The sequence below is a fragment of the Xenorhabdus sp. PR6a genome, from assembly GCF_028599065.1.
In the GTDB taxonomy this organism is placed as follows: domain Bacteria; phylum Pseudomonadota; class Gammaproteobacteria; order Enterobacterales; family Enterobacteriaceae; genus Xenorhabdus; species Xenorhabdus doucetiae.
This window is the reverse complement of the sequence record NZ_JAQRFJ010000029.1, coordinates 1-44,478: the sequence shown is the minus strand read 5'-3', so window position 1 is coordinate 44,478 and position 44,478 is coordinate 1. Positions and strand designations below refer to the sequence as shown.

46 protein-coding genes and 1 other RNA gene are annotated in these 44,478 nt (G+C 45.9%); 32 read left to right on the top strand and 15 right to left on the bottom strand.

Annotated features, from left to right (window positions below; all coding sequences use genetic code 11):
* From PSI15_RS09765 to smpB, 3 genes are all read right to left on the bottom strand, one after another.
* A partial coding sequence (locus tag PSI15_RS09765; protein ID WP_273583366.1) for a phage integrase central domain-containing protein occupies positions 1-942 on the bottom strand: 942 nt, incomplete at its 3' end.
* Between the two features lie 513 nt (positions 943-1,455).
* Positions 1,456-1,819: a transfer-messenger RNA gene (gene ssrA / locus PSI15_RS09760) on the bottom strand.
* A 50-nt stretch (positions 1,820-1,869) separates the two neighbouring features.
* Positions 1,870-2,352, bottom strand: a complete 483-nt coding sequence (smpB, locus tag PSI15_RS09755; protein ID WP_045971822.1) for an SsrA-binding protein SmpB — start codon at positions 2,350-2,352, stop codon at positions 1,870-1,872.
* 157 nt (positions 2,353-2,509) lie between these two features.
* Between smpB and PSI15_RS09750 the strand changes: the two genes are divergently transcribed.
* Together PSI15_RS09750 and PSI15_RS09745 are read left to right on the top strand one after the other, a co-directional pair.
* The gene (locus PSI15_RS09750; RefSeq protein WP_045971820.1) at positions 2,510-2,944 is read left to right on the top strand and encodes a type II toxin-antitoxin system RatA family toxin; all 435 of its coding nucleotides are present in this window, start codon (positions 2,510-2,512) and stop codon (positions 2,942-2,944) included.
* The gene (locus PSI15_RS09745) at positions 2,937-3,230 is read left to right on the top strand and encodes an RnfH family protein (RefSeq protein ID WP_045971818.1); all 294 of its coding nucleotides are present in this window, start codon (positions 2,937-2,939) and stop codon (positions 3,228-3,230) included. Before PSI15_RS09750 ends, PSI15_RS09745 begins: the two co-directional genes overlap by 8 nt.
* Positions 3,231-3,279: 49 nt before the next feature.
* Here PSI15_RS09745 and bamE read toward each other — a convergent pair whose 3' ends face one another.
* The 3 genes from bamE to nadK all read right to left on the bottom strand — a co-directional run bounded on the left by bamE (position 3,280) and on the right by nadK (position 6,426).
* Positions 3,280-3,624: an outer membrane protein assembly factor BamE gene (gene bamE / locus PSI15_RS09740; protein WP_045971816.1), complete on the bottom strand. Its 345-nt coding sequence runs from the start codon at positions 3,622-3,624 to the stop codon at positions 3,280-3,282.
* 112 nt (positions 3,625-3,736) lie between these two features.
* Positions 3,737-5,410 carry a DNA repair protein RecN gene (gene recN / locus PSI15_RS09735; protein ID WP_273583365.1) on the bottom strand — a complete coding sequence of 558 codons (1,674 nt, stop codon included), beginning with the start codon at positions 5,408-5,410 and terminating at the stop codon, positions 3,737-3,739.
* 137 nt (positions 5,411-5,547) lie between these two features.
* Positions 5,548-6,426: an NAD(+) kinase gene (gene nadK / locus PSI15_RS09730; protein WP_273583364.1), complete on the bottom strand. Its 879-nt coding sequence runs from the start codon at positions 6,424-6,426 to the stop codon at positions 5,548-5,550.
* A gap of 123 nt (positions 6,427-6,549) precedes the next feature.
* On the opposite strand from nadK, the gene grpE reads away from it, so the two are divergent.
* The gene (gene grpE / locus PSI15_RS09725; RefSeq protein WP_273583363.1) at positions 6,550-7,131 is read left to right on the top strand and encodes a nucleotide exchange factor GrpE; all 582 of its coding nucleotides are present in this window, start codon (positions 6,550-6,552) and stop codon (positions 7,129-7,131) included.
* Between the two features lie 64 nt (positions 7,132-7,195).
* Here grpE and ung read toward each other — a convergent pair whose 3' ends face one another.
* A complete protein-coding gene (ung, locus tag PSI15_RS09720) occupies positions 7,196-7,876 on the bottom strand; it encodes a uracil-DNA glycosylase (RefSeq protein ID WP_273583362.1) in 681 nt (226 codons plus the stop codon).
* Between the two features lie 158 nt (positions 7,877-8,034).
* Between ung and grcA the strand changes: the two genes are divergently transcribed.
* Both grcA and PSI15_RS09710 read left to right on the top strand, forming a co-directional pair.
* Positions 8,035-8,418 (top strand): autonomous glycyl radical cofactor GrcA, encoded by a 384-nt coding sequence (grcA, locus tag PSI15_RS09715; protein ID WP_273583361.1) that lies wholly within the window; start codon positions 8,035-8,037, stop codon positions 8,416-8,418.
* Positions 8,419-8,626: 208 nt separating this feature from the next.
* Complete coding sequence (locus PSI15_RS09710) at positions 8,627-9,622, top strand: phospholipase (RefSeq protein WP_273583360.1); 996 nt, start codon at positions 8,627-8,629, stop codon at positions 9,620-9,622.
* 111 nt (positions 9,623-9,733) lie between these two features.
* Here the strand turns inward: PSI15_RS09710 and srmB are convergent, their stop codons facing one another.
* Positions 9,734-11,074, bottom strand: a complete 1,341-nt coding sequence (gene srmB / locus PSI15_RS09705) for an ATP-dependent RNA helicase SrmB (RefSeq protein ID WP_273583369.1) — start codon at positions 11,072-11,074, stop codon at positions 9,734-9,736.
* A 144-nt stretch (positions 11,075-11,218) separates the two neighbouring features.
* Between srmB and trmN the strand changes: the two genes are divergently transcribed.
* The 12 genes from trmN (at position 11,219) to acpS (ending at position 21,680) form a co-directional block, all read left to right on the top strand.
* Positions 11,219-11,986, top strand: coding sequence for a tRNA(1)(Val) (adenine(37)-N(6))-methyltransferase TrmN (trmN, locus tag PSI15_RS09700; RefSeq protein WP_273583359.1), 768 nt, complete (start codon positions 11,219-11,221; stop codon positions 11,984-11,986).
* Between the two features lie 280 nt (positions 11,987-12,266).
* The gene (gene rpoE, locus PSI15_RS09695; protein ID WP_045971797.1) at positions 12,267-12,842 is read left to right on the top strand and encodes an RNA polymerase sigma factor RpoE; all 576 of its coding nucleotides are present in this window, start codon (positions 12,267-12,269) and stop codon (positions 12,840-12,842) included.
* A 64-nt stretch (positions 12,843-12,906) separates the two neighbouring features.
* A complete protein-coding gene (rseA, locus tag PSI15_RS09690; protein ID WP_045971795.1) occupies positions 12,907-13,554 on the top strand; it encodes an anti-sigma-E factor RseA in 648 nt (215 codons plus the stop codon).
* Positions 13,554-14,513: a sigma-E factor regulatory protein RseB gene (gene rseB, locus PSI15_RS09685; RefSeq protein WP_273583358.1), complete on the top strand. Its 960-nt coding sequence runs from the start codon at positions 13,554-13,556 to the stop codon at positions 14,511-14,513. Before rseA ends, rseB begins: the two co-directional genes overlap by 1 nt.
* The gene (gene rseC / locus PSI15_RS09680; protein WP_273583357.1) at positions 14,513-14,977 is read left to right on the top strand and encodes a SoxR-reducing system protein RseC; all 465 of its coding nucleotides are present in this window, start codon (positions 14,513-14,515) and stop codon (positions 14,975-14,977) included. Before rseB ends, rseC begins: the two co-directional genes overlap by 1 nt.
* Before the next feature lie 194 nt (positions 14,978-15,171).
* Positions 15,172-16,968, top strand: a complete 1,797-nt coding sequence (gene lepA / locus PSI15_RS09675) for a translation elongation factor 4 (protein ID WP_273583356.1) — start codon at positions 15,172-15,174, stop codon at positions 16,966-16,968.
* 20 nt (positions 16,969-16,988) lie between these two features.
* Positions 16,989-17,960: a signal peptidase I gene (gene lepB, locus PSI15_RS09670; protein ID WP_273583355.1), complete on the top strand. Its 972-nt coding sequence runs from the start codon at positions 16,989-16,991 to the stop codon at positions 17,958-17,960.
* A 196-nt stretch (positions 17,961-18,156) separates the two neighbouring features.
* Complete coding sequence (gene rnc, locus PSI15_RS09665) at positions 18,157-18,837, top strand: ribonuclease III (RefSeq protein ID WP_045971785.1); 681 nt, start codon at positions 18,157-18,159, stop codon at positions 18,835-18,837.
* Positions 18,834-19,739, top strand: coding sequence for a GTPase Era (era, locus tag PSI15_RS09660; RefSeq protein WP_273583354.1), 906 nt, complete (start codon positions 18,834-18,836; stop codon positions 19,737-19,739). The genes rnc and era overlap by 4 nt, the downstream gene beginning before the upstream one ends.
* 9 nt (positions 19,740-19,748) lie before the next feature.
* Positions 19,749-20,486 carry a DNA repair protein RecO gene (gene recO / locus PSI15_RS09655; RefSeq protein ID WP_273583353.1) on the top strand — a complete coding sequence of 246 codons (738 nt, stop codon included), beginning with the start codon at positions 19,749-19,751 and terminating at the stop codon, positions 20,484-20,486.
* Between the two features lie 82 nt (positions 20,487-20,568).
* Positions 20,569-21,300: a pyridoxine 5'-phosphate synthase gene (gene pdxJ, locus PSI15_RS09650; RefSeq protein WP_273583352.1), complete on the top strand. Its 732-nt coding sequence runs from the start codon at positions 20,569-20,571 to the stop codon at positions 21,298-21,300.
* The gene (acpS, locus tag PSI15_RS09645) at positions 21,300-21,680 is read left to right on the top strand and encodes a holo-ACP synthase (RefSeq protein ID WP_273583351.1); all 381 of its coding nucleotides are present in this window, start codon (positions 21,300-21,302) and stop codon (positions 21,678-21,680) included. The genes pdxJ and acpS overlap by 1 nt, the downstream gene beginning before the upstream one ends.
* A gap of 2 nt (positions 21,681-21,682) precedes the next feature.
* Here the strand turns inward: acpS and PSI15_RS09640 are convergent, their stop codons facing one another.
* Complete coding sequence (locus PSI15_RS09640; protein ID WP_273583350.1) at positions 21,683-21,943, bottom strand: YfhL family 4Fe-4S dicluster ferredoxin; 261 nt, start codon at positions 21,941-21,943, stop codon at positions 21,683-21,685.
* A gap of 150 nt (positions 21,944-22,093) precedes the next feature.
* On the opposite strand from PSI15_RS09640, the gene PSI15_RS09635 reads away from it, so the two are divergent.
* The 4 genes from PSI15_RS09635 to tadA all read left to right on the top strand — a co-directional run bounded on the left by PSI15_RS09635 (position 22,094) and on the right by tadA (position 25,011).
* Positions 22,094-22,741 carry a hypothetical protein gene (locus PSI15_RS09635; protein ID WP_045971775.1) on the top strand — a complete coding sequence of 216 codons (648 nt, stop codon included), beginning with the start codon at positions 22,094-22,096 and terminating at the stop codon, positions 22,739-22,741.
* 87 nt (positions 22,742-22,828) lie between these two features.
* Complete coding sequence (locus PSI15_RS09630; protein WP_273583349.1) at positions 22,829-23,734, top strand: DNA-3-methyladenine glycosylase family protein; 906 nt, start codon at positions 22,829-22,831, stop codon at positions 23,732-23,734.
* Positions 23,735-23,787: 53 nt separating this feature from the next.
* Positions 23,788-24,456: an HD domain-containing protein gene (locus PSI15_RS09625; RefSeq protein WP_273583348.1), complete on the top strand. Its 669-nt coding sequence runs from the start codon at positions 23,788-23,790 to the stop codon at positions 24,454-24,456.
* A gap of 33 nt (positions 24,457-24,489) precedes the next feature.
* Positions 24,490-25,011 carry a tRNA adenosine(34) deaminase TadA gene (gene tadA / locus PSI15_RS09620; RefSeq protein ID WP_273583347.1) on the top strand — a complete coding sequence of 174 codons (522 nt, stop codon included), beginning with the start codon at positions 24,490-24,492 and terminating at the stop codon, positions 25,009-25,011.
* A gap of 1 nt (position 25,012) precedes the next feature.
* On the opposite strand, the gene mltF is transcribed toward tadA, so the two are convergent.
* Entirely contained in the window at positions 25,013-26,491 is a 1,479-nt protein-coding gene (gene mltF / locus PSI15_RS09615; RefSeq protein ID WP_273583346.1) for a membrane-bound lytic murein transglycosylase MltF, read from the bottom strand.
* Positions 26,492-26,757: 266 nt separating this feature from the next.
* Between mltF and purL the strand changes: the two genes are divergently transcribed.
* The 6 genes from purL to glnB all read left to right on the top strand — a co-directional run bounded on the left by purL (position 26,758) and on the right by glnB (position 37,179).
* On the top strand, positions 26,758-30,657 hold the full coding sequence (gene purL, locus PSI15_RS09610) for a phosphoribosylformylglycinamidine synthase (RefSeq protein ID WP_273583368.1): 3,900 nt from the start codon (positions 26,758-26,760) through the stop codon (positions 30,655-30,657).
* Positions 30,658-31,375: 718 nt separating this feature from the next.
* On the top strand, positions 31,376-32,815 hold the full coding sequence (locus tag PSI15_RS09605) for a sensor histidine kinase (protein ID WP_273583367.1): 1,440 nt from the start codon (positions 31,376-31,378) through the stop codon (positions 32,813-32,815).
* Between the two features lie 5 nt (positions 32,816-32,820).
* The gene (gene qseG, locus PSI15_RS09600) at positions 32,821-33,696 is read left to right on the top strand and encodes a two-component system QseEF-associated lipoprotein QseG (protein WP_273583345.1); all 876 of its coding nucleotides are present in this window, start codon (positions 32,821-32,823) and stop codon (positions 33,694-33,696) included.
* A gap of 2 nt (positions 33,697-33,698) precedes the next feature.
* The gene (gene glrR, locus PSI15_RS09595) at positions 33,699-35,036 is read left to right on the top strand and encodes a two-component system response regulator GlrR (protein WP_045971764.1); all 1,338 of its coding nucleotides are present in this window, start codon (positions 33,699-33,701) and stop codon (positions 35,034-35,036) included.
* 166 nt (positions 35,037-35,202) lie between these two features.
* A complete protein-coding gene (locus PSI15_RS09590; RefSeq protein WP_273583344.1) occupies positions 35,203-36,825 on the top strand; it encodes an NAD+ synthase in 1,623 nt (540 codons plus the stop codon).
* A 15-nt stretch (positions 36,826-36,840) separates the two neighbouring features.
* Positions 36,841-37,179 (top strand): nitrogen regulatory protein P-II, encoded by a 339-nt coding sequence (gene glnB / locus PSI15_RS09585; protein ID WP_045971762.1) that lies wholly within the window; start codon positions 36,841-36,843, stop codon positions 37,177-37,179.
* Positions 37,180-37,281: 102 nt separating this feature from the next.
* Here glnB and hmpA read toward each other — a convergent pair whose 3' ends face one another.
* Positions 37,282-38,496: an NO-inducible flavohemoprotein gene (hmpA, locus tag PSI15_RS09580; RefSeq protein ID WP_273583343.1), complete on the bottom strand. Its 1,215-nt coding sequence runs from the start codon at positions 38,494-38,496 to the stop codon at positions 37,282-37,284.
* 335 nt (positions 38,497-38,831) lie between these two features.
* On the opposite strand from hmpA, the gene glyA reads away from it, so the two are divergent.
* The 3 genes from glyA (at position 38,832) to PSI15_RS09565 (ending at position 42,231) form a co-directional block, all read left to right on the top strand.
* The gene (gene glyA, locus PSI15_RS09575; RefSeq protein WP_273583342.1) at positions 38,832-40,085 is read left to right on the top strand and encodes a serine hydroxymethyltransferase; all 1,254 of its coding nucleotides are present in this window, start codon (positions 38,832-38,834) and stop codon (positions 40,083-40,085) included.
* Between the two features lie 87 nt (positions 40,086-40,172).
* Positions 40,173-41,411 carry a 3-phenylpropionate MFS transporter gene (locus PSI15_RS09570; protein ID WP_273583341.1) on the top strand — a complete coding sequence of 413 codons (1,239 nt, stop codon included), beginning with the start codon at positions 40,173-40,175 and terminating at the stop codon, positions 41,409-41,411.
* Between the two features lie 112 nt (positions 41,412-41,523).
* On the top strand, positions 41,524-42,231 hold the full coding sequence (locus PSI15_RS09565; protein ID WP_273583340.1) for an IS6 family transposase: 708 nt from the start codon (positions 41,524-41,526) through the stop codon (positions 42,229-42,231).
* A 61-nt stretch (positions 42,232-42,292) separates the two neighbouring features.
* On the opposite strand, the gene PSI15_RS09560 is transcribed toward PSI15_RS09565, so the two are convergent.
* From PSI15_RS09560 to PSI15_RS09550, 3 genes are all read right to left on the bottom strand, one after another.
* Positions 42,293-42,427, bottom strand: coding sequence for a type II toxin-antitoxin system RelE/ParE family toxin (locus PSI15_RS09560; protein WP_273583339.1), 135 nt, complete (start codon positions 42,425-42,427; stop codon positions 42,293-42,295).
* An 87-nt stretch (positions 42,428-42,514) separates the two neighbouring features.
* The gene (locus PSI15_RS09555; protein WP_273583338.1) at positions 42,515-42,808 is read right to left on the bottom strand and encodes a type II toxin-antitoxin system RelE/ParE family toxin; all 294 of its coding nucleotides are present in this window, start codon (positions 42,806-42,808) and stop codon (positions 42,515-42,517) included.
* 2 nt (positions 42,809-42,810) lie between these two features.
* Complete coding sequence (locus tag PSI15_RS09550; protein ID WP_273583337.1) at positions 42,811-43,080, bottom strand: type II toxin-antitoxin system Phd/YefM family antitoxin; 270 nt, start codon at positions 43,078-43,080, stop codon at positions 42,811-42,813.
* Between the two features lie 415 nt (positions 43,081-43,495).
* Here PSI15_RS09550 and PSI15_RS09545 point away from each other — a divergent pair, with 415 nt between their 5' ends.
* Together PSI15_RS09545 and PSI15_RS09540 are read left to right on the top strand one after the other, a co-directional pair.
* Positions 43,496-43,759, top strand: a complete 264-nt coding sequence (locus tag PSI15_RS09545; RefSeq protein ID WP_273583336.1) for a helix-turn-helix domain-containing protein — start codon at positions 43,496-43,498, stop codon at positions 43,757-43,759.
* A gap of 316 nt (positions 43,760-44,075) precedes the next feature.
* Positions 44,076-44,231: a hypothetical protein gene (locus PSI15_RS09540; protein ID WP_273583335.1), complete on the top strand. Its 156-nt coding sequence runs from the start codon at positions 44,076-44,078 to the stop codon at positions 44,229-44,231.
* On the opposite strand, the gene PSI15_RS09535 is transcribed toward PSI15_RS09540, so the two are convergent.
* Positions 44,232-44,478, bottom strand: a 247-nt coding sequence (locus PSI15_RS09535; protein ID WP_273583334.1) for a transposase, incomplete at its 5' end; no start/stop codon positions are given.

The window sequence follows — 44,478 nt, the reverse complement described above, 5'->3', positions numbered from 1 at the left end:
AGGAAAGATAAATTCTCTATGTCCACTGATAGGCTTCATAACTTCAAGAATGTCTAAGGCGGGTTGGCATAGAGGCACTGTGTGAGGGCGATCCATTTTCATTGTTTCCGCTGGAACATTCCAGATTCTGTTATCAAAGTCTATTTCAGACCAACGGGCTTTTACCGCTTCTCCCGGGCGCATGGCAGTTAATAGTTGCCACTCAATGACTAAGCGTGTTTGCCGTTCTATTCTTGCAATAGATAGCGCTTGCATTAATCCGGGGAGTTCTTCGGGTCGAATGGTAGGATTGTGTTTTTTCTTTGGCTTGGGGAATGCCTTGCTTACAGTGGTAAAAGGGTTGGCATCAATAACGCCTAAATTCATGGCGTAGTCGATGATCTCTACCGTTCGTTGGGTCAGCCGTTTAATCGTTTCCAGATTGCCCCTTGCTTCGATAGGCTTGAGCACTTCCACCAGCATAGGTGCTTTCAGATTTGATATCGGCATTTCGCCGAGTTTGGGGAAAATATCTTTCTCCAGTGAGCGCCAAATATCTTTGGCGTAATCCTCGCTGACAGTGGTTTTCTTCACTTCGAACCAGCGTGAAGCAATATTCTTTAAGGTGTTGCTGTTCTCTTCCTGTATTGCCGCCGCTTGCTGTTTACGCCAATCGACAGGATCAATATCTTTAGCCAGCATTGCTTTTGCTTCGTCTTTGAGTCGGCGAGCGTCTGCCAACTTAACAGAGGGATATTCACCAAATGCAATCATCGTGCGCTTTTGGGTGAATGGTTTGTAGTATCGGAAATACCAAAGCTTAATACCTGATGTTTTAACGAGGAGTTCTAAATTATCCCCGTCACGATAAATCGTATCTTTGGGCTTACCAGTTTTGCTATCAAGCTTGGCTTTAGCATTGGATACCGTTGTAGGGGAAAGCGGCGTTATCTTTTTAGGCATCGGGCAGCTCTAACCGTAGTAGTAAGTGTTCTAGGGAGCTGTAGTAAGCATTTATTGGTGTAGTTGGGCTGTTACTACTAACTTTTTACCTCTTTAACCTTGTGCTGTGTCCCCCTGTGGTCTAGTGCCCCTGTTGATATTTTTGTTTTAAATCAAGTAATTAAGTCTGATTTTTCAAGTTTTGGGACGTGCTCCAAAAAATGATAGGGACGGGGGTGTCCTAGGTTTTTTGTGTATATATCATATGGTTAAGTGTATTGGGACGGCGGGACATCATTTTTTGCGAAAAACTTAACTATATATATGAGTTTCTCTTGGACACTCGGACATTTACGTTTTGGTAGTAAGTATTTTTGTAGTGTAGCCGATTTACTACTAAACATACTACTAAAACTATCGAGTTATAACGATACTAAACGAATACTAACGGGCAATAAAAAAGCCCTAAGTCTTTATGATTTAGGGCTTTTTCTTGGGTTTTCAGTGTATTCTGATGATTTCCGAATACAAAAATGGTGGAGCTGGCGGGAGTTGAACCCGCGTCCGAAATTCCTACATCCTCGGTACTACATGCTTAGTCTGGTCTTTACATTCGCTTGCCAGCTGCGGACAGACACGCCACTAACAAACTAGCCTGATTGGATTTAACGCTTCAACCCCAGGCAAGGCATCCACGCGATCTCTTTTGGGTTTGACCTCTCTTGATCCCCGTCCTAAGAGCGGAGGCTAGGGAGAGAGGGCTCTGAGCAGGTTATTAAGCTGCCAGTGCGTAGTTTTCGTCGTTTGCGACTATTGTTTTGCGGCTTTTTACGAGGCCAACCGCCCCTCGGCATGCACCTTGGGTTTCGCGAATACCGTCGAATCCAGAATCAGCCCCAAGTGTGTTAACGGCAAGTATATCAGAATATTGGGAGATAATGCCAGTGATTAACGCCCAGAATTCTTCATAATTCGCGCTTTGTCTAATTTCCATTCACGTTCTTTAATATCTGAACGTTTATCGTGCGCTTTTTTACCTTTCGCAACGCCAATTTTGACTTTGCTCCAAGCATTTTTCCAATACATGGAAAGTGCGACGATGGTGTAGCCTTCTCGATTGACTCGACCATACAGTGAATCAAGTTCACGTTTGTTAAGTAATAGTTTGCGTGACCGCGTCGGATCACAAACTACATGGGAAGAAGCAACATTCAAGGGCGTAATTGTGGCACCAAAAAGATAAGCATCACCATCTTTGAGTAAAACATAACTCTCACTGATGTTAGCCTTGCCAGCGCGCAGTGATTTGACTTCCCAACCTTGTAGGGATAAGCCTGCTTCGAATTCTTCTTCAATGAAGTATTCGTGGCGGGCTCGCTTATTCATGGCAATTGTTGCCGAACCGGGTTTGTGTGCTTTTTTCTTTGTCATAATGCGTTGTATTATACTGTATGCGTTAGTGAAAGAAATCTCTTCTGCATGATATTTAGCGATAAGTGCACATTTATTATGCTAAATGTCAGCGGGTTTTTATTTAACCACATTTAAGTGATATTATTCAGCGCTGTTATGTTTTACAGGAAATGATATGCCACAGATTAGTCGCTCTGCGCTAGTGCCTTACAGCGTGGAACAAATGTATAAATTGGTCAACGATGTGACGTCCTATCCGGATTTTTTGCCTGGATGTGTGGGAAGTCGTGTAATAAGCAGTAGTAATAATGAAATGACGGCTTCCGTTGATGTCGCTAAGGCAGGGATCAGTAAGACGTTTGTAACACGTAATACGTTATTTGATAATAAGCGCATCAATATGCAGCTTGTTGATGGGCCTTTCCGCAAGTTGATGGGGGGCTGGCATTTTACTCCGTTAAGTGAGGATGCCTGTAAAGTTGAGCTGCATCTCGATTTTGAATTTACCAACAAGTTGATTGAATTGGCTTTTGGCAAAGTGTTTAAAGAGTTGGCTGGTAATATGGTTCAGGCGTTTACCCAACGTGCGCGTGAGGTTTACAATGTCTGAGATTAATATTGAAGTCGTTTATGCTCTGCCGGAACGGCAATATCTGCGTAATGTGAAAGTGCCGCAAGGCGCAACCGTTGAACAGGCGATTGTCGCATCTGGCCTTTTGACATTACGTCATGATATCGATTTGACCCAAAATAAAGTGGGCATTTATAGCCGCCCTGCCAAATTGACTGATACGCTGGAAGAGGGAGATCGTGTAGAGATTTATCGCCCTCTGATTGCTGATCCAAAAGAAATGCGCCGTAAGCGCGCGGAGCGCGCTAAAAATAATGCGCAATGATGCCTATTTATTCGCCAGGTTATCGACTGGCGAATAAATAAAACACACCTCACTGATTCTCTGGCAGTGACTTTTCATTCTTGATATCAGTTAGCTCACCTTTGTCATCAAAGGTCAGTGTCAGGGTTTCTTGCGTTGTTTTCCCATGACCGGGTTGTTGGCGGAAAACGTAATACCAGGTTTGGCTGCCAAATGGATCGGTCAGCATTGGTGTTCCCAAAGTGTAAGAAACTTGCTGCTGAGTCATTCCTTTATGGATTTTTGCTACCGCAGCCGGCGTAAGGTAGTTCCCTTGATTAATATCAGGACGATAAACAATTCGCTCAAACATGGAGCAACCCGCAGTCAGCATAACAAGTGATACAGTAGCGGCAGTCAACAATTTACAGCGCATAGTAATTACATTCCTTGAGGAGTCAGGCCGTCGATAATAATAAACATTGAAGAGATTGAAAACCTCTACGCATTTACCTATGACTGCAATTATACAAAAAAGTTGGATTAATTTATGCCGCCAACAGTTCTTTTGCATTGGCCAGTGTATTTTTAGTTACCTCACTGCCCGCCAGAAGCCGCGCCAGCTCTTGGAGTCGTGCTTTTTTATCCAATAGTTGCATCTGGGTTTCTGTTTCTTCGCCATCGGTTTGCTTGCTAACATAAAAATGCTGATGTCCACATCCTGCAACTTGAGGTAAATGGGTAACACACATCACTTGGGTTGATTCCCCCAATTCACGTAGCAGACGACCAACAATTGCTGCTGTTGGGCCGCTGATACCCACATCCACTTCATCGAAAATGAGCGCAGGGGTTTCCATTTTCTTCGCTGTAATGACTTGGATCGCCAGTGCAATGCGGGAAAGTTCACCACCTGATGCGACTTTTGCCAGTGGCTGGTGAGGTTGGCCGGGGTTGGTTGTAACATTGAATTCGACTTTACTGGCTCCATCAATATTTAAATGCTCCGGTTCAAAGGTGACATCAATGGTAAAGCGGCCATGAGGCATAGAAAGTTGGTGCATACTGTTTGTGATCAGTTGGCTCAGTTCTGCGGCATATTTCTGACGAATATGGTGTAATTTTTCTGCCACTGTTAGAGCTTGCTGGTAGTGGAGGCTGACTAATTCACTCAGGTGGGCACAATCATCTTCCTGTTGGGATAACTGATATTGCTCTTCCAATAACTGTTGATGTAATGCAGGTAACTCTTCTGGTGAAACATGATGTTTACGAGCCATGTTGATTTGTTGGGAAATTTTCTGTTCCAGTTCGAATAAACGGTTAGGGTCCAGTTCCAACTGGTCGCTGTAATGACGTAATTCATCACTGACTTCATTGACTTGGATAGCCGCTTCTTCCAGCATGTTAAGCAGGCTACTGAGTTTGTGATCCATGCTGGCAAGCTCGGTCAGTTCACTTCGCGCATAGTTGAGGAGGCGGGTAATGTTCTGCTCATCGTTATCACTTAGAAGCTGGAGAATGTTTTGGCTGACGGACAGAAATTGCCCGCAGTTTGCCAGCCGTTTGTATTCGCTATCTTGCTCCTGATAATCACCGGATTGTGGTGACAGTTCATTCAGTTCTTTCAGGTGATATTCCAGTAATTGCTGGCGTGAGCGACGCTCAAGGGCTTGTTGTTGGAATTGGGAGAGCGCCTGACAGCTTTGGCGCCATTGTTGGTAAGCCTGTTTCATTTCATATTGAAGTTCAAAATCGCCCGTGTAAATATCCAGTAAGCGCCTTTGGTGACGATTCTCTAATAACAATTGATGAGCATGTTGCCCGTGGATTTGGATCAGATGTGAACCTAATTCACGTAATTGGGAAAGGGGTACAGCAGTACCATTGATAAAACCGCGAGAGCGCCCGTCAGCGGTGATGGTGCGACGCAGCAGGCACTCATTATCATCATCAAAACTGCCATCAAGCTGGTGCTCTACCAGCCATTTGCGGGCAGAAGGCGCATCAGCCAGTGAAAAGCGGGCACAAAGGTCGGTACGTGGAGCACTTGGGCGAACCATATTGGCTTCGCCACGATTGCCAAGACATAAACCCAGTGCATCAATCGCTATGGATTTACCGGCTCCGGTTTCACCCGTTATTGCCGTCATTCCTGAGCGAAAATCAATTTCAAGTTCGCGAACGATAGCAAAATTACTGATGGTCAGTTGAGTCAGCATCGTGCTCCTCCTTCCTTTTACTGTATATAAAAATATGTTCCTACACCGTAAGAACACATTCCTGTGCATAAAAACATGTCTGTGCTTTCGTACAGTATAAACTGGTTTTTTATACAGTAAAGTAGGGAAACTTGTTTTTAGAACATTTTTTTTGACCAACCCAGTTTTGTGCTCAGTGTATTGAAGTAGTTGTAATCTTTTGGATGAATTAAGTGCAGATTATAGTCACTGCGTTTGATAATCACTTCTTCACCCTCTTGGATTGGCAAGACGATCTGGCTGTCACAACTGACTTCGTAGTCACTGCTATTTTGGGTAAATTTCAGTCGAATGCTGCTTTCACTGCTGATAACGAGAGGGCGTGCCGAGAGGGTATGTGGAAACATTGGCACTAGCACGATGGCATTCAAGTTTGGGGTTAATATAGGCCCTCCCGCAGACAGTGAATAGGCCGTAGAGCCAGTCGGTGTGGCGATGATCAAACCGTCTGAACGTTGGGAAAAAGCGAAACGTTCATCAATATAGACTTCAAATTCAATCATATGGGCAACTTTGCCTGGATGTAATACGACTTCATTGAGCGCCGTGCTGCGTCGGGATTTATGTCCCGTTTTTGTCACTTGTGCTTCGAGCAGAAAGCGTTTTTCGTCCCGAAATTTGCCCGCCAAAACTTCGGATAGTTGCTGTAAAGCATTATCGGGGTCCAAATCCGTCAAGAAGCCTAGATTTCCGCGGTTGATGCCAATGACTTTGATGTCATAACGCGATAATACTCTGGCTGCCCCAAGCATATTGCCATCACCACCGACAACAATCACAAGATCAGCGATTTTGCCGATTTCTGTTAGCCCTCCAGTCTGGGCATTTTTTAAGTTAATGTCTTTCGCGACCTGCCTATCCACAATGACGCAATAACCTTTAGATACCAGCCAATGGTACAGCATTTCATGGGTAGCCAACGCTTCAGGGTGACGTGGCCGACCGACAATACCGATGCATTTGAATTCATTATTCATTGCTGTTATTTCCTTCAGCATATGGTTTTGCCCTCACAATATAATGTGCTCCCTTGAATCCCGCGTTTTGATCCCCATAATAAGCGAGAATGGCGAAGATAATACAAATACGCGGAGATATTCATGAGTAGTAAAGACCAAAAAGTACCTGATGAGCAAGTCGCAGAAAATACAGAAAATGTATTAGAGCAACAAATAAGTGCGGAACAGACAGAGGCACCAGAGACTGAAAACGTTGTTGATCCGCGTGTCGCTGAGTTGGAAGAACAACTGAAACAGGCTCAGATTAACGAACGTGATGCGATGTTACGTGCGCGTGCTGAAGTGGAAAACATTCGCCGCCGTACTGAATTGGATGTCGAAAAGGCACACAAATTTGCATTGGAAAAATTTGCCAATGAACTTCTGCCTGTTATCGACAATCTGGAACGTGCATTAGAGGCGGCTGATCGTACCAATGAAGCACTGTTGCCAATGGTTGAAGGTATTGAACTGACTCTGAAAGCGTTTATTGATGCAGTAGGTAAGTTTGGTGTTGAAGTGGTCGGTGACACCGGTGTCCCTTTCAATCCAGAAGTGCATCAGGCGATGACCATGATGGAATCTGATCAGCATGAACCAAATCAAGTTATGTTGGTGATGCAGAAAGGCTATACTTTGAATGGCCGCTTATTGCGTCCTGCCATGGTTGCTGTTTCTAAATAACGTCACGCTATCCCGTGTACAATGCCGCCATTTAAAAGGCGGCATTTTTGTCGGTAGAAATCGGTTATTGGGGCAATTGAGGATCCCAATCTATTGGCGGCAATCCTTGCGCTTCCAGCAGCTTATTGGCTTGTGAAAAATGTTTACAGCCTAAAAAACCACGATGGGCAGACAAAGGTGAAGGATGCGGCGCTTTTAATACATGATGGCGTTGAGTATCAATAAAACGGCCTTTTTTCTGGGCATGAGATCCCCAAAGCAGGAAAATAACCCCGCTGCGATGTTCATTGATGGCTGCAATCACTTTGTCAGTAAATGTTTCCCACCCCAAATTCGCATGGGAATGTGCGTTGCCGCGTTCAACGGTCAGCACGGTATTGAGCAATAATACCCCCTGTTTTGCCCAACTGAGCAAACAACCGTGATTGGGGCGGGCAAATCCAGCAATATCCGATTCCAGTTCCTTGTACATATTAACGAGAGAAGGTGGAGCAGGGATACCCGGCTGTACAGAGAAAGCCAGACCGTGGGCTTGATTTGGCCCGTGGTAAGGGTCTTGCCCCAAAATCACCACTTTTACATCGGGCAATTCGGTATAGCGAAATGCGTTGAAGACATCTTTCTGAGGCGGATAAATGGTTTTTCCAGCCTGACGTTCATTGGCGACATAAGCCAATGTATCAACAAAATAAGGCTGTTTCTTTTCATTGCCGATGACATCGTGCCATGTAAGAGGTGCGGACATAGCCAATCCCTTTCTAGATGATTATCAAATGACTTAAGCTTACCGATTCCCTTGGGATAGGGAAACCCTTAGTTGATTTCAATCAAAGAACCTTCTTATCCGTACTGGTATACAGGAAATCAGGAATAATAACCAAGCTGATAATGTTGGAGGTATAAATGATTACTGGGATTCAAATTACCCAATCTGACAACGCTGCATTGATGAATTCTTTTTGGCTGTTGGATGATGAAAAAAATGAAGCGCGTTGTCTCTGTGCCAAAGCAGATTACGATGAAGGCCAGATTGTTGTCAAAGAGGAGTTGGGACAATTTGAATATCGCGAAATTCCGTTGGAATTTAAACCGACTGTTCGTGTAGAGGGCGGGCAACATCTGAATGTTAATGTCTTGCGGCGTGAAACGTTGGAAGATGCGGTAAAACACCCCGAAAAATACCCTCAGTTGACTATTCGCGTATCGGGTTATGCTGTACGCTTTAATTCACTGACGCCGGAACAGCAGCGTGATGTTATTACGCGTACTTTTACAGAAAGCCTGTAATTCTTGTACCAAGAAAAGAGCCTAAAGGGAGAGTCAATACTCCCTTTTTTATAGGCATAAATCAGAAAAAACAATTCCATATTTTATTTATGGAAATTAAATTTGTTAATTAAAAATTAAATTTGCTTTAACATTGTTAAATATTCTGCCGATAGAGAGTTTGGGTTTTTAAACCACATCAAACCTGAATAATCTGTAGGAGAATCTTATGACTTTATCCGTTAATACCGATTTTTTTAGCAACTTAGGGATCTATTCATTACAGGGAAATTCTCTGCAACCCCAATCTCAATCTCCAGCGCAGTCACCGCCAGACAAAAAAGTTGATCACAGTTCTTCCTCAGGCATTTCGCTTTCAGAAAACACTCAACAGGCTAATGCACTCTATCAATCGTTAATGAGTAATTTAAATGCCAGCGCGATGGCCGCTCCCGGATTGACAGCCAATGATATTGCCGGAAAACAATCCCAACTCACCGATTATTCCCTGACGTTGGTTACCCGTGATGTTTATCGACAACATAGTTTAGGGATTGGTGATTATGTGCGTTTGTCTAATGAGGAGTTATCAAAAGCAGGCATAGATCCGGGCACGCTGAATGATTATTCAAGCGGGTTTCAAGCTGGGGTATACCATAACAACGGGCTATATATTGTCTCTTTCACCGGATCGAATGAATTAAAGGATTTTATGGTTAGTGTTCGCCAGGGGCTGGGTTTCAATGAGAAGCAGTATAATCAAGCCGTGGAATTGGCGCATAAGGCATTAGAAACATTTGGTGAAAATGTCGTTTTCACCGGACATTCACTGGGAGGCGGATTAGCCACAGTGGCGGCATTGGCAACAGGGAAGCCAGCCGTTATTTACAACTCGGTGAGTGTTTCTGACGCGACATTGAAACACATGGGAATATCACCTGAAGTCGCTCGTGAATTGGCTGACAGTGGCTTGATACGCCATTATGCCGTCCAACATGATTGGTTGGGTAAATTGCAAAAAACATTGCAATTTCATCAACCGATGGGACACACAATAGAGCTTAAGTATGAATATGAATTGGACAGCATATGGGATGTTATTATGCCTGATCGGTATGGCCTTCATGTCTTTAAAGCCCATTTTTTGGAAGCTGTCGTCGAATCTATGGCGCAGCATAAGCCTTGGTTGAATACCCAGCAAAGTGAACCGTCTTATGCTGTGTAATATTTAGCGTTCAGACGGGGAGAACCGTCTGGCAGAACATGGGCGAAGCCATTGCATGACTTCGCCCATGTTCTAAATCCGCTTATGTTTTACAAATAATCGCTGCCAGAATTAATCGTTGCTGGATTCCGTTAATTCTGGTCTAGAATTGCCAGAAGGAGCACGGCGTTTACCGATATTTTTACTGTCGCGATGACGCACTTTCACGCGGCTTTTCTTCACATCTTCTGTTTTCTTCTTCTCTTTGCGTTTTGCCAGCACTTTTTTGGATGGCTTATAGCTCTTTTTCTCACTGGGTGCTTTGGTTTGTGGGCGAAGTTCATCAACAACCCGGATTTTCAACGGCTCGTTGAGATAACGGCTGATTTTACCCAAAAGAAGGTGATCGTGCGCCTCAATCAGCGCAATGGCGGTTCCCTTACGGCCTGCGCGGGCAGTACGGCCAATCCGGTGCAGGTAAACATCCGCAGTACGCGGTAAATCAAAGTTAAAGACGTGGCTGACGTTTTCGATATCCAATCCGCGGGAAGCAACATCAGTGGCGACCAGAACGTTAACTTTGCCATCATTCAAGCGCTTCACGGCATCTGTGCGCTTGGCCTGCACCATTTCACCCTCAAGGAAAGAAGCCTGAATGCCTGCCTGACTCAACTCATCGACAAGCTCACGTACACGCTCACGTTTACGCACAAACACAATGGATTTCGTGACATCAGATTGCTGGAGAAGGTGACACAGCAAGGCAGTTTTATGCGCCAACGAATCAGCACGATAATAAAATTGCTGAATTTTTTTGCGCTCGCGGCGAGAAGGTTCCGCATCTATCTCAACCGGATCAGTTAACAGGCGCTCGGCAAAATCACGGATGGATTCCCCTTCCAGCGTTGCAGAGAATAACAACGTTTGTTTGCGCCAGCGCGTTTCACCGGCAATCGTTTCGACATCATTGGCAAATCCCATATCCAACATGCGATCAGCTTCATCAAGGATCAGCGTTTCTACTGCACGGCAGTCGAAATTTTCTTCTTTGATGTATTGCAGCAGACGCCCGGTCGTTGCGACAACAATATCCTGATTCTCACTGAATACTTCCGCGTGATTCATATAGGCAACGCCCCCCGTTATGGTGGCAATGTCCAAATGGGTATGGGCCGCAAATTCTTTCGCTTGTTCTGCAACCTGCATGGCCAGTTCACGGGTTGGGGTCAAAATCAGGATACGTGGAGGCCCCGATTTTTTGCGAGGAAAATCCAGTAAATGCTGTAGTGCCGGAAGCAGGTAAGCGGCGGTTTTACCTGTACCTGTCGGCGCAGATCCTAATACATCGCGTCCGTCCATCGCCGCAGGAATGGCTGCTTCCTGAATGGCGGTCGGGCGTTCGTAGCCTTTTTCGTTCAGTGCTTCAAGCAGGGATTCATCAAGTTCGAATTCGGAAAAGTTTGTCGCAGTCATCATATACCTCTATTTGGAGCCGCCGATTATAAACAGGTTAAGCGCATTCTTCATCCTATAAAAGCATCCAATGAGTCGGTTGCTTTTATCCGCCGGCCATAAGATTTATGCTATGACAAATTCTAATTTCAGCAGATATGGGTCATGGCATCGATACAAAAACCCGCTTTTCGCCGCGGTGGTTTTACATTTAAACAGTTTTTTGTCGGACACGATAAATGTGCGATGAAAGTCGGGACGGATGGTGTGCTGTTAGGCGCCTGGGCGCCAGTATATAACAGGAAAAGATGTCTGGATATTGGCTGTGGTAGTGGTTTGATTGCGTTGATGATAGCTCAACGTACCAAAGCTAATACCCTTATTGATGCCGTGGAACTGGATGTTCTTGCGGCAATGCAGGCGGTTGATAATGTGCAGCAATCACCGTGGCCTTCCCGTATTACGGTATATCAGCAGGATATTTATGATTTCGTGCAGCAAAATGAGCAACAAAATAAGTTGCAGCGAATCAGCGCCCAATACGATTTGATTGTTAGCAATCCTCCCTATTTTGAGCCGGCTATTGCATGCCGAAACGAAGCACGCAATCAGGCTCGTTATACGGCGTCACTGACGCATCAGGGGCTCTTGGCGTGCGTACAGAAATTGATGGTGCCGACAGGGTTATTTTGTCTGGTACTGCCTTATGGCATTGGGGAACAATTTGAAAAAATGGCGTCAGATTTGGGATGGTTTACCCATTTTCGCGTCAATGTACGTGATCGGCCAGACAAGCCGTTACATCGCCTATTGCTGGGATTATCACTGCAAGAACAGGACATTCAAGTGAGTGAATTAACCCTTCGTTCCTCGGATGGCACTTATTCAGAGCAATTTCGTCAGTTAGTAACAGATTTTTATCTTTATTATTGATAATGTTAGCACTATTAAGATGGTAAATTATATTTTCCGATATAATAGCGCCAAGACTTTCTTTTTCCCAGATTAAAATCGCGTGTCTTGTGAAATAGAGACTATGATATAGAAAAAGTGCAATACGAGAATAACAGGTGGTTGTAATAAAGATTACAGCTAAAGTTGAACTTCACAGTAAATTGATACTCAAAGTCATGCTTGTTCGGGAAATCAGAACATCATCTTGGTTTAATTTAAGTATAAATGTGGAGTTTTACCTCAGGAGAGTGAACCTCGGATGAGCGAGCAGTTAACGGATCAAATGCTGATTGAACGCGTCCAGAAGGGCGATCAAAAAGCATTTAATTTGCTGGTGATAAGATACCAGCACAAAGTAGCGAGCTTGATTGCTCGTTACGTACCTCAAGGCGACGTTCCTGATGTTGCCCAAGAGGTTTTCATTAAGACTTATCGGGCACTGTCTTCTTTCCGGGGTGATAGTGCTTTTTATACATGGCTGTACCGTATTGCCGTTAACACTGCGAAAAATTATTTGGTTGCTCAGGGGCGCCGTCCACCCTCCAATGACTTGGATGCGAACGACGCAGAAAATTACGATACTTCAAGTTCATTAAAAGAAATTTCGAACCCTGAGAACTTAATGTTGTCTGAAGAATTAAAGGAAGTGGTTTTCCGCACGATTGAATCGCTTCCGGAAGATTTGAGGATAGCGATTACGTTGAGGGAGTTGGATGGGTTGAGCTATGAAGAAATAGCCGACATCATGGAATGTCCTGTAGGCACGGTGCGTTCACGAATTTTCCGGGCAAGGGAAGCGATTGATAATAAAGTTCAACCACTGATCCAACAATAAACTGATCCAACAATACTGATCCAACAATATAGTGGGACAAAACAATATCTAAGGGTACTTTGGCATGCAAAGAGAAAAACTTTCCGCATTGATGGATGGAGAAGCTCTTGATAGTGAAGTCGTTCATTTGGTCTCTGAAGATGCGGTCATGCAGAAACAGTGGGAAAGATATCACCTTGTACGTGATGTGCTGCGTGGCGATGTGGGGGATGTATTGCACTTGGATATTGCGAGTCAAGTCGCTTTGGCACTTGAAAAAGAACCCGTTCATATCAACCCGGCAGCGGTTCTGGAATCTCAGCCAAAACCTGAAACATGGGCTAACCTGCCGTTTTGGAACAAAATCCGCACATGGAAGAGTCAAATTGCACAAGTTGGCGTTGCTGCCTGTGTATCGCTGGCCGTGATTATCGGTGTTCAGCAACATAATAGTGATAGCAGTGTTGAGACTGATAACCAGTTTGAGGCGCCCGCCTTTAATACATTGCCAGTAATGGGAACCGCCTCAACAGTGGGTTTAGCGACGCCGGCCGAAGAAGAAACTTTCGGTGGTGACCTGAGTATGCAAGTGCGGGAAAGCAACAAGCGAATTGATGCAATGTTGCAGCAATATGAACTCGCCCGCCGCATCCACGCTGAAAAAAATGAGGGTATCACCCAGACTAATCAGATTCCTGGAGCACAAGCACCACAACAGTCACAGCATCGGTGATGAAACGCATTTGGGTTGTCGTTTTTTTATTGGCAAGTAGCCTGATAAATCCTCTGAAAGCCTCAGCGCAACAAAGCAGCGCTGAGGCTTTGTTACAGGATATGAGTCAGGCGGTACAAACGCTAAATTATGAAGTTGGCTTTATCATTTTAGGGCAGCAATTTCTTATTCCCTTGCGTTACCGTCATGCCATTATTGATGGGCAGGCTATCGGCCAAATCATACAAATGGATGTTTCACGCAGGGAGATTGTCCAACGCGGTGACCAAATCAGTTATTACGAACCAGGATTGGACTCATTTAGCATACGCGGTACACATATCGTTGATTATCTCCCGCCAATCATCTTTGCCGATTTTGCACAATTACAGAAATTTTATCGTTTTATTGATGCAGGCAGTACGCAGGTTGGCGATCACCCCGCGAATTTTGTGCGTATCATAGCGAAAGATGAATCTCGCTATAACTATAACCTTCTGATTGATGAGAAAAATCATCTCCCTCTGCTGATAGATCTTTTGGATAAAGACAATAAAACTGTCATTGAGCAATTCCGTGTCGTGTCATTAACTGTGAATGACACGATTAAAACGGAGCTGAGTTCGATTACTGATTTGAAATTACCGCCCATGTTACTTATTCCGTCTTCTGATAAGTTGAAGTTTAATTGGATGGTTGGAAAAATACCTGAGGGTTTCAAAGAGATATCCCGTAGTAGTCGTAAGTTATCAGAGACAGAATGGCTAGGGTCCATTATGTATAGTGATGGATTGTTTAATTTTTCTGTCAATGTCGTGAACTCAGATAAAAAGGTTGTTGATGAACAACCATTTCGACAAGGCAGGAGAACGGTTTATACTTTGGCCAGAGGTAAAAACAGCATAACAGTCATTGGGGAGCTGCCTTTCGCCACCGCCGAGCGAATTGCAGCCAGCGTGACGTTTACGGGAGGAAACTGATGGTTAAAGAGTGGGCAACGGTTGTCCGTTGGCAAAAAGGCCGTGCATTATTGCGTTACGGTTCATCGTCGGGCTGTGGTAGCTGTCAGGCCAAAACAGCCTGTGGTTCTTATTTACTGGAAAAAATAGGGCCGGAAAGCATCCATCAGTTGGAAGTTGAAATTTCTCAACCACTGCAACCGGGACAGAAGGTTGAAGTCGGTATTCCTGAAAGCAGCCTGTTACGTTCAGCCATGCTGGTTTATCTGACACCCTTGTTGGGGCTGTTTTTGGGTGCAGCTCTTTTCCAACTCTGGACAACTGACCAATTAGGGATCGGTTTAGGGGGAATTGGCGGTGGGTTCGCGGGTTTCTTCATTGCCCGCAAGATTGCTGCGTATTGGGATAAATTGCAAGCCTACCAGCCCGTTGTATTACAAATTGGTTTACCTCCTGATGCGATTAAGGTACTACCGCAAGAGTAATCTGTTTTACCCTACGCACTTCAACAATAATTTATTATTGAAAACGGTTTTCCCACTCGTTTGGTTTTCGCGGGTTTGGCATGTAGAATACGGCTCCTCAGGCCAGTGGCCGAACCAATAAACTGTCGCTTTATGTCCATCAATGTGTCCATAGGCGAATGATTCAGAAATATTAAGGCAAAAAAGATTTAATAATGAAGCAAATACGAAATTTCTCCATTATCGCCCACATTGACCACGGTAAATCCACGCTATCTGACCGGATTATTCAAATCTGTGGTGGTCTGTCTGATCGCGAAATGGCAGCACAAGTACTGGATTCAATGGATCTTGAGCGTGAACGTGGGATCACGATCAAAGCACAAAGTGTTACGCTTGATTACAAGGCAAATGACGGGCAAGTTTACCAATTAAACTTTATCGATACACCGGGGCATGTGGATTTCTCTTACGAAGTCTCCCGCTCACTGGCCGCCTGTGAAGGTGCCTTGCTGGTGGTTGATGCGGGTCAGGGGGTTGAAGCCCAGACCTTGGCTAACTGTTATACCGCCATTGAAATGGATCTGGAAGTGGTTCCGGTTCTGAACAAAATCGACCTTCCGGCGGCTGAACCAGAGCGTGTTGCCGAAGAAATCGAAGATATTGTCGGTATTGATGCCGCCGATGCGGTGCGTTGTTCGGCCAAAACGGGTATCGGCGTACAGGATGTGATTGAGCGTCTGGTAAAAGAAATCCCCGCACCGGAAGGTGATCCGGATGCACCATTGCAGGCTCTGATTATTGACTCGTGGTTTGATAATTACCTGGGTGTGGTTTCACTGGTTCGTATCAAAAACGGTACGTTGCGTAAGGGTGATAAAGTTAAGGTAATGAGTACCGGACAGGTATACAACGCTGACCGTCTGGGGATTTTCACCCCGAAACGTGTTGATCGTGATGTATTGAATTGTGGTGAAGTGGGCTGGTTGGTCTGTGCCATCAAAGATATTCTGGGCGCGCCGGTCGGGGATACCTTGACAACTTCCCGCCAGCCTGCGGAAAAAGCACTGCCTGGTTTTAAAAAGGTTAAACCGCAAGTTTATGCGGGGCTGTTCCCGGTCAGTTCTGATGATTATGAAGCCTTCCGTGATGCGTTAGGCAAACTGAGCTTAAATGACGCTTCATTATTCTATGAACCAGAAAGTTCTACTGCATTGGGCTTCGGTTTCCGCTGTGGTTTCCTCGGCTTGCTGCATATGGAGATCATTCAGGAACGTTTGGAACGTGAATACGATCTCGATTTGATCACAACGGCACCAACCGTTGTTTATGAAGTTGAGACAACCAGTGGTGATATTATCTACGTTGATAGTCCATCTAAGTTGCCGGCGTTAAACAATATCCATGAACTGCGTGAGCCGATTGCAGAATGTCACATGTTGTTGCCGAAAGAGTACCTTGGTAACGTCATTACACTCTGTGTAGAAAAACGCGGTGTGCAAACGAATATGATCTATCACGGTAATCAGGTTGCACTGACCTATGAAATTCCGATGGCGGAAGTTGTGCTGGATTTCTTTGACCGCTTGAAATCAACTTCGCGTGGTTATGCCTCTCTGGATTATAACTTTACCCGCTTCCAGAATTCAGACATGGTTCGTGTGGATGTGTTGATTAATGGTGAGCGTGTGGATGCGCTGGCTTTGATTACCCACCGTGACAATTCGCAATACCGTGGGCGTGAGCTGGTGGAAAAGATGAAAGAACTTATTCCACGCCAGCAATTTGACATTGCGATTCAGGCTGCCATAGGTACTCACATTATTGCGCGCTCTACCGTTAAGCAGTTACGTAAAAACGTATTAGCGAAATGTTATGGCGGTGACGTCAGCCGTAAGAAAAAGCTGTTGCAGAAACAGAAAGAGGGTAAAAAACGCATGAAGCAGGTCGGAAACGTTGAACTGCCGCAGGAAGCCTTCTTAGCGATTCTGCATGTTGGCAAAGATAATTAATAAGGTCGTAAGGAGTTCAAATGGCTAACACTTTTGCCTTGATATTAACGTTAGCAACGTTAATCACCGGCATTCTTTGGTGCATAGAGCGATTTAAGTTCGCACCTGAACGTAAGAAAAAACTTGCTCATATTCAGGAACAGGCGACCGGCGCAGAAGCTCAGGGCGCTTTGGCGAAAGAACTTAACAAACCTTCATGGGTTGAAACACTTGCCTCTGTCTTTCCCGTGTTAGCCATTGTGTTGGTTCTGCGTTCTTTTGTGTATGAACCTTTTCAGATCCCTTCGGGTTCAATGATGCCGACACTGCTGATCGGGGATTTCATTCTGGTTGAAAAATTTGCTTATGGTTTAAAAGATCCGATTACGCAAACCACCTTAATCAAGACGGGTGAGCCGAAGCGGGGGGATATTGCCGTTTTCAAATACCCGAAGAACCCAACTATCGATTTTGTCAAACGCATTATTGGCTTGCCTGGGGATAAGATCGTTTACGATTACGTCAACAAAGAGCTTCAGGTTTACCCTGGCTGTGGTTGGAATACACAATGCAAGGGCGATTTACCGGTGACTTATCGGAATGCGTTCCCAAGTGACTGGACGATAAAAGAAGATGTAACACCCGAAGGTGTTCGTATCAATGGCGTTTATCAGGTTCCTGTTGATGAACCCATAGGGCCATATTCTCTCCGCCAAGGCGAACGCGTTGAAAATTTAGGTGATGTGTCACACCATATTTTGACTATCCCTGTAATACAACGTTTCCCTGGTTTCTCCCAAGAAGGCTTGCCGGCGGGGACGTGGGTTGTTCCTAAAGGGCACTATTTTGCGATGGGTGATAACCGTGACAATAGTGATGATAGCCGTTCATGGGGATTTGTTCCGGAGAAAAATCTGGTCGGCCGTGCTACTGCCATCTGGATGAGCTTTGAAAAACAAGAAGGTGAGTGGCCTACTGGCGTGCGTTTTAGTCGAATTGGTGGAATTCACTAATATTTATATATTAGCGCAGCATTAATTTATCTCACAGTGTAGAATATTCTTTCAAACGAGATGACTGGCTCCCTAAGACGATAAATGCTTTGGGAGCCAGTGCAAACGCAACAGTTTTGTAAGGCATACCACAAGTTGCCCCACAGGTCTGTTGCGTGTGCTTTTATTTGATGAATTCTAACTGAATTGGTAGCACATGAACGCCATAATAACGAACCGGTTACAACATAAGCTAGGATATACCTTTAAACAGCACGATTTGTTGCTTCAAGCGTTAACTCACCGCAGTGCCAGCAGTAAGCATAATGAACGTTTAGAATTTCTTGGCGACTCTATCCTGAGTTTTGTCATTGCCAATGCGTTGTACCAACGTTTCCCCCGTGTTGATGAAGGGGATATGAGCCGCATGCGAGCAACATTGGTGCGTGGGAATACACTGGCAGAACTGGCCAGAGAATTTGAATTGGGTGAATGCCTGCGTCTGGGGCCGGGTGAGTTAAAGAGTGGAGGGCATCGTCGCGAATCCATTTTAGCGGATAGCATTGAGGCTTTAATCGGCGCTATTTTTCTTGATAGCGATATTCAGACCATCGAAAAGATTATCCTGAATTGGTATGAAACTCGTTTGAATGAAATTAGCCCAGGTGATAAGCAAAAAGATCCTAAAACACGTTTACAGGAATATTTGCAAGGGCGTCATTTGCCGTTGCCTACCTATCTGGTGGTTCAGGTTCGTGGGGAAGCACATGATCAGGAATTTACCATTCACTGTCAGGTCAGTGGATTTGAACAGCCTGTCAGAGGAATCGGTTCCAGTCGCCGCAAGGCAGAGCAGGCGGCTGCGGAACAAGCATTAAAACAATTGGAGCTTGAATGAGCGAAGAAAAAAACTATTGCGGATTTGTGGCAATAGTCGGTCGGCCCAACGTCGGTAAATCAACGTTATTGAATCAGTTATTGGGTCAGAAAGTATCCATCACCTCCCGTAAACCTCAAACGACGCGGCATCGCATCATGGGGATTCATACGGAAGGGGCTTACCAAATCATCTATGTTGATACACCGGGTCTGCATATTGAAGAAAAACGGGCGATCAACCGTTTGATGAACCGTGCGGCGAGCAGCTCTATTGGTGATGTCGAACTGGTTATTTTTGTTGTGGAAGGTACGCACTGGACACCCGATGATGAAATGGTGGTGAATAAATTGCGTCATTTACGTTGTCCTGTCTTACTGGCTATCAATAAAGTGGACAATGTGACAGATAAAGCCCTTCTTCTGCCCCATATCGGTTTTCTCAGCCAACAGATGAATTTTATCGACGTTGTGCCGATGAGTGCAGAAAAAGGCATGAATGTTGATACCATTGCCAAAATAGCACGTAATCATATCCCACAGGCGGAACACCACTTCCCTGAAGATTACATTACTGACCGCTCACAGCGTTTTATGGCGTCAGAAATCATCCGTGAAAAACTCATGCGTTTTTTGGGTGAAGAACTGCCCTATTCTGTGACAGTGGAAATTGAACAATTTGTTACCAATGAGCGTGGCGGTTATACGATCCACGGTTTGATTCTGGTCGAGCGTGACGGTCAGAAGAAAATGGTGATTGGTAATAAAGGCAGCAAAATCAAAACGATTGGTATAGAAGCCCGTCAGGATATGGAAAAGCTGTTTGATATGAAAGTCCACCTGGAATTGTGGGTAAAAGTGAAGTCAGGCTGGGCGGATGATGAACGGGCGCTACGTAGCCTCGGTTACATCGACGACTTATAAGGCTGATGTGTGGACGGCTGGCAGAGAGCCTTCGTGCTTCATGGGCGCCCTTACAGTGAAACCAGTTTATTACTGGATTTCTTTACTGAAAACGAAGGGCGGGTACGTGTCTTAGCGAAAGGAGCACGCAGCCGTCGCTCCAATCTAAAAGGTTGCTTGCAACCGTTCACCCCGCTGCTCATTCGTTGGAGTGGGCGGGGGGAAATCAAGACATTAAGAGATGCAGAGCCTATCTCATTGGCTCTCCCCTTAACGGGAAGTGTGCTCTACAGCGGTTTATACGTGAATGAGCTGTTGTCCAGAGTCCTTGAGCAAGGCACGGCATATCCCGCACTTTTTTTTGATTACCTCCAGTGTTTACAATCCCTTGCGGCGAGTGAATATACACCAGAAAGTGCATTGCGTCGTTTTGAATTAGCATTACTTACCAATATGGGATACGGTGTCGATTATCTTCACTGTGCCGGCAGCGGTGAACCGGTATCGGATATCATGACTTACCGTTATCGTGAGGAAAAAGGATTTATCGCCAGTTTGGTTGTGGATCACTTCAGTTTTACCGGTTATGAACTCAAGGCGTTGGCAACTGGCGAATTTCCTGATCCGGCAACATTGAAGGCGGCGAAGCGTTTTACCCGCATTGCTTTAAAACCGTATTTGGGCGGGAAACCGTTAAAAAGCCGTGAACTCTTTCGTCAATTCGTGCGTAAAAAAACTGATCATCCCAACAAGAAAAATGAAAACTAAAGTAAGCCACTTTTTCATGGTAAATTCTTCATGATGAAGAGTGTAAACTTTATTGAATCTTATATTATTGCAGGAGCTAAAAATGGCTGAGGTATTGTTAGGTATCAACATTGATCACATTGCAACCTTACGTAATGCCCGTGGGACACAATATCCTGATCCTGTTCAGGCTGCATTTGTTGCAGAACAGGCGGGTGCTGATGGTATAACGGTTCACCTGCGTGAAGATCGCCGCCATATTACTGACCGGGATGTTCAATTATTGGACAAAACCATTCAAACCCGCATGAACCTCGAAATGGCGGTAACCGACGAAATGGTGGGGATTGCCTGTCAGATCAAACCAGCTTTCTGTTGCTTAGTTCCTGAAAAACGCCAAGAAGTCACAACCGAAGGCGGGTTGGATGTGTTTGGGCAGAAAGCGCACATCGCTGCGGCGGTTAAGACTTTATCGGCAGCGGGCATTCAGGTGTCTTTGTTTATTGATGCGGATCATCAGCAAATTGATGCGGCTGCCGAAGTGGGCGCACCCTTTATTGAAATCCACACCGGTGCGTATGCCGATGCAGAAGATGAGATACAGCAGGAAAAAGAGTTTTTGCGTATCAAAGAAGCGGCAACTTACGCGGCAGCTAAAGGTCTTAAGGTTAATGCCGGTCATGGTTTGACCTATCACAATGTACAACGCATTGCCGCCTTACCTGAAATTTATGAGTTGAATATCGGGCATGCCATTATTGGCCGTGCGGTATTCAGTGGCTTATCTGCGGCGGTGGCCGATATGAAGACCTTGTTGCGGGAAGCGCGCCGTTAATGGCCATTATTGGATTAGGCACAGATATTGTTGAAATATCCCGTATTGAAGACATTGTCGGGCGTTCAGGTGAACGTCTGGCAAGGCGTATTTTAAGTGACGGAGAGTGGCAGCAATATCAGCAGCATCACCAACCTGTCCGCTTTTTGGCAAAACGCTTCGCAGTTAAAGAAGCGGCAGCCAAAGCGCTTGGGACAGGTATCCGCAATGGACTGGCCTTTAATCAATTTGAAGTGATTAACGATCCACTGGGAAAACCCACGTTGAAACTTCATGGTGAAGCTGACGTGCTGGCTAACAAACTGAATGTCACATCCATCCATGTCACACTGGCAGACGAGCGGCGTTATGCCTGTGCGACAGTGATATTGGAAAGTTAAATTCAGATCTTATCAGCATGATGCAGGAGCACAAACTTATCCCATAACTGCTCTTCGGTTTCCTGATGGTGAGGATCAAGGATAATGGTATTCGTGATCGGGCAGACAGATTGGCAAGTTGGCTTTTCATAATGCCCGACGCACTCGGTACAGCGTCCAGGCTCAATTTCGTAGATCTCCGCGCCCATGGTGATGGCCTGATTCGGGCATTCGGGTTCACACATATCACAATTAATGCAGCGTTTAGTAATTAATAGTGCCATTTCAGTATCTATATACAATAATCTGCGGCAGATGTTAACACATTTGGGATTTTCATTCACAATGTTTTTCACTCACAATTATAGAAGACGATCCCGTCTATTTATCATGGTATATACTTAAAGATATTTTAAATTCTTTAGAGTAAAAACATGATTGAATACATCGTAAAACATGGTAATGATATCGTGAAAGTCTTAGGGTCGATTGGTACGTTTATTGGTATTATCCTGTCGGTCTTAAAAAAACTTTATGCAGATGTATGCGTGCTGAGAGAAAGAAAAGCGATAAAATACATTAAATATCTGAATGAATATAGTATTTATTTAAATGAACGGGATAAAGAGTATATCAAATATGAAATTGCATCTGAGATCATGTTTGATATCACCAAAATAAAATCTGATAAGTTCAGGGATATATTTATCAGGTTGAAACAAAATGGATTGAGTTCGGAATATATAGATAACCTTAAAAAATTGAAAACATACACGGTATTAAATGCGGGCATCGTTCAAGTCAAAGTCAGTTCTTCTTATTATCTTACTTCTTGGTTTGAAAAACTATTTTCAATCTATTTTTTCACGTTGTCATTTGTCGTATTAATGGTTTTTTTATTAAAAGCGGATGCACTGAGTAATACAATCGGCAGTGCTTTAGATTTCTTTTTGGTTACCTTAAGTATGACGTTACTGATGGGAATAGGCATTTATCTATTAGTGTTAAGCCCGTCAAAATATCAAATTCAAAAATTAAATAAAGAATTAATTAAATATAACATTGATCATGTTGATTTGTAGACTAAATTTGTTGATTTTCCATTGTATCTAAACTTGAAGTCTGTTAGATAGTTGGCTCAATTCTAATCTGTTTCTGGAGCTATCCTAATGAACACGAGCTGTTTAACAGAAATTATATTACCTAATAATTATCACACCAGAGACTTTTTAGCTTTTCATCAAAGGGATGGTCTGGGGATTGCTGAAATTGTGCAGCAGAACCAAATTAAAAAAGGCATTATCTGGCAGGAAAATCCCGCGCTGTTGACTATCACAATAGGAAAGAACAGGGCGAAAATCCAGCTTGATATTGATGGTGATAATGTTTGTGCTTCGCCACATGAAGCATTATCGGCGCTGGCTTCCCATATGCTGGGTTTAAAACAACCGGTCGACATATTCGAATCCCGTTATCAAGATCATCCTGTTATTGGCGAGTTGGTGAGCAGACAAACCGGATTACGGATTTATCAATCCGCGACCCCTTTTGAAGCGCTCAGTTGGGCGATTATCGGGCAACAAATTAGTTTAAGTGCCGCCATTTCCATTCGGCGGCGTTTTATTCAAGCCGTGGGTATCCCGCACTCTTCTGGGTTATTGTGTCACCCGAATAATAAGCAGATAAGGCAATGTTCGCAGCATGATCTGCGTCAATGTGGTTTTTCTGTCGGGAAAGCCAATGCGTTATTGCAGGTTTGCCAACGTATTGATTCTGGTGAGTTGGTGCTGAATATTCCCGTGGGCGAAGATAAAGTGAAACTATTGACGGATAGCCTGCTGGCTATTAAAGGTATTGGCATGTGGACCGTGAATTATGCCTTGCTACGGGGGTTCAATTACCTGGATGGTTCGCTGCATGGCGATGTTGCCGTAAGGCGTAATCTCCAATATTTACTCAATCAGGAAGATAAAGTCAGCGCAGAACAGGCAGAAAAATGGCTGGCTGATTTTGCTCCTTGGAAGGCCTTGGTCGGCGCGCATTTATGGCGACAACAATCCCGTAGTGGATATTGATGCGTTTTTCTTTTTGCTAAGATGATATTTCCATTCATTGAGAGGTTTTGGTTATGTTATCTTTTTCCCCGTTTGACGATTTAGCCCAACAGCTTTTACCCCTGGCAATAGAAGGTGATGATGGTGCCCATGATATTGCACACCTTTACCGGGTATGGCGGAATGCCAGACAAATTTGTCAAGCGGAATCTGGCAACTTGCGGTTAGTATTCGCCGCTGTACTACTGCATGATTGTGTCAATGTTGAAAAAAATTCCCCCAACCGCCATCTCGCCTCGCGCATGGCAGCAGAAAAAGCCGCCTTGATACTGCAAGATCTGGCATGGTGTGAGGAAGATATCAGTGCCGTCTGCCATGCTATTGAAGCGCATAGCTTTTCAGCGGACTTAACCCCCAGAACATTAGAAGCGAAAATCGTGCAAGATGCGGATCGGCTGGATTCTATTGGCATGGTTGGGGTTGGGCGTTGTTTTTACACCGGCGGCCGTATGGGGTCTTCCATGTATGACTTTCATGATCCGTTGGCGAAACAGCGTGAATATGATGATAAGGCTTATACGGTCGATCATTTTTATACCAAGCTATTTAAAATTGGATCAGGATTCCAAACAGCATCAGGCCAAAAAATGGCGCAAGAAAGGACAGCGCGTATGAAATGGTTTCTTGATGCGTTTCTTGATGAGATTCAGGTTGAATCCGCAGATTGCGATGATTGGGTATAATAGGCGGAATTTTTATAAGCAAGAGAATGGGTAGTGGCAGAAATAGAGGCAGTGACCGAAAATTTTAGTGATGAATATTGGATGCGCCGGGCAATCGCGTTGGCGATGCAGGCACAGGCAAAAGGTGAGATCCCGGTGGGGGCGGTCTTAGTCGCAGATAATAAAGTGATTGCCGAAGGATTTAACCATCCCATCACTGACCATGATCCTACCGCCCATGCCGAAATCATTGTGTTACGGCGGGGCGGGAGCCAATTGCAGAATTATCGTTTGTTGAATACGACACTGTATGTCACGTTAGAGCCTTGTGTCATGTGCGCAGGCGCCATGGTACACAGCCGGATACAGCGGCTGGTCTATGGTGCCAGTGATATGAAGACGGGAGCCGCAGGTTCATTGATTGATATATTGCGCCATCCGGGCATGAATCACCAAATTGAAATCACAGGTGGTGTGCTGGCACAAGCGTGTTCCACAATGCTGAGTGCTTTTTTTAAACAACGCAGGGAGCAGCATAAGGCATCGAAAAAGTTGAAATCTCAACAACAAACCTAACTCAAGCCGTTTTTTCAGATTGCGTCGGCGTTTTATTCTCCGGCGCTTTGGCGTCAGTTTCTGCCGCATCAGTTGCCGCCTTTTCGGCTTCTGCTTTCTCGCGGTTGGCTTTTGCCTTGAGGTAGCCTTCCAGACTCAACGCGTAACGTCGAATATTTTCAACGTAACGATAGGCTTCATAGCCACGGGCATAACCGTAGGTTGTACTGGCGTAGTACCTTTTCTTGCTTAACAGGGGAAGGCGCGCTTTAACATCCAGCCAACTGTCTGGATTCCCTTTTTGCGTCGCGGTTAACTTGCGGGCATCAAGCAGGTGCCCATATCCCATGTTGTAGGCGGCGAGGGCAAACCAGATGCGTTCATCCGCAGGAATGGTGTCTGGCAAACGCGCCATCAGGTAGTGCAAATAAGCCATCCCACCTTTTACGCTCTCTTCTGGGTCCAGCCTGTCATGAATGCCGGCCCATTCTGCTGTCGGGCGAGTGAGCATCATAAGGCCACGCACGCCGGTGGGGGAAGTGGCTTGTGGGTCCCAGTGTGATTCCTGCCATGCAATGGCTGCCACTAAATGCCAATCGAGCGAACCCGCATATTTTTCAAAAATGGGCTGATAGGTTGGCAAGAGTTTGTTGATAGCGCGAATAAATGAAAGGGTATCGAAATAATCGAAAGAACCGACATGGCTGAAATACTTTTCCTGTAGCCGCGATAGGGTGCCGTTTTCCGTCAACATACTGAAAAAATCGAGCATGGCGGAGGAGAGACTATAATCGTCATTGCGCTTTAAATACCAGGTCAGGGGACTCTCTTCACTGACATCAAAAGCAATCGCCAAATTGGGATGAATACGCTGTTGCAGGGCTAAGCTGATGGAGTCGCTGATGGTATAGTCGATTTTCCCCTCAGCGAGTTGTTCGAGCAATTGTTGGGTATTTTCGCGTGACGTTTCTTCCCAGGTTAACTCAGGATAAGACTTCGTTTTCCACCTTTTCAGTTCGCTGGCATGAGCCGATCCTGCCGTGACGATCAGTTTGCCTTGTAAATCGCCAAACGAACGCGGGCGTGTCGCTCCCTTGCGATAAACCAGTTGTTGTATGACTGAAGCATAGGCAGGGCCAGTGCGTGTCTGAGCCAGCCTGTCTTTATTGTAGATAAGCCCGGCAGCCAGGAAATCCGCTTTATCGTTTTCCAGATCGTCAAAAAGCTGGTTCAGGTTGGGACGAAACTTAATGACCAGTTTTACACCCAGATAATCAGCAAATCGCTTGGCTAGTTCATAGTCGAATCCTGTGGGTTCATTTTTGCTGTTAAAAGAGATGAGAGGAGAGCTGATGGTACTCACCCGCAGCTCTCCCCGTGCCAGAATTTTATTTATCTGCTCCTGCTGCTTATTGGGCCAATTAATATTGAGGCCAATGATGGCGGCAGAGAGGAGCGCGATAATGACGATAACAAAATAATTTATCTTAATATTATTCAAACAGTTATCTCTTTCCAGAACGTTCGGCGTTCGTATGAAATGCAAGATAATAGCATGGTTAAATTTCCAGTAATCGAGAATTTTGCGTAACAAAGTGGGGATGTGCAACCCTATTAAATCAATTTTGGCATTTTATTACGCGTATTGCTGGCTTGATAAATAACCACGCAAACGGTTTCGTCAAAGGAAACATTGCTCTATAATGCGTGCAGTTTCCCCTGAGGCATCAGTCAGGCTTTGCGTCTAAGATGAGAGAACCTATTATTATGGAAATTCTGCGTGGCTCACCCGCTTTATCGGCATTTCGTATCACTAAGCTCCTTTCCCAGTGTCAAGATCACCATCTCCCTGTCAGCGACATTTATGCAGAATATGTCCATTTTGCAGAAGTGAGTACCCCAATCACGGCAGATGAGCGAGAGAAATTAAATCAGTTATTAAAATATGGACCCTCTCTGGCCGAACTGGAGCCTAAAGGACACCTTATATTAGTCACACCTCGTCCGGGTACGATATCCCCCTGGTCGTCGAAAGCGACAGACATTGCCCACAATTGTGGGTTGAACCAGATTGTCCGTCTGGAAAGGGGCATTGCCTATTATATTCAGGGGACGGAAATGGATGCGGGGCAATGGCAAACGTTGTCGGCGTTATTGCATGACCGCATGATGGAAAGTGTGTTCACTCAGTTTGAACAAGCCAAAGTGCTGTTTTCTCACCAGCAACCTGCGCCGCTGAAACAGATTGATGTCTTGCAATCGGGACGGGCAGCACTGGAATCGGCCAATATTGAGTTGGGATTGGCGCTGGCAGCGGATGAAATTGATTATCTGATGAATGCCTTTCAGACGCTGGGGCGCAATCCCACGGATGTGGAGCTGTATATGTTTGCTCAGGCCAATTCTGAGCATTGTCGCCACAAGATTTTCAATGCAGATTGGGTTATTGATGGTCAGGCTCAACCCAAGTCTTTGTTCAAGATGATCAAAAACACCTTTGAACAGACGCCGGATTATGTACTCTCTGCCTATAAAGATAACGCGGCGGTGATGGAAGGCTCTCATGTTGGCCGCTTTTTTCCTGATGCCAAGACCGGCGCTTATGACTATCACCAAGAGCCAGCCCATATCTTGATGAAAGTGGAAACGCATAACCACCCAACCGCGATTTCGCCTTGGCCGGGGGCAGCGACGGGCTCAGGCGGTGAAATTCGTGATGAAGGCGCAACCGGGCGGGGCGCCAAGCCCAAAGTCGGGCTGGTCGGTTTTTCGGTTTCAAACTTGAGAATTCCAGGGTTTGAACAGCCGTGGGAAGAAGATTTCGGTAAACCGGATCGCATCGTCAGTGCCCTGGATATCATGCTGGAAGGCCCATTGGGCGGCGCGGCGTTCAATAATGAATTTGGGCGTCCGGCCTTGCTGGGGTATTTCAGAACTTATGAAGAAAAAGTCAGTTCCCATAACGGTACAGAACTGCGTGGTTATCACAAGCCTATTATGCTGGCCGGCGGGATCGGGAATATCCGTGCAGAGCATGTGCAGAAAGGGGATATTCCGGTCGGCGCAAAATTAATTGTGTTGGGCGGGCCGAGCATGAATATCGGTTTAGGGGGCGGTGCAGCCTCTTCGATGACATCGGGTCAGTCTGATGCCGACTTGGATTTTGCCTCTGTACAGCGTGACAATGCCGAGATGGAGCGCCGTTGTCAGGAAGTTATCGATAGTTGCTGGCAATTGGGCGATAACAATCCCATCTTATTTATCCATGACGTCGGGGCGGGGGGCTTATCAAATGCCATGCCTGAACTTGTCAGCGATGGCGGTCGGGGCGGGCGTTTTGAGTTACGCCATATTCTTAACGATGAACCCGGCATGAGCCCCTTGCAGTTATGGTGCAATGAATCCCAAGAACGCTATGTGTTGGCCGTCGCGCCAGAGCAATTGGCGTTGTTTGAAGAAATGTGTCGTCGTGAACGAGCCCCGTATGCGGTGATTGGGGAAGCTACACAAGAGCGGCATTTGCTGCTGAATGACAATCATTTTGCTAACCAGCCGATTGATATGCCGCTGGATGTCTTGCTCGGTAAGACGCCAAAGATGCTGAAAAATGTTCAGACCTTGCAAGCCAAGGGGCAACATTTAGATCGCAAGGGTATCGATCTGGCGGAAGCGGTAAAACGTGTCCTGCATTTGCCGGCCGTCGCTGAAAAAACCTTCCTGATTACGATTGGCGATCGTTCCATTACCGGCATGGTTGCCCGTGATCAGATGGTTGGCCCCTGGCAAATTCCGGTCGCAGATTGTGCGGTGACGACCGCCAGCTTGGACAGCTATTATGGCGAAGCCATGTCCATCGGCGAGCGAACCCCGGTTGCCCTGTTGGATTTTGCGGCATCGGCGCGTATGGCGGTGGGGGAAGCGCTGACCAATATCGCGGCCGCCTATGTACAGGATCTGAAACGGGTGAAATTATCGGCTAACTGGATGTCAGCCTCCGGCCATGCGGGTGAAGATGCGGGCTTGTATGCTGCGGTCAAAGCCGTGGGTGAGGAATTGTGTCCGGCATTGGGGTTGACCATTCCGGTCGGCAAAGACTCAATGTCAATGAAAACCCGCTGGAGCCAAGACGGGGAAGACCGTGAAATGACTTCACCGCTTTCATTGGTGATCAGTGCGTTTGCGCGGGTAGAAGATGTGCGCTGTACCGTGACCCCCGAATTATCGACGCAAGATGACAATGCGCTGCTGCTGATTGATCTGGGCAGAGGGCAGAATGCGCTGGGTGGTACGGCATTGGCGCAAGTTTATCGTCAACTGGGGGATAAAACGGCCGATGTCCGCAGTGCCGAGCAACTGGCGGGTTTCTTTAATGCGATTCAGCATTTGATTTCAGCACAAAAATTGCTGGCTTACCATGATCGTTCGGATGGTGGGCTGCTGGTGACACTGGCTGAAATGGCTTTTGCCGGCCATTGCGGACTGCATGCCGATATCAGTGCCTTTGATGAAGATATCCTGGCCGCGTTATTTAATGAAGAATTGGGTGCCGTCATTCAAATCCGTGAAACTGACAGGGAGCAAGTTGAAAACCTGTTGGCCGATTATGGCTTGCGTGAATGTGTACACTATCTGGGCAAAGCCCGGACAGGCGATGATTTCGTGATTTCCAGTGGCAAGATGGACGTTTACCGCCAGAATCGCAGCACATTGCGCTTATGGTGGGCAGAAACCACGTGGCAAATGCAGCGCTTGCGCGATAACCCGGCGTGTGCAGATCAAGAACATCAGGCAAAACAGGATATGCATGATCCCGGCTTGAATGTGAAATTATCTTTCGATCCCACCGAAGATATCGCCGCTGGCTATATTTCACAACATGTTTCAAAACAAGTGCGCCCGCGCGTGGCGGTACTGCGTGAACAGGGCGTTAACTCGCATGTTGAGATGGCTGCGGCCTTCCACCGGGCGGGCTTTGAGGCCGTGGATGTGCATATGAGCGACTTATTGGCCGGGCGGATCTCATTAGATCAATTCCAGACCTTGGTGGCTTGTGGTGGCTTCTCATACGGGGATGTGCTGGGTGCGGGTGAAGGCTGGGCGAAATCCATTCTGTTTAATGCACGGGTACGTGATGATTTTGCCGGTTTCTTCGCAAGGCCGGATACGTTGGCACTTGGCGTATGTAACGGCTGCCAGATGATGTCTAACCTGCATGAGTTGATCCCCGGTACAGAACACTGGCCGCGTTTTGTCCGTAACCGTTCAGAACGCTATGAAGCTCGCTTTAGCTTAGTGGAAGTGACAGACAGTCCTTCACTGTTCCTGCAAGGGATGGCGGGTTCCCGTTTGCCGATCGCCGTGGCACACGGTGAAGGGCAGGCGGAGTTCAGGAACAACCTGAGTCCGGCGGAGCTTGAAAAGCATCAGCAAGTCGCATTGCGTTTTGTGGATAATTACGGTGCCGTGACCGAAAACTATCCGGCCAACCCCAATGGTTCCGTGAACGGCATTACTGCGGTGACCAGCCTCGACGGAAGAGTCACGGTGATGATGCCGCATCCTGAAAGGGTATTCCGTACCGTCAGCAACTCCTGGCATCCCAAGGAATGGGGAGAAGATAGCCCGTGGATGCGTATTTTCCGCAATGCACGTAAACAGTTAGGTTAATTCCTCTCGCTGTTTCTAAACTTATTGACTCTGCTTGCAAAAGGCCCTGAAAATTTATCGGGGCCTTTTTATTTGACGCCAAATCGCTGTGGTTGATCATTTTCTAGGGTAGTGTCTCTATATTGCGACAATGGTGCTTTACAGTGTCTCAATATGGAGACGCTTAATTTATTGATATTATTTGAAAAATATTTTTTGATAGTGAAGTGTCATAAATAGGCGACACTCATGCTTACCAAACGGGAAGAAATAGCGATAAAAAAGGGCAATAAAGAGATGCTTTTATTTATTTATATTTAAATCAATGAATTAAAAATTAATTTTAAAGTTGGCATGTAATATGCTTAATACAGATCAGTTGCTCATTCAACTTTTTATGTCGGCCCGCAATAAGGTGGAAACATGCCACATAAGCCCAGAATGATGCCAAAGTAAGGTGCCTACCGTCCAACTTAATGATACTCGCCTTCGGGCCTTATCAAACACCGGGCGACACGTGGAGTGAGGCACCGCCTACATGCTTCATGGCATGCAGGGTCCTCACTGGCGGGATAGTAAAAAAGTTACTATCCCGCCGTCATTATTACAGGTTACTCCTGTCCATCGTGTCTATGTACGCATCCGCATCGCTTTCACTTACCCATTGCTTTCCATTATCCTCTGCCTTGTGGCGAGCAGTATCGTGGCGAGTAGCATCAATGTCATTACGGGTTATAAGATGATTTCTTTGAAAAAATGGCGTCTGTTCCCGCGCTCATTGCGCCAGTTAGTGGTCATGGCTTTCTGGCTGGTGTTATTGCCACTGCTGGTTTTGGCTTATCAGGCTTATCAAAGCCTTGATCAGCTCAGTACCCAAGCGGCTGAGATTAACCGTTCAACGCTGGCGGATGCCCGCCGTAGCGAAGCGATGATAGGTGTCGCCCTTGAGATGGAACGGAGTTACCGTCAATATTGTGTATTAGGGGATGTCCGGCTGGAAAAACTTTATCAACGTCAATACCGGCAATACATGAATATGCTCGGTAATCAGATGGCGATGTTGGCTAATGCGGAATATACCAAGAAATTTAACGAATTGCTGTCAGGACTGACCAAAATTTCTTGTAGTAACGGCATACCCGAACCCGCCTCCTCTAAATTACTTGAAGAATTCTCCAGAGCGAATAATCTTTTGGTACAGGAAACCCGTAATATTATTTTCAGTCGTGGGGAGCAACTGCAAAAGGATATCGCGGATAAAGGCCAGTTTTTTGGTTGGCAAAGCCTTATTTTATTCTTGTTAAGTGCCTTTTTGATCGCGTTGTTTACACGCATGATCATTGGGCCGGTAAAAGGCATTGAGCGGATGATCAATCGGCTCGGAGAAGGGCAATCATTGGAAAATCAGATTGACACTTTTAAGGGGCCGCGGGAGTTGCGATCGCTGGCCCAGCGCATTATTTGGCTGAGTGAGCGTTTATCCTGGCTTGAGTCTCAGCGTCATGAGTTTTTACGCCATATCTCCCATGAACTGAAAACCCCTTTGGCTAGTATGCGTGAAGGGACGGAGCTGTTAGCTGACGAAGTGGCCGGGCCTTTAACAGCAGATCAAAAAGAAGTTGTCACTATTTTGGACAGCAGTAGTAAACATTTACAGCAACTTATTGAGCAATTGCTTGAATATAACCGCAAATTAGCCGATGGCCCTGCCGAACATCAGATTGTCTCTTTGAAAGAGGTGGTAGAGGGGGTCGTATTATCTCATCAACTGCCGGCGCGGATAAAAAATATTTATACAGAAGTTCAACTGGATATGGATTATTGTTGGGCGGAGCCTGGCTTATTGACGCGGGTGATTGATAATCTCTACTCCAATGCAGTGCACTATGGCGCTGAATCCGGTAACATTTGGATTTCTAGTCGGCAAGTGGGGAAAACTCTCCAGATTGACATTGCTAATACCGGCACACCTATCCCAGAGTTAGAAAAGAGCATGATTTTCGAGCCATTTTACCAAGGAAAACTGCAACGAAAAGGCGCAGTGAAAGGAAGTGGCCTTGGCTTGAGCATCGCGCAGGATTGCATTAAACAGATGCAGGGAGAGCTTTGCCTGATAGAATCCGAATTTGCTGACGTATGTTTTCGAATTGAACTGCCATTAACCGCAGAGAATGACTAAATAATATGTATAACAGGTTTACTTACCGCTTTATAACGGGGACGGAACAGCAAAATATTGTGACTAAGCCAATGAAAAAAACGGCTGTTATGCAGTCTATTCGGGCACGTGCTTCGACGCTACGTTTCCGTGCCATATTACTACTGTTTGTTCCCTATTTGTTGGCAGGATGCGCTAAAACGGGCGGATCCGACAACTTGGCAACCATCGCGCAGTCTATCCTGCCAGAACAGCGTGTTACGGATTATCGCGTCAGAGACTGTGACTCAATCTGGGACATCGCGAAACCCACGGCGATGGAAAACGGGCTATATTGGTTGAGGTTCATCGATTGTACCGATCGATTGCCTGCGGCAAAAGCCCGTGAGATGGCAAAACGTTTTACCCCAGAGGCGCCGGCTGACTGGCATCAAGTGCTGAAACAGAGCATTTTGCTTGGCCGGGCAACGTCGGTATTGGCTGAACGCATCAACATTGTGGAAAACTTTAATCGCTACAGTGCACAGTTTCCTGTTGCTTTGCGGCCATTACTCCAGTTGTGGCGTGAACAGCAATATCTGAAAATTAATCTTGTTGAAGAAAGAGTTAAATTCCAGCGCCTTCAGTTTGATAGTGATAACAAAATTGATAGCCTGAAAGAAATACGGGCACGCCTGGAATATGAACTTCGCTCAATGTCGCGCAAACTCGAAAATCTGACCGATATTGAACGCCAACTTTCCTCCCGTAAACAAGAGCAAAGTGTTGTGACGCCATCCAATACCGACAGTTCATCGAATAATACGTCATCGAATAATAAAGCCGATCCGAGCAACAAATCCGCCGTAGACGCGGAGACAAAAACGGAAGCCCATTCCTCAGAAGAAAAAGGAGCCGAATAATAATGACAGCGCGTAATTCCGCCCATCTCCTTTTAGTTGATGATGATCCCGGCTTGCTGAAATTATTGGGAATGCGTTTGACCAGTGAAGGGTTTCGCGTCACGACCGCAGAGAGTGGTCATGAGGCGTTACGCCTGTTGGCGAGAGAAAAAGCTGATTTGGTGATCAGTGATTTACGCATGGATGAAATGGATGGCATGGCACTGTTTGCGGAGATCCAGAAACAACATCCCGGTATGCCTGTCATTATTCTGACTGCGCATGGCTCAATTCCTGATGCCGTGGCCGCCACGCAGCAAGGCGTGTTTAGCTTCCTGACCAAACCCGTTGATCGTGACGCACTGTATAAGGCCATTGATGATGCGTTGGAACTGTCAACGCCAGCCATTGATGGGCAATGGAGCGAGAAGATCGTCACTCGCAGTCCCCTGATGCTGCGTTTATTGGAACAGGCAAAGATGGTGGCTCAATCCGATGTGAGCGTTCTGATTAACGGGCAAAGCGGCACCGGTAAAGAGGTACTGGCTCAGGCTATCCATCGGGCAAGCCCCAGAGTGAAAAAGCCTTTTATTGCCATTAACTGTGGCGCCTTACCGGAACAATTGCTTGAATCTGAATTATTTGGTCATGCCAAAGGCGCATTCACCGGTGCCGTCAGCAGCCGGGAAGGGCTATTTTTAGCGGCGCAGGGAGGAACACTGTTCCTTGATGAGATCGGTGATATGCCGATGGCGTTGCAAGTTAAGCTATTGAGAGTGCTACAGGAGCGCAAAATCCGCCCATTGGGGAGTAACCGGGATATCGATATTGATGTCCGGATCATTTCTGCCACGCACCGCGATCTACCCAAGGCCATGCAGCGTAATGAGTTTCGCGAAGATCTCTACTATCGGCTGAACGTGGTTAACCTGAAAATTCCTGCCTTGAACGAACGCGCAGAAGATATTCCCCTGTTGGCTAATCACCTGTTGCGTGAATCGGCCAAGCGCCATAAACCTTTTGTGCGCAGCTTTTCCACCACCGCCATGAAATGCCTGATGGCAGCAAGTTGGCCGGGCAATGTGCGCCAATTGGTCAATGTTATCGAACAGTGTGTGGCGCTGACGATGGCGCCGGTCATTAGTGATGCGTTGGTGACTCAGGCACTGGAAGGCGAAAATACCGCCTTGCCAACCTTTGTGGAAGCCCGTGGGCAGTTTGAACTGAATTACCTGCGTAAATTGTTGCAAATCACCAAAGGTAATGTGACCCATGCGGCTCGCATGGCAGGGCGTAACCGGACAGAATTTTATAAGTTGCTGGCACGCCACGAATTAGATGCCAATGATTTCAAGGAATAACTTTTCTGCTATTCCAGATATTCTTACACTGCATGACTGTTATTGAATAGAAATGATATACCCGCCGTATTCAAGATAAAAAATACAGGGTATCGCGATGAACTGCTTTACTGCTGAATCTCAGTAAGGCAGGTAGATGATTTATGGCCTAGGAGAGCCGCATTTTATGAGCCGTACTCTTAATATCGCTCTTGCCCAGTTAAATTGGCTGGTGGGAGACATTGAAGGCAACAGCGAACGCATGTTGCAGACAGTTCAGGAACAGCAAGCAAAAGGTGCTGATCTGGTGATGTTTTCTGAGCTTGCGCTGTCTGGCTATTTTCCTGAAGACTTGTTGTTCCGCCCTGATTTGCATCAGCGTTGCTGCGAACAATTAACCCGCTTGCAAGCAGCAAGTTCGCAGGTGGGTATTTTAGTCGGGCATCCGTGGCAACAGGATGGCAAACTCTATAACGCGCTTTCCCTGTTTTGGCGAGGGGAAGTTGTGGCGCGTTATTTCAAACAGTTACTGCCAAATTATGGTGTCTTTGATGAAGAGCGTTATTTTAAAGCGGGTCATCAAAGCTGTGTGATACCGTTCAAGGGTTATCAGCTTGGTTTACTGATTTGTGAAGACTTGTGGTTTGACGCCCCGATTGATGCCCTGAAACAGGCGGGTGCAGAAATCATCTTGTCGATTAACGCTTCTCCTTATAATCGTGAAAAACCCAATATTCGCAGTACATTAATTAAGTCCCACTGCCAGCGTACCCAACTACCCATTATCTATCTGAATCAGGTCGGTGGGCAGGATCAACTGATCTTTGACGGCTGCTCTAAGGTCTTTGATGCTAATGGTGACATCACTCACCGTATGGCCGCGTTTGAGGAGCAGGTTGAGCAGTGCCGTTTCAATGAGATGAATATTGAATTAATGGCTGATCCTATTCCTCAATTGCCACCGCTGGCGCAAATCTATAAAGCCTTGGTGCTTTCTGTACGTGATTATGTGCAGAAAAACGGCTTTAACGGTGCATTGCTGGGGTTGTCTGGCGGCATTGACTCCGGGTTGACCTTGGCGATTGCCGTGGATGCGTTGGGGAAAGATCACGTGCAGGCGGTCATGATGCCATTCCGTTATACCTCAGAAATGAGCATCCATGATGCGAGGGAACAAGCCGAATTGCTAGGGGTTGAATTTGACGTGGTTTCCATCGAACCGATGTTTGATGCGTTTATGGCACAGCTTGAGCCGATATTCGCTGGGACGGCAAAAGATACGACAGAAGAGAACTTACAGGCACGTTGTCGCGCGGTGATTTTGATGGCGATGTCTAACAAGCGTCGTCGTCTGGTATTGACGACCAGCAACAAAAGTGAATCCGCCGTCGGGTACTCAACCCTGTATGGCGATATGGCAGGCGGCTTTAATGCGTTGAAAGATGTGCCTAAAACGATGGTCTTTGCCTTAGCTAACTATCGGAATACCGTCTCGCCGGCGATCCCCCAGCGGGTAATTGATCGTCCGCCATCAGCGGAGTTGGCACCCGATCAACTGGATCAGGACAGCCTGCCACCGTATGACATGCTGGATGCGATCCTCGAAGGGTATGTTGAAAAGGATAAATCCGTGGCGGATCTGGTCGCGGAAGGTTTTGATGAAACCATTGTGCGCAAGGTGATCCGGCTGGTTGATATCAATGAATATAAACGTCGTCAGGCACCTATTGGTCCCCGTATTACGCAGCGTGATTTTGGCAAAGACAGGCGCTACCCGATTACTTCTGGTTTCGGGCGTAAAAACTGGTAATAACAGGAAAACTTCATGAAAAAGATTGATGCAATTATCAAACCTTTCAAGCTGGATGATGTGCGTGAAGCGTTGGCTGAAGTGGGTATCACCGGGATGACCGTGACAGAAGTAAAAGGGTTTGGTCGTCAGAAAGGGCATACTGAGCTGTATCGCGGTGCAGAATATATGGTGGATTTTCTGCCCAAGGTCAAAATAGAAATTGTCGTACCGGATGATATTGTTGATACCTGCGTCGAGACCATCATGCAGGTTGCACAAACCGGCAAAATTGGCGATGGCAAAATTTTTGTTTTCGATGTTGCCCGTGTTGTGCGTATCCGCACGGGTGAACAGGACGAAGAAGCGATTTAATCAAGCCACTGAAATCCCCTGAAAAAAGTGATAACGGCCATGTCGTCAACCGTTATCACTTATTCTTATTTACCACGTCTCTGGTGTATTCACTCCGCCGTATTACATGACCTTATGCGGGCCAAAACACTCATAATGGAGATATTGTTCATCAATGCCCATTGCCAGCAATTGCTTGGCGATATGCTGCATAAAAGCCACAGGCCCGCAGAAATAGAATTGCATTCCCTCTGCCGTTATGGCGTCTTCCACGAGCGAGAGATCCATAAGCCCGGTGTGTTGGTAGTTCAGGCCTTTCTGATCAATCTCTCTGGGTTCGCGATACCAGACTTGTGAATGCAGATTAGGCATGGATTGGGAAATTTCATTCACCTGATTGGCGAAAGCATGATGACCGCCATGTTCTGCGGCATGGAACCAGTTTACCGCTCCGGCATGATGTTGATTATGCAGGTATTGCAACATACTCATCATGGGAGTCAAACCTACGCCCGCCGAAATCAGCGTCACCGGCGTATCAGATTGCACATCAAGGAAAAAATCACCGCGTGGCGCTGCCAGCATCACGATATCCCCTTCTTGGACCTGATCGTGCATGTGATTTGACACCTTGCCCTGCGGTTCACGTTTAATGGCAATTTGATAACAGGTTCCGTTTGGTGCGGCAGTCAGCGAATACTGGCGAATTTCACGGTTTTCAAAGCTGGGATCTTCGATATAGACTGCCAAATATTGCCCCGGCTTGTAATCCATGACCTTGCCACCATCAACCGGCACAAACTCAAAGCGGGTAATGACATCACTTTGTGGCTGTTTCCGGCTGACACGAAACGGCCGCAGATCACGCCAGCCGCCCTCCAGAGACTCACCGTTTTGATAAATTTCCTCTTCCCGATTGATAAAGACATTCGCCAATACGTTATAGGCTTCTCCCCAGGCACTGAGCACTTCGTCACCGGGATGAAACATTTCATCAAGGGTTGCCAGAAGGTGCGTACCGACAATCTGATAATGCTCCGGTTGAATGTTGAGGCTGGCATGTTTATGGGCAATTTTTTCTACGGCAGGCAACAGCGCGGGCAGGTTATCGATATTGGCGGCATAAGCACAAAGGGCATTGAACAGCGCTTCACGCTGATCACCATTGATCTGGTGGCTCATATTAAAAATATCTTTTAATTCAGGATGATGTTTGAACATACGTTCGTAAAAATGCTCAGTGAGCTTGGGGCCTGTAGAAACAATGAGTGGAATGGTCGATTTGATGGTGGCGATAACCTGACTGTCTAGCATGGGGATCTCCTGAATTTTTCTCATGTGATGCTGAAATCTATAAATTGCATTTTAAATACAACTTATAGGGTTTGGGAATATGCTGATTTGAGAAAAGAGGATTACGCTGATTTAAATCAAAAAATTAGAATTTAAAACAGGGTAAACCTTGGGCAAGATCACAAATACCAATAATAAAACGGTAATTATTGGGCAATAGCAGGTTATTGGGCTGCTAATGGCGATTAACGCATAATGCAAACGTTTGCGTAATTTGTTTTGTCAAGACTATCTCATTTGATAAAAAGAGTTTACACTGTGTGGCATTCTGGCCCTCAGGGGTATTTTTTTAGAGATGTAGCTGAGTCAGGAGAACCCCAATGTTAAAGCGTGAAATGAATATTGCGAATTACGATCCCGAACTGTGGCAAGCGATGGAACAGGAGGTTTGTCGTCAAGAAGAACACATTGAATTGATTGCTTCTGAAAACTACACCAGCCCAAGGGTTATGCAGGCTCAAGGCTCTCAGCTCACTAACAAATATGCGGAAGGTTATCCGGGTAAACGTTACTACGGTGGTTGTGAGTACGTCGATATCGTTGAACAACTTGCGATTGACCGTGCAAAAGCGCTGTTTGGTGCCGATTATGCTAACGTCCAGCCGCACTCTGGTTCTCAGGCAAATGCGGCAGTGTACATGACACTGCTGAAACCCGGCGATACGGTGTTAGGGATGAATCTGGCGCACGGTGGCCATCTGACTCACGGCTCACCCGTTAACTTCTCCGGTAAACTTTATAACATCGTACCTTATGGTATTGATGAAACGGGTAAAATTGATTACGACGATATTCGTGCTCAGGCACAAAAACATCAGCCTAAAATGATCATCGGTGGTTTCTCCGCTTATTCCGGTATTGTTGATTGGGCGAAGATGCGTGAAATTGCCGATGAAATCGGCGCTTATCTGTTCGTTGACATGGCTCATGTTGCGGGTCTGATTGCCGCAGGTGTTTATCCAAACCCCGTTCCTCATGCACATGTGGTGACAACCACAACGCACAAAACACTGGCAGGTCCTCGTGGCGGCTTGATTCTGGCGAAGGGTGGCGATGAGGAATTTTACAAGAAACTGAACTCCTCTGTTTTTCCTGGTTCCCAGGGCGGCCCATTGATGCACGTTATTGCCGGTAAGGCCGTTGCATTGAAAGAAGCCATGGAGCCTGAATTCAAAGCCTACCAACATCAAGTCGCCAAGAACGCGAAAGCGATGGTAGATGTCTTCTTGCAACGGGGTTACAAAGTGGTCTCCGGCGAAACTGAGAACCATTTATTCTTGCTGGATCTGGTGGATAAAAACATGACGGGTAAAGAGGCTGATGCGGCATTGGGACGTGCCAATATCACAGTTAACAAAAACAGCGTACCTAACGATCCGCGCAGCCCATTCGTTACTTCGGGTATCCGTATCGGAACACCTGCAATCACCCGTCGTGGCTTCAGGGAAGCAGAAACCCGTGAACTGGCTGGCTGGATGTGTGATGTGCTGGATAACATCAATGATGAAGCGACCATTGAAAGCGTTAAACAAAAGGTATTGAATATCTGCGCAAAATATCCGGTTTACGCATAATTTAACATCAATGTAATTTAATAATAAGCCCGACTCATAACGTTTGTTTTGAGCGGGTTTTTTGTATTTTAAAATGGGAGCAATTGGATGGTCGTTCCATCAACATTTTGGCTAGGGTTGGGCTATTTCACCTATTTTTTCTCTTATGGCATATTCTTGCCTTTTTGGTCTATCTGGCTAAAAGGAGAAGGCATTGAAGCCTCAATGATAGGAATATTGTTAGGTGTTGGCATGGTCGCCCGCTTTATCGGCAGCCTGGTTATCTCTCCGACAATAAAAGATCCGGCTAACTTAATCAGTGCATTGCGTATTCTTTCATTGTTGGCACTGCTTTTTGCCGTTTGCTTTGTATTCAGCAGCCATTGGGCCTGGCTGTTCTTTGTTATGGTTGGCTTCAACTTATTTTTCTCACCTTTGGTTCCTTTATCAGATGCGTTGGCAGGCACATGGCACAAACAATTTACCTTTGATTATGGCAAGGTAAGGGTCTGGGGATCGATTGCGTTTATCATCAGTTCTTCGCTGACCGGCATATTAATGTCGGCTAATGGGATAAATTTCTCACTTAGTCGTCTGAATATTGACTGGAATATCTCATTTGACCGTTTAAATGCGTGGATGGGTCACCATTTATTTGGCACACACCAGATCATTCTGGCTTTTTTGATTTTCAGTATTACAGCCATGTTGTTGGGCATGATGTTGAAACCCTCCATCATGCCGGTAGGTAAGATCAAGGCTGCAAATACGAATGCTGTTTCTTTTAAAGCACTCTTATCTGAAAAATCAGTGTGGCAGTTTTTAATCTGCGTGACTTTATTACAGGCCGCCCATGCGGGGTACTACAGTTTTGGCTCGATTTATTGGGAGCAGGCGGGTTATTCTTCATCAACGATTGGATATCTCTGGTCGTTGGGCGTGGTGGCTGAAGTTGTGATCTTTACTTTCAGTAAGCAACTGTTCCGCCGTTGGAGTGCACGTAATTTGCTGTTGTTGTCAGGGACTTGTGGTGTGGTTCGTTGGGGACTGATGGGAACATCGACCGAATTATCGATGTTGATCCTTATCCAAATTCTGCATTGCGGTACTTTTACGGTTTGCCACTTGGCGGCGATGCGTTTTATTGGTGCCAGAAAAGAAAATGAAATCATCCGGTTGCAGGCAACGTACTCTGCTTTAGCAATGGGGGGGGGGATTGCCGTCATGAGTATGATTGCGGGGTTCATGTATGAACATATAGGTAGTGGCATATTTTGGGTGATGGCGCTGATTGTGCTGCCTGCTCTGTTCCTGCGACCAAAAGTTGAAGCTCATGCACCAGACTAAAAATTTAAGGTAAAAAATATAAGAAAAAAGGGCACTCATGGGTGCCCCAGAGGTTCTGTCGCATTAAGCGGTCATCAGGTAAGCTCCCCTGTTTTTGAGCGAGTCCAGAACGATGTCCCTTATCCGAAAAGCGTTCAAACGTCTGCACTATCCTGTTGATATTATCGCCCAGTGTGTCCGCTGGTATCTGGCCTACGCCCTGAGCCTGCGCAATCTAGAGGAAATGATGTCTGAACGGGGAATTGCCGTTGATCACGCTACGCTCTCTCGGTGGGTTCATCGCTTGGTTCCGTTGATCGTGAAACTTTATCGGCGAAGCAAGCCTGACGTTGGACGTCGGTGGCGCATGGATGAAACGTATATCAAAATCAAAGGGCAATGGCGTTACCTTTACCGGGCGGTGGATCCAGACGGCAATACGGTTGATTTTTTATTGACAGCCCATCGGGATAAGGAGGCCGCCTTGCGTTTCTTTAAGAAAGCCATACGCCAGCATGGACAACCCGACGGGGTTACGATGGATAAAAGTGGCGCCAATAAAGCCGCAGTGGACGAGTTAAATCAGGGAAAACCTAAGGATAACGCCATCATTATCCGGCAAAACAAATACCTTAATAATCTGATTGAACAGGATCACCGCAACATCAAACGGCGAACACGTCCTATGCTGGGGTTCAAAAACTTCAGACGGGCCCAGACCGTGTTGGCAGGGATTGAATTAGTCTGTATGTTGCGCAAAGGGCAATACCGACAAAATGGTGAACGGGGTCAAGGGTGTCCGATTTCACCCGCGGCATTTTTCTATCAATTAGCTGAGTAAAAATCAATCACTTTATCTTCACTCGTACTTTCTTTGTTAATGCGACAGAACCATTGGATCTCTACTGGGGGCGTCTTTGCTGTTTTTTAACGAACGTGCGCAAGATATATATTTTTTTACCTTTAGCAAAAGCAAAAAAGGTACGTGTAATGTAATTAGTTAAAGTGAAAAAGCTATCGGCAAATTTGATAGTCAAAGAATCTCACCCTACTAAGAGTCATCCTATAGACATAAAGGCTGACACTCAAAAACTCACGCTAGTAAAGAGCATTTGCCCCTTTTATTACAGATGATTATGTGGGTCTTGCGTCTGGTGCAACACAGCCAACACTTCAATACCAGCCGGAACTTCCCGATAGTAAATAATGTGGCTCTCAACGGGGAAACTCCGCACACCAAAATAAAGATCCTCGCTACGATCGCGACCGGAGGATGGCTGACGATCAAGAATATCCGTCATGGTCATACGTAACGAAGTAGCATAAGTTTCCGCAACATTAATCCCCCATCGGCGCATAGAATAGAGTTTGATTGCACGAATATGCTCTCTGGCCTTCTTGGTAAACCGAACGCTCATCCCTAAGCCTTACCCTCAAGTTCATCAATCGTTAGCGGCGCAAACACATCATCAATGCTATGCAATTCACCACGATCAGCCTGTGCAATAGATTCAGCCAAAACGGCTTTTAAACTCTGTAACTTGAGCTGTGCGAACTGGTCATACTCTTCAGGAGAGATAACCACGGCCACACGCTTACCATGCTTACTAATTTCCACTGGCTCACGCTGAACTTTCATCAACAGATCACCAAATTGATTCTTAGCTAGTTGTGCGGGAATAACTTCCATACATCACCTACCGTCTAAAATGGCTCGAATAGCTATTATAGCCAAAATAGCATGTAACTACCAGTAATCAGAAACGGAACGATGGAATGCGAGCAATTACAACTAAACAAAAGAAAGTGCCTGAAAAGAGTTTTTTATGAAAAGCAAAAATTAGTCGCTTAACTTACTCATTCGATTATTGAATTAACTAACGTAATTCGTTAAAGTGAAAAAGCTATCGGCAAAATCTGATAGTCGGGAGGTCGCAGCCCCGTAAGTTCTCCACTGGTAGGATATTTCTACCAGTGCGCCTGCTATCGCACCTTCAATGGCGGTTCAGGCAGGGGAGACTCACGTCTCGCCGGTTGAGAACTCCGGTACTGCGAACCCTGTTTTGAATCGCCACCATCAATAATGAACAGAAGGGGAAGCAGGTATGACTCACACTCAGAAAGACTGGCACCCAGCCGATATTATTGCTGCATTACGTAAACGTGGTACAACTCTCGCTGCATTATCCCGTGAATCAGGGTTAAGCTCATCAACATTAGCTAATACACTCTCCCGTCCTTGGCCTAAAGGGGAAGTCCTCATTGCAACTCGTTTGGGAGTTGATCCTTCCGAAATTTGGCAGAGCCGATATTTTGATCATAATGGTCAACTCATTAAACGGCTAATGCGTAAGCGTATTTCAGGATAATTGGGATTTTTCTTTTCAGAAAATAAACTTAATTGATTGGGTAAACTTCCGTATTCCCTGCACAGTCATGTCTGTTTTATGACTGGACAGTAAGACGTTTACTTACCCGACGGGTATTTGATTGATGAAAATAACAACGCCCCGAAGTGCAGGAACACTCCGAGGCGTCTAACCAACAACGTAACAGAGACTTACGCGATGGCTAATGCACAGTCTAACCAAACTCGCCTTAAATTTACATTCCTAATTGGATCAGGCAATCAACGACTGATGGATATTTGCTCTATGCACCTTATCACCCTTCAGGTGGTGAGTCATGAGTAAACGTTTTCTTTCATTGAAACAGGCGGAGTATCGTACACACTTAGCAACATCTGTATTCAGTTTTATTCTTGAAAAATCTCAGGATGAGTGCTCAATTGACGTAAATAATCTGATCTTGCTGGCACGTGATATAGCTGAATCAATATAACTAGACATAGGTCACATGTTCTGTCAATAGCTCATCAAGTGAACATCTTTCTCGTCTTCTTGTGGCTTTTGTTCCCGCCCATTTGTTTTCGATAGGATTTAAATCCGGGCTGTAAGGCGGTAACCATTCTAGCTGGCACCCATGGTGGGTTATCGCTTGGAGTATGTCATGGCGTTTATGGAAGGGCGCATTATCCATCACAATCACGGCACCCTTTGGGAGCTTTGGCAACAAATCTTGTGTCATC

What these genes read in the sequence shown, in the direction of transcription:
- rseB (WP_273583358.1), top strand. Translation starts at nt 13,554, where the DNA reads ATGAAACGCATTTGGGTTGTCGTTTTTTTATTGGCAAGTAGCCTGATA.
- PSI15_RS09630 (WP_273583349.1), top strand. Translation starts at nt 22,829, where the DNA reads ATGAACACGAGCTGTTTAACAGAAATTATATTACCTAATAATTATCAC.
- bamE (WP_045971816.1), bottom strand. Translation starts at nt 3,624, where the DNA reads ATGCGCTGTAAATTGTTGACTGCCGCTACTGTATCACTTGTTATGCTG.
- lepB (WP_273583355.1), top strand. Translation starts at nt 16,989, where the DNA reads ATGGCTAACACTTTTGCCTTGATATTAACGTTAGCAACGTTAATCACC.
- PSI15_RS09540 (WP_273583335.1), top strand. Translation starts at nt 44,076, where the DNA reads ATGAGTAAACGTTTTCTTTCATTGAAACAGGCGGAGTATCGTACACAC.
- grpE (WP_273583363.1), top strand. Translation starts at nt 6,550, where the DNA reads ATGAGTAGTAAAGACCAAAAAGTACCTGATGAGCAAGTCGCAGAAAAT.
- acpS (WP_273583351.1), top strand. Translation starts at nt 21,300, where the DNA reads ATGGCCATTATTGGATTAGGCACAGATATTGTTGAAATATCCCGTATT.
- rseA (WP_045971795.1), top strand. Translation starts at nt 12,907, where the DNA reads ATGCAAAGAGAAAAACTTTCCGCATTGATGGATGGAGAAGCTCTTGAT.
- qseG (WP_273583345.1), top strand. Translation starts at nt 32,821, where the DNA reads ATGTATAACAGGTTTACTTACCGCTTTATAACGGGGACGGAACAGCAA.
- purL (WP_273583368.1), top strand. Translation starts at nt 26,758, where the DNA reads ATGGAAATTCTGCGTGGCTCACCCGCTTTATCGGCATTTCGTATCACT.
- PSI15_RS09605 (WP_273583367.1), top strand. Translation starts at nt 31,376, where the DNA reads ATGATTTCTTTGAAAAAATGGCGTCTGTTCCCGCGCTCATTGCGCCAG.
- pdxJ (WP_273583352.1), top strand. Translation starts at nt 20,569, where the DNA reads ATGGCTGAGGTATTGTTAGGTATCAACATTGATCACATTGCAACCTTA.
- ung (WP_273583362.1), bottom strand. Translation starts at nt 7,876, where the DNA reads ATGTCCGCACCTCTTACATGGCACGATGTCATCGGCAATGAAAAGAAA.
- hmpA (WP_273583343.1), bottom strand. Translation starts at nt 38,496, where the DNA reads ATGAGAAAAATTCAGGAGATCCCCATGCTAGACAGTCAGGTTATCGCC.
- glnB (WP_045971762.1), top strand. Translation starts at nt 36,841, where the DNA reads ATGAAAAAGATTGATGCAATTATCAAACCTTTCAAGCTGGATGATGTG.
- rnc (WP_045971785.1), top strand. Translation starts at nt 18,157, where the DNA reads ATGAACGCCATAATAACGAACCGGTTACAACATAAGCTAGGATATACC.
- recN (WP_273583365.1), bottom strand. Translation starts at nt 5,410, where the DNA reads ATGCTGACTCAACTGACCATCAGTAATTTTGCTATCGTTCGCGAACTT.
- glyA (WP_273583342.1), top strand. Translation starts at nt 38,832, where the DNA reads ATGTTAAAGCGTGAAATGAATATTGCGAATTACGATCCCGAACTGTGG.
- glrR (WP_045971764.1), top strand. Translation starts at nt 33,699, where the DNA reads ATGACAGCGCGTAATTCCGCCCATCTCCTTTTAGTTGATGATGATCCC.
- PSI15_RS09550 (WP_273583337.1), bottom strand. Translation starts at nt 43,080, where the DNA reads ATGGAAGTTATTCCCGCACAACTAGCTAAGAATCAATTTGGTGATCTG.
- PSI15_RS09570 (WP_273583341.1), top strand. Translation starts at nt 40,173, where the DNA reads ATGGTCGTTCCATCAACATTTTGGCTAGGGTTGGGCTATTTCACCTAT.
- rpoE (WP_045971797.1), top strand. Translation starts at nt 12,267, where the DNA reads ATGAGCGAGCAGTTAACGGATCAAATGCTGATTGAACGCGTCCAGAAG.
- PSI15_RS09750 (WP_045971820.1), top strand. Translation starts at nt 2,510, where the DNA reads ATGCCACAGATTAGTCGCTCTGCGCTAGTGCCTTACAGCGTGGAACAA.
- PSI15_RS09545 (WP_273583336.1), top strand. Translation starts at nt 43,496, where the DNA reads ATGACTCACACTCAGAAAGACTGGCACCCAGCCGATATTATTGCTGCA.
- PSI15_RS09590 (WP_273583344.1), top strand. Translation starts at nt 35,203, where the DNA reads ATGAGCCGTACTCTTAATATCGCTCTTGCCCAGTTAAATTGGCTGGTG.
- lepA (WP_273583356.1), top strand. Translation starts at nt 15,172, where the DNA reads ATGAAGCAAATACGAAATTTCTCCATTATCGCCCACATTGACCACGGT.
- PSI15_RS09745 (WP_045971818.1), top strand. Translation starts at nt 2,937, where the DNA reads ATGTCTGAGATTAATATTGAAGTCGTTTATGCTCTGCCGGAACGGCAA.
- PSI15_RS09565 (WP_273583340.1), top strand. Translation starts at nt 41,524, where the DNA reads ATGTCCCTTATCCGAAAAGCGTTCAAACGTCTGCACTATCCTGTTGAT.
- rseC (WP_273583357.1), top strand. Translation starts at nt 14,513, where the DNA reads ATGGTTAAAGAGTGGGCAACGGTTGTCCGTTGGCAAAAAGGCCGTGCA.
- PSI15_RS09635 (WP_045971775.1), top strand. Translation starts at nt 22,094, where the DNA reads ATGATTGAATACATCGTAAAACATGGTAATGATATCGTGAAAGTCTTA.
- era (WP_273583354.1), top strand. Translation starts at nt 18,834, where the DNA reads ATGAGCGAAGAAAAAAACTATTGCGGATTTGTGGCAATAGTCGGTCGG.
- PSI15_RS09555 (WP_273583338.1), bottom strand. Translation starts at nt 42,808, where the DNA reads ATGAGCGTTCGGTTTACCAAGAAGGCCAGAGAGCATATTCGTGCAATC.
- PSI15_RS09640 (WP_273583350.1), bottom strand. Translation starts at nt 21,943, where the DNA reads ATGGCACTATTAATTACTAAACGCTGCATTAATTGTGATATGTGTGAA.
- grcA (WP_273583361.1), top strand. Translation starts at nt 8,035, where the DNA reads ATGATTACTGGGATTCAAATTACCCAATCTGACAACGCTGCATTGATG.
- trmN (WP_273583359.1), top strand. Translation starts at nt 11,219, where the DNA reads ATGGCATCGATACAAAAACCCGCTTTTCGCCGCGGTGGTTTTACATTT.
- PSI15_RS09710 (WP_273583360.1), top strand. Translation starts at nt 8,627, where the DNA reads ATGACTTTATCCGTTAATACCGATTTTTTTAGCAACTTAGGGATCTAT.
- nadK (WP_273583364.1), bottom strand. Translation starts at nt 6,426, where the DNA reads ATGAATAATGAATTCAAATGCATCGGTATTGTCGGTCGGCCACGTCAC.
- PSI15_RS09625 (WP_273583348.1), top strand. Translation starts at nt 23,788, where the DNA reads ATGTTATCTTTTTCCCCGTTTGACGATTTAGCCCAACAGCTTTTACCC.
- smpB (WP_045971822.1), bottom strand. Translation starts at nt 2,352, where the DNA reads ATGACAAAGAAAAAAGCACACAAACCCGGTTCGGCAACAATTGCCATG.
- srmB (WP_273583369.1), bottom strand. Translation starts at nt 11,074, where the DNA reads ATGACTGCGACAAACTTTTCCGAATTCGAACTTGATGAATCCCTGCTT.